Genomic DNA, 55342 nt, shown 5'->3' on the forward strand with positions numbered 1-55342 from the left:
TTGACTGACTACCTATGATGCGAATCATAGGATTTTTTTATTAAAACTCGAATTAACAGGTACGTTTTGTCTTGTTTAGTTTTCAAAGATCATTTACGTCACTCGAAAGCGACTTTATTATCTTAACATTTCTCTTTGGTTATAGTCAAGAACTTTTTTCAAATTCTTTTTTTTAACCTTGTTGCTGTTTTGCGGCAACGAATAATAATATACCATCCTAAATTTTTTAATGCAATAGTTTTTTTAAAAAAACTTCTCTTTATGAAAAATAAACTGATATAAGAAAGCGCCATATACTTATACGGCGCTTTTTTTTAACATTAACGGTTTCTCATTTGCGGGAATAGTAATACGTCTCTAATTGATGGTGAATTAGTTAATAGCATTATCAAACGGTCAATACCAATTCCTAAACCGCCTGTTGGTGGCATTCCATATTCTAATGCCTCTACAAAGTCGTCGTCCATTAAATGCGCTTCATCGTTTCCTTCTTCACGCTCTTTTAACTGTGCCTCAAATCGTTCTCTTTGATCAATTGGGTCATTAAGTTCTGTGAAAGCATTGGCATGCTCACGACGAACAATAAACAACTCAAAACGATCTGTGAAACGCGGATCTTCTGGGTTCTTCTTAGCTAATGGAGAAATTTCAACAGGATGTCCGTAAATAAACGTAGGTTGCACCAATGTTTCTTCTATTTTTTGCTCAAAGAATTCGTTGATAATATGTCCAACTGTCATGTTTTTAGTTACTTCAACACCATGTTCAGAAGCATAATGCTTCGCTTCTTCTACAGACATTTCTCTCCAGAAATCTACACCTGTAGCTTCTTTAACCGCATCGACCATATGCTGTCTTTTCCACTCAGGTTTTAGATCAATCTTGTCTTCTCCATATTGAATTGTTGTTGTGCCAAGAACCTCTTGGGCGATATGCGCAATCAGGTTTTCAGTCAGATTCATAATGTCCTTATAATCAGCGTATGCTTCATATAATTCAATCATCGTGAATTCTGGATTATGGCGTGTAGAAACACCTTCATTACGGAATACTCGTCCAATTTCATACACTTTCTCAAGACCACCGACAATTAAGCGTTTCAAGTGAAGTTCAATTGCAATACGCATATAAAGTGGCATATCAAGTGCATTATGATGTGTGGTAAATGGACGTGCTGATGCACCACCAGGAATGCTGTGCATGGTTGGCGTTTCAACTTCCAAATACCCTTTAGAATCTAAGTATCGTCTCATAGATTGAATAATTTTGCTTCTCATAATGAAAGTTTGCTTGCTTTCTGGATTCACAATAAGATCAAGGTAACGCTGACGATAGCGTTGTTCAACATCTTTAAGACCATGGTATTTATCAGGGAGTGGTCGAAGTGCCTTCGTTAAAATGTCTAAGGAATTTGCTTTAATTGAAAGTTCCCCAACATTCGTTTTAAACACAGTTCCAGTCACACCAATGATATCGCCCAAGTCTGAGCTTTTGAATAATTCGTACGCTTCTTCTCCTACGCTATCTTTGCGGACGTAGATTTGGATTTGGCCTTCTAGATCTTGAATATGAGCAAAGCCTGCTTTTCCTTTCCCACGCTTTGTCATCATACGTCCAGCAATCGTGACTTCTGTCGGTTTTTCTTCTAAATCTTCTTTTGAAAATTCGTCAAAAGCAGAGATGATTTCCGCAGATTGGTGCGAACGGTCAAAGCGTTCACCGAAAGGATCGATCCCTTCCTCACGCATCTTACTCATTTTGTCACGTCTTACTTGAAATTGGTCATTTAATTCTTCGTTATTTAGCCCTTCGTTACTCATCTATATCACTCCAATATTTAAGTTTGCAGAGAAAAGCAGAAAAACCGCCAGTAGATACACTGACAGCGAACTACAAAAAGAAAGGTAGACTTATCCTACTTTTATACTTTGAAGCTCTTTTGCCTCGGCTTCAATCGTAAAGTCATTAAGTACCTGTACGAGTTCCGCTCTTGTTTCACTTTGATTGATTTCATTTCGCACTTTTGCATTACCGCGAACTCCTTTTAAATACCAAGCCGCGTGTTTTCTCATTTCTCTTACTGCAACATTTTCGCCTTTTAACTCGATGAGACGTTCTAAGTGAAGTTTGCAGACTGACATTTTTTCACGTACTTTTGGTTCTTCCTTTAATTCACCAGTCTCTAAGTAATGAACTGTACGATAAATCATCCATGGGTTCCCTAGTGCCGCACGCCCAATCATAACTCCGTCTACACCTGTTTCGTCAAGCATACGCTGTGCATCTTGCGGTGTTTCCACATCACCGTTTCCGATAACAGGAATAGATACAGACTGCTTTACTTCTTTAATAATATCCCAATTAGCCGTTCCTTCGTACATTTGGACACGCGTACGTCCATGAAGGGCTATCGCTTGACCGCCAGCTCTTTCGACTGCACGTGCGTTGTCGATGGCGAAGATATGATCCTCATCCCAGCCCATTCTCATTTTCACGGTGACTGGTTTATCTACTGCGTCAACTACTGCTGAAACCATTTCATATATTTTGTTGGGATCAAGCAACCATTTAGCACCTGCATCACATTTCGTAATTTTTGGTACGGGACACCCCATGTTAATATCAATAATATCTGCTGTTGTGTTTTGATCTACGAATTTCGCCGCTTCTACAAGTGTTTCTTTTTCTCCTCCGAATATCTGAAGGCTTAGTGGCTTTTCACGTTCATCAATGTAGAGCATCCCCATTGTTCTGGCATTGTTATATAGTATGGCTTTATCACTGACCATTTCTGCACATACAAGACCTGCTCCAAACTCCTTGACTATGAGTCTGAAGGCAGAGTTACATACACCAGCCATAGGCGCTAACACTACTCTGTTTTTAATTTCAACATCACCGATCTTAAACATCTTCAATCCTCCTTTCTTCATTTTTTACTGGTGAAAGTTCTTCTACTGATATATTTAAAGCATTGGCAATGAGATGAACCGTTTGTTTAGACGGCATTCTATTTCCTCGCTCGATTTCTCCTAATACAGAGACGGATATGCCTAATCTTTTAGCGAACCTTTCCTGAGTATACCCTTTTAACTTTCGGTATGCACGAATTCTTCTACCCCACATGTCTTTTTCCATATGATTACACCTTCTTGATCTGTTACAGCATTTATTTGTGTGACGCCGATCTCCGGGCAAATTTCGCTCATCGGGACAAGGACGAATAAGCGTTCGTACATTCTAGGATGTGGTATAACAAGTTGCTCTGATTCAATATTTTCACGATTATAAAGTAAAATGTCAAGGTCTGCCGTTCGAGGACCCCACCTCACGTCTCTTGTTCTTCCTAATTCGTTTTCAATATGCTGCGTAAGCTTGAGTAGCTGCATCGGGCGTAATGATGTTGAAATCTTGACTGCCATATTCAGAAAGTCATCTTGGTTTTCATAGCCGACTGGTGCTGTTTCATAGATAGATGAAATGGCTTCGACTTGTACTTCGGGGTGTTGATGCAATCGCTTGACCGCTTCTTTTAAATACGTTTCTTTTTTGCCGATATTTGAACCTAGGGCAATATACGCAGTGTTGCTCATGTGCGGGTTCTCGTCATTTCAATTGCGACAGACCGATAATGACCTGGGATTGGCGGGTCTGGTTTGATCACCTTCACTGTACACTCCTGTACTGTTGGAAATGACACCAGGACTTGGTTTGCGATTCTCTCAGTCAGTGTCTCGACTAAATTCACCGGCTCGCCTTCTACAATGTCTTTGCAGATATGATACAGTTCCGCATAATTGATCGTTTCATTCAAATCATCTGTTTTTCCAGCTTTGCTTAAATCAAGGGAAGCTGTCAAATCGACTCGAAAACGTTGGCCTAGTTTGTTCTCTTCTTGAAATACGCCGTGGTACCCGTAAAATTCCATTCCATCTACATATACTTTATCGATGATAAACGCCTCCTTTATTTAGCATGGCATCCATCATTTTTGCCATTCTCGCCATTTCTTTTACATCATGTACACGAACCATAGCGCTCCCCTTTTGAATACCTAAACAAATCGTAGCACCTGTACCTTCTTTTCGTTCATTTGGTGGAAGGTCTAGGACCGCTCCGATAAATCGTTTCCTCGATGTCGCTAGCAAAACGGGGTAACCTAAGTCGCAAAATGTATCTAATTCATTCATCACGGTCAGGTTGTCCACTTTATTCTTGGCAAACCCGATCCCAGGATCTAGGATGATCATATCATCACGTACACCTGTACGTTTAACAATTTGCACACTTTCTTTCAAGTCAGCGATCATATCTGGAATCAGGTGTGTGTAGTTCCGCTCTGGTCTATTGTGCATGAGAATAATCGGTACTTGATGCTTTGCTGCAACATGCGCCATTTGATCATCTGCTTTAGCACCCCACACATCATTTATGATGGTTGCGCCAGCTTTCAATGCCTCATCTGCAACTGCCGCTTTATACGTATCAATTGAAATCGGAATATCTACTTCTTTTGAGATTTTTTCAATGACTGGGATGACTCTTGAGAGCTCTTCTTGCTCTGACACCAGCTTGGCACCCGGACGGGTAGATTCTCCCCCAATGTCTATGATATGCGCTCCATCTTCTACAAGCTGTTTCGCATGCTGCAAAGCCCTATCAACTTGATTAAACTTGCCTCCATCAGAAAAAGAGTCAGGTGTGACGTTTAAAATACCCATCACTAACGTTTTATCCTCGTAGCTTAGGGTATGTTGCTTTGCTTGAATGATTTTTGATTGTTTGATCACTTGTTGTGCCATTAGTCCACCTACTCTTTATGAAATATGCGCCCTGCATGACGTTCTCTTCTATATTCGTCTTGAAGAATTGAAGCCATTGTTCGATCTTGTTCAGGAAAAACAGTTTGCTCTATCTGTCTAAAAGGGACAATTCCTTGTACTGAGTTTGTCATCCATGCTTCATCAGCAGAAAGGAGATGGAGCAACGAGAATCGTCCTTCCTCTAAATCAATTCCTTTTTTCTGTAGCTTGTTCATACAATATCGACGCGTTATACCATTTAAGATGCCTGTATCAAGAGATGGTGTATAAACCACGTTTCCTTTTCTCCAAAATAAATTTGAAGTAATCCCTTCTGCCACAATGCCTTCACGGGTGAGAAAAACACCTTCTTTTTTGGGGTTATTGCCGATTTCTCTTTTTGCCAACATATTATTCATATAATGATGCGACTTAAGACGCCTGCTTCCTTCTGGTGTATTTCTATTAATTTGAAGGAGGATTCCTTCTTTTTCAGACAGTACCGACTCTGGTTGAAATGGAGATATCATCACAAAGACAACCGGTTGATGGTAAACATCTGCTGAGAATCCATTCCCCAAGCCAGCCGATACATTTAGTCGAATTCTTGCATGTCCGTCTAACATATCGTTTTTCTTCAGTAAGGATTGAATAATGTCGAGTACAAATGGTTTCTCTATTGTGGATTCGATGCAAAGGTCTCCAAGTGATTGATTGAGCCTTTCAAGATGCCAGTCTAACAGAAAAACATGACCTGCTAGACTGGTGAATGTTTCAAATACACCGATGCCATATAGAAAACCATGATCAAAAGGAGAAAGCCTGGCTTCTTTCTCCTCCACATACTGACCGTTCAAATAAATGATCATGCTTTCAATTCATGCCCCTTTGTATGGTAGGTTTCAATGAAATTTTTTAGCATTTCCTTCCCAAAGGATGTCATGATCGACTCAGGGTGGAATTGCACACTTTCAATTGGTAACTCTTTATGACGAATTGCCATGAGTTCGCCTTCCTTCGTTCTTGCTGAAGCCACAAAACAGTCTGGTAATGTATCATCCTTTACAATCAGTGAATGATACCTTGTAGCGACAAGTGGATTTTGCAAGCCAGTAAAGACGCCTTTTCCATCATGTTCAATTTCTGATGTTTTCCCATGCATTAACCGTTCTGCTCGGATGACATCTCCTCCAAATACTTGCGCGATGGATTGATGCCCCAGACAAACACCAAAAATCGGTATTTTCCCTGCAAAGTGTCTAATCGCGTTCATGCTAATTCCTGCTTCGTCTGGACTGCATGGTCCTGGTGAAACCATTAAGTAATCTGGCGCTAGTTCTTCAATGTCCTGAATCGTCACTTGATCATTTCGTTTTACAATCAATTCTTCTCCAAGCTCACCGAGATACTGAACCAGGTTGTACGTAAATGAATCATAATTATCAATCATTAAAATCATGCTCTGCTCACCTCTAACTCAAAATTGTCTCTTCTTCGCTCAACTGTAGGGCTTTTTTGACAGCATAGGCTTTTTTAATGGATTCTTTGTATTCATGATTCGGTACAGAATCAATCACAATACCTGCTCCAGACTGCATAAACGCCTTACCTTCTGTACAATAGGCTGTTCGAATAACGATATTAAAGTGCATGTCCTGATTGAATCCAAACCAACCTATAGATCCAGTATAAAGCCCACGTCTTGTCGGCTCAAGCTCTTCTATAATTTCCATAGTTCGAACTTTCGGTGCGCCTGTAATTGTTCCGCCTGGGAAGACAGCTCTCATGACATCAACGGCGTCGCACTCTTTTCTTAATTCTCCTTGCACATTGGACACAATATGCATCACATGCGAGTATTTTTCTATCACCATGAACTCATTTACTCGAACAGAGCCGTACGTCGATACACGTCCGAGGTCATTGCGTTCGAGATCAACTAGCATCACATGCTCTGCCCGTTCCTTCTCGTTTTCAATGAGTTCTCTCGCTAGAGCCTCATCTTCTGCTTCGTCTTTACCTCTTGACCTTGTTCCTGCAATTGGTCTTGTTTCTAGAAGTGTCCCTTTTTTCTTAATGAGTAGCTCAGGTGATCCACAAACAATTTGAAAATCAGGCGTATGCAAATAAGACATATAAGGAGATGGATTGACCTTTCTCAAGGTTCGGTACAAGGTATACGGATGGGTTTTTCGCATTTCTTCCTGCCTTATGGATAAGTTGACTTGAAACACATCTCCACTTGCAATGTACTGCTTGATCTTTTCCACAGCTTCCCCAAACGCTGCCTCCGTAAAAGCTGCTGTCGGTAGGAATTCTAGTGACCCCATATTCACAGGAGATAATGCTGTCTTTTCTTCCTCGCTTGTCCAACTTTGCTTCAAATTCTCTAGCCTGAAATTCGCTGTTTCTAAAGGCTCATTATCATCTGTATGTGTGATGAGCCACAGCTCCTCATGAAGGTGGTCATAAACTGCCACATCGTCAAAAACAAGAAAATAAAGGTCTGGTGTATTCAAATCATCAATGGACAGCATCTTAAAATGCTCGATGTATCTTGCATAATCATAGCTTAAAAAGCCGATGGCACCACCTTGAAAATCAGGGTACTCAGGGTTTGTTTTTGTTTGAAGGGTCTGAAACCAATCAGCAAAAGCTCTGAATGGATCACCTTCTTTAAACAGCACATCGCCTTGATGGTGAATTGTCGTGATGCCATCCTTTCCTTTTGCAATCGCCATTGGCTTTATACCTGCAATGCTATAATCGCCGCCTCTTGCGCTCTCAAGGAGAACATGATGCGTCTCATTTGCAGATAAATGCTCATATTGCTGAAGGAATTGATCTTTTGTAAAAGGAATTTTGATACCCAGTGGCCTACGTTCTGTCATGTTATCATCCTTTTTTCATTTTCATTAATCTTATTGTAATGCAATCCATTTTATTTAGAAAATAGTATTTGCTTTCCATCTTAATATTTCACAAAAAAACCCCAGCATTCGCTGGGGGAGATGTTTCACTATAGATTAATCAAATTGGTATAGTGGTGTACTTAGGTAACGCTCTCCATTACTCGGGATGACTGCAAGAACTTTTTTCCCTTTGCCAAGCTTTTTCGCTGTTTGAAGTGCTGCATAAATGGCGGCACCAGATGAAATCCCACCAAGAATTCCTTCCTCTTTCGCAGCTTTACGTGCTTGTTCAAATGCATCTTCGTTACGTACTTGGATAATTCCGTCGTATATTTCTGTGTTTAGAATAGATGGAACAAAACCTGCTCCAATCCCTTGAATTTTATGTGGGCCTGGGTTTCCACCTGATAGTACTGGGGAATCTGTTGGCTCCACAGCATATACTTTGAGCGTCGGAATGGCTTCTTTTAACACTTCACCAGCACCGGTAATTGTTCCGCCTGTACCAACGCCTGCAATAAATGCATCAAGTTGTCCGTCGAACTGTTCAAGGATTTCCTTTCCTGTAGTACGACGATGAATTTCCGCATTCGCTTGGTTGTTAAATTGCTGAGGCATGAAATAACCATTCTCCTCTGCAAGCTCTTCTGCTTTTTTAATCGCACCTTTCATTCCTTCAGCGCCTGGTGTCAACACAAGCTCTGCTCCATAAGCACGAAGAAGGTTACGGCGTTCCTGACTCATTGTTTCTGGCATGACAAGAATCGCTTTAATACCTTTTGCTGCGGCTACCATCGCAAGACCGATACCTGTGTTACCACTTGTCGGTTCAATCAGCGTGTCTCCTGCTTTTAATTGACCTTTTTCTTCTGCTTCTTCGATCATCGCTAGGGCGATACGATCTTTTACGCTACTGCCTGGGTTCATATATTCAAGCTTTAGGTAGACATCCGCACTATTTTCATCTACTAGACGGTTCAATTTAACGACTGGTGTATTTCCTATTAGTTCAAAAACTGAGTTCGCAATACGGGCCATCAATAACACCTCTATCTCCGAGTAATTTTATTGTATTAATATTAAATTATCAATTTCAAAAAATTTTGTCAATCCTTTAGTCCTGTTCTCCTTCATAAAACCATGAGACTTTTGCTTCTTTCCAAAGCGTTTTGACAGATGCTTTTTCGCCTAAATCTTCCATAGCGATTTGGCGTTTGATTTGTTCTTTCACATCATCATATGAAAAAGAACGACCTTTTAGTTTCTCTTTTAGTTGGATGATGGCATAACCATTCTTTGTTTCGAGCGGTTCTTTGGTCCATTCATCTTTATCGAGTGTCTTGGCTTTATTTATGTATAAGGCAGGGGTGCTTTCTTGTTGTTCAGTGACAAAACCAAGATCTCCACCATATGGAGATGTGTAGCGATCTGTGGAACGTTCCGCAGCGACCGCTTCAAAGCTTGAGCCGCCCGCTAATTCTTTTAATACTTTTTCCACTTCTTCTTTTGTTTTGACAACAATATGTCGAATACGGTAAGAATCGTCAAATTGGTATAAGTCTTTGTTTTTGTCATAAAAAGCTTTGGCTTCTTTAGTGGAGACAACAGCATCCCTCGTGAGGAGCTGTTCTAATAAAATATTATAGCGAATCTGTTCTTTCCATTCCTTCTCACTTGTATGACCATCTTCGTAAAAATTATTATAGACGGCTTTTAGCATTAACAATTCTCGGTTGACTTCTTCAGAAGACACCTTTAATTTATTTTCGTTTGCAAGCTGATTGACCACTTGCTGATTAATCATTTCCTCCAGTGTTGCTTTGCCATATCGGTCCTCCATTTTTTTAAGCCATTCTTGGCGTGTGATTTTCCCTTTTCCAATGGAGGCAATTTCCTCTCCGCTTTTACTCGTTGAGGTTACTTGCGACATTTGTGTTTTTGTCAGGACATAAGCGATGACAATCGAATTTATCATGAGCAAAATCAGGACAAATGTCCATACAGCTCTTGCTTTCAGTCTCATCTTCTGTCTCCTTTCCACTATTCAAAAAAACCCGCTAATAAGAGCTTAGCGGGTCGTTTCATCACGTAGCTCTTCTAGCTCTTCTTTTGTAAATACATAAGTCTCGTTACAAAAATGGCATTGAGCTTCTGCTTGACCGTCTTTTTCAATCATATCTTCAATTTCAGCTTTACCAAGACTGATGATTCCGTTCGCAAAACGCTCTTTCGAACAATTGCAGGAAAACTCAACTGGCATCGTTTCTAAGACTTGAGGCTTTTCACCAAGGACTTCTTCTAAAATTTCTTCAGGAGACATTCCTTTTTCAATTAGTTTTGAAATGGGTTCGATCGTCGAAAGGCGTTTTTCTAGTTTTTCAATCACTTGATCCTCTGTACCCGGCAGTAATTGAATAATAAAACCTCCGGCTGCCAAAATCGAGTTGTCAGGATTCACGAGTACTCCGACTCCGACTGAAGATGGAACTTGTTCAGAGGAAACTAGATAGTAAGTAAAGTCATCTCCAACTTCACCTGAGACGATTTCTGTTTGGCCTGTAAAGTAATCTTTAAGCCCAATATCTTTAACGACACTTAAAGTACCTGATGTCCCTACTGCACGACGAACATCTAGCTTGCCATGTTCGTTTAAGTCGAAGTGAACTTGGGGATTTGAGACATATCCACGCACTTGGCCTTTAGCGTTACCATCTGCGATGATTGCCCCAATTGGACCTCCACCTTCTATTTTGACAGTGAGCTTATGATCTCCTTTCAGCATGGCTCCCATCATGACAGTTGCTGTCATTGTACGTCCAATAGCAGCTGAAGCTGTTGGCCATGTATAATGTCTTCTTTGTGCTTCATTGATGGTATCCGTTGTTTTTGCAGCATAAGCGCGGACTTTGCCTTCATATGCGAGCGCTTTGACTAAATAATCCATTGTATAACCTCCTATAGTACACCGATCTGGTTGCGTTCATAAATTAATTGTAAGCCTTTTAAGGTAAGGAACGGATTAACAATATCAATGCAGTCTGATTCATTTCCGATCAATGATGACAGACCTCCTGTTGCGATAACCTTCGGTGTTTGTTTCGCTTGTTGTTTCATTCGTTTCACTATTCCCTCGACTTGTCCAACATATCCATATAAAATACCTGATTGCATTGCACTAATTGTGTTTTTGCCTACGATGTGATCAGGGCGAACAATTTCAATTCTTGGTAGCTTCGCTGCCCTTGAATACAGCGCTTCTGTCGAAATGGTAATACCAGGTGCAATTGCCCCGCCCATATATTGTTTGTGTTCATTGATATAACAATAAGTTGAAGCTGTTCCAAAATCGACGATAATGAGTGGTGCGCCATATAAATGAATCGCTGCTACTGCATTTACAATTCGATCTGCTCCTACTTCCTTTGGGTTATCACACATAATGTTTAAACCTGTTTTCATTCCAGGTCCAACGATTTGCGGGGTAATGTGGAAGTATTTTTCGCACATTCTTTCAAGCGCAAACATCATTGGTGGTACAACAGATGAAATGATAATTCCTTCTATCTGATCAAACATTAAACCAACATAGTCAAATAAGGAACGAATCGTCATACCGAATTCATCTTCTGTTTTGTGTCGACTTGTTTCAATTCGCCAATGGTAATTGAGATCGCCATTATGATAAACACCGATTACGGTATTTGTATTTCCTACATCTATAACCAGTAACATCTTTATCACCGCTTTGATTAGTTTCTAAAGAGCTCATTTTTCGACTTTCTATCATACCATACACGAATTGAGTTCTATTTGTAAACAATTCAAAACTGATCCATTCATGAAACGAAATAAAAAAGCTGCCGGTTGTTGCCGGCAGCTTTTAACAGGAGGTTAAATCTCCTCGTCTTCTTTTTTCTTGATGTTTACTTTCACATCGTCTTTTTTCTCTTCATCGTCCTCATAAATGCGCTCAGGCAACTTACCAGTTTCGTAAAGAGATTTAATTTGTTCAGCATCTAATGTTTCTACTTTAAGAAGCGCTTGTGCGATGATCTCTAACTTATCTTTGTTCTCTGTTAGAATCTGCTTCGCACGTTCGTAGCTTTCCTTAATGAAACGCTGAACTTCTTGGTCGATTTCGTAAGCAATGGCTTCACTATAATTCGGCTCATTGTTGAAATCACGTCCAAGGAAAACTTGACCTTGGGCCTGACCAAATTGAAGCGGTCCAAGTTTATCAGACATACCAAACTCGGTTACCATTTTTCGTGCAATGCCCGTTGCACGTTGGAAGTCGTTATGAGCACCTGTGCTCACTTCACCGAAAGTGATTTCCTCTGCCACACGTCCACCGAGCAAGCCGACAATTTTGTCAAGAAGCTCTGGCTTCGTCTGGAAGTAACGGTCTTCTCTCGGAAGCATCACAGCATAGCCGCCCGCCTGTCCACGAGGAACAATTGTTACCTTATGCACCATATCTGCTTCGTCAAGTACAAGCCCAATGACTGTATGACCCGCTTCGTGGTATGCAACGATATTGCGCTCTTTCTTCGAAATGACACGGCTTTTCTTGGCCGGCCCTGCGATGACTCGGTCAGTCGCTTCGTCAATATCACGCATATCGATCTTCTTCTTATTCCGACGAGCAGCAACGAGGGCTGCTTCGTTCAATAAGTTCTCAAGATCTGCACCAGAGAACCCTGGAGTTCTGCTTGCAATTGCTTTTAGGTTTACTGCTTCATCAAGCGGTTTATTTCTCGCATGGACTTTCAAGACTTCTTCACGTCCAATAACATCTGGGCGATCTACCGTAATTTGACGGTCAAAACGTCCTGGACGTAATAACGCTGGGTCTAGAATGTCTGCACGGTTGGTCGCAGCAATAATGATAATGCCTTCGTTTGCACTGAAACCGTCCATTTCAACAAGCAGTTGGTTGAGCGTTTGTTCACGTTCATCATGCCCGCCACCAAGTCCAGCGCCACGCTGACGACCCACCGCATCAATTTCATCGATGAAAATTAAGCAAGGAGCGTTCTTTTTCGCGTTTTCAAATAAATCACGTACACGTGATGCACCGACACCGACAAACATTTCTACGAAGTCTGAACCACTGATGCTGAAGAAAGGAACGCCTGCTTCTCCAGCTGATGCTCTCGCAAGTAATGTTTTACCTGTTCCTGGAGGTCCTACTAGTAAAACCCCTTTAGGTATTCTTGCACCGAGCTCCGCAAATTTACGCGGATCCTTTAGGAACTCGACTACTTCCACAAGCTCTTGTTTCTCTTCATCCGCACCGGCAACATCTTTAAATTTCACGCGCTTCTTCTCTTCTGTGTAAAGCTTGGCTTTACTTTTACCAAAGTTCATAACTCGGCTTCCGCCGCCCTGAGCCTGGTTCAGTAAGAAGAAGAACAGGATAAAGATGATGATAAATGGAATGATGGTTGTAAGAACTGTCAGCCAACCATTTGTTTCTGGAGCTGGTTCTACTTTTACATCTGTATTCTTAAGTGCGCTGTAAATTTGGTCAACACCTTGACCATCCGGAACATGGGTAATGAAGTATTCTTCTTTCTTCGCACCAGTTAACTGACCACGAATTTCATAAACCCCTCTTACAGGTTGTATGGAGATACTCTCCACTTTTCCCGCACTAAGATTTTGCGAAAATTTGCTGTAAGACATGTTCTCAGGTTTTTTATTTGGAGATCCAAAAAAACTAACAAGCCCTATTACAAGTAATAAAATAAGTATATAAAAAATCGTATTACGAAAAACCCGATTCATTCCTTACCTCCTCCCACAGTAAGCACAACTATGTTCAATAGTATCATAGAAAATCATTCCAACACAACCAATAACCTCATGTATACTCATGCTGATTAGCCTTCGTAAACAGACGGTTTTAACACTCCAATATACGGGAGGTTTCGGTAACGTTCAGCGAAATCCAATCCATAGCCGACCACGAACGCATCAGGCACTTCAAAGCCAACATAGTCAGCTTTAATGTCTGCTTTGCGACCACTTGGTTTATCAAGCAATGTGACGATTTTAATTGAATTCGCTTTACGGTATCGGAAAAGCTCTACCAGATAACTTAAAGTTAACCCACTGTCGATGATATCTTCCATAATGAGAATATCTCTTCCTTCAACAGAAGTATCTAAATCTTTAATGATTTTGACTTCTCCTGAAGAAACGGTAGACTTGCCGTAGCTAGATACATCCATAAAGTCGAGCTCTAAATATGTATCAATGTGTTTGATGAGGTCTGCCATAAACGGTAGAGCGCCCTTTAGAACACCAATAGCCAGCGGAAATTTACCATCATAATCGCTAGTTAATGTTGCACCCAGCTCTTTTACTTTTCGCTGAATCTCCTCTTCTGAGATCAAAACCTTTTCAATATCTTGTTTCATGCTTTTGCTTGCCCCCTACAAATTTTCATGCTGTCTATATTGTAATACAATGAGATCGCTGTTTGTCATATCAATTTCTTCAAAAATAGATTTTTTCAGACCTGGTATCCAGATGATTTGATGATCCGAGTCGGTGACGATCGGCCAGCTGTCTCTTTCTGCAAGAGGCACTTTTTTATCAATAAATATATCCTTCACCTTTTTTGATCCATTCATTCCTTTTAGTTTCATTCGATCCCCATTTTTTCGAGAGCGTATGATCAAAGGAAGTCGAATTTGATCTTTTTTTAGAATGAAAAAACAATTCCCGTTCCGTGCATCCTTCGGAACATCGTGTGAGACCACAATTGAAGCGCCATTTTGAAGAATGATTTCTTCTCCCAGTTCAGCCTGTAATGTTTGGACATACGGACTGTCCTTTAAAAGCGATTGTTCAAAGGTAAACTTACAGTTTGAGTATGATTTGACAGCTTGTAAACCTTTTGGCAAATCCAGTGAACCGGACGGATGATCCGTGCGAGATATCCAGTCCAAAATTCCTAGAATATGCTGTTGTGAAAACGCTGATTGAACGTTTTCATAAAGATAGTTTAATATTAGTTGAATGCCTCTTCTTTGTAAAGGCAAAGGCAGGTCAAGCAAAGGTTTTGTATTGATCTCGATCTTTTGTGGAGATTGATTTGTGATTACTTTATTCATTTGTTCCTTTGTTAATGCCTGCAAGTACTGTTCATCCTCAGTCAGCATATCACTGACAAACTGGAAGCTTTGATGCACCTGAGGTGATTCTTCCTTTAAAACAGGAAGGATGTGTCGCCTTATCCGGTTTCTTAAGTAGTCATCTGTCAGATTGCTCTGATCGGTGACATACGCGATATGCTCTTTTTCGCAATGCATGAGCACTTCGTCCTTCGAATATCCGATGAGTGGACGAATGAGCCAGCCTGTTTCAAACGGTCTTTTGGCCTGAATACCAGCTAGTCCAATCCCCACTGTCCCTCGAGACAGTTTCATCAGCATTGTCTCTACCTGATCGTCTCCATGATGCGCAAGCGCCAAATACTGAGCACGATATTGCTTCATCAATCGTCTGAAAAAGGCGTATCTACACTCTCTTGCTGCTGCCTGTTTGTTTAAGTGATGTTCTTTTGCATATTGGATGACCTGTATCCGAGCCGACTCAAAAGTGATCTCATGTTCTTTGCAATAAGCCTCGACAAATGTTAAATCTGCCAGTGATTCTTCCCCTCTGAACATGTGATCGACATGGGCTGCAATCAGTTGAAAAGAACCTTTTCCAAGCTTATTTAGTTCATGCAACAAGAGCATAGAATCCGGCCCACCGGAAACCCCGACAATGACTGTCGTGTTTTCAAATGAAACATCATGTTTTTTCAAAAAAACTTCAATACTATTCACATCTGCCTCCTCAGAAAGAGCAGGTAATTTAAAGATATACATATCCTATCACTTTCAGTAGATCCAAGCAAAGATGAAGCCTGCTTTTTTCATGCATTACAAAAGGAAAAGCACCACATAGGCACAGTAGAGTGCAAGAACGCTACATACAATGAGTAACGTTTCAAGTATCCCTCCTGATTTTTTGCGAACAGATGACCTCCTAGACGAAGCTGTATGAGCCAGTGAGGCTTTGTGCCGTTGCTTTGTTTGCACAGGCTGACTCCTACTTTTGCGCGATTGTACCTTTTGCTGGTTTCTCCTAGTTGCTAGTTGTTGTCCTACCTTTAACATAGCACTCTTCATTTCAGCTGCAGTTTTATACTTCCCATGTAACGCTGCTTTTAGAACTGCTTGATATCTTCTTAATAAGGGGTGTTCCTCAATCACACGATATAGCTGTTCCTGAGAAGTCGTTCCTTTTTTGAACTCTTTCTTGTAGGCACAGTTGATCATGACCATACCCACAGCAAATAAATCGTAGGATGGCTCAGCCTTTCTTGTGCCAAACCCCCAATAGCCGCGATCAAAAAATTCTGTGTACTCCTTAATGGCTCTTCCTGCTTTTGTCGTTCCTCCAACATCAATACATCTGACAGTAGCAGGAGGACCTGAAACGATTAAGTTATCAGGTTTTAAATCCCCAAATATCCAGCCCTCCTTGTGCAAGTGAGACAAATTAGATAAAAGCTGAATAATCAATACAACAATCCATTCATCCCCTTTTTGTTTCATAAAATCTAATAGTAATGGACCTTGCACATATTCCATCACATAAAAGGAAAGCTTTTGCGATGTTCCAGGCAACACAACATCATCCATATCATAAAAAGAAGGCCCCATTGTTTTCACAGGAGCCTTTGAAAAGGATTTTAACACATTGACTTCCGAAGCGATTAGCATGCTGTCATCACTTACCTTGATCGCCACATAGCCGTTCTGTGATTCAGCAAGGTAAACAATGCCATTCGCCCCTTTTCCCAGCTCTTTGGCGACACGATAATTTTTGTTGTGCCATTTCCCTGTGATGATCGTTCCTGATGCAATTCTAGAAGCCGTATTCATCAGATTGCTCTTCCTCTACTTCAAGCATTCCTCGGCGTGTACGTACCGACTTGAAGTGCTGGATTGCTTCTCGAAGAGCAGGCCCTGTCGGCGTAATTCCGCCTGTCGTGAGCTTAGGGAATATGGATGAAAGTGAATCAAACCTCGGTGTCCAATTCAGAACAATTTCTGCATCCGACTTTTTCCCGGGAAATATACACATACCAAATTGATTTTCACCAATTCTAGAATTTAAACTGATGGATAAATCAATTAATGCTTCTTTTACAGTCGGAAGTTTTGGTTTCATACTTGCACTTGTATCAACTAACACGAGTACCTGCAAATGAACTGTTTCACCAAGCTCATCAACAACCTCCATTACTTCGCCTCGCTTATCAGGCGGAAGCTCTTCAATTTCTGCATCTTTGCCAAGAATTTGTTGAAGCTCTTTGTTCACTACACCTTGCAATGTTTGCGTCATCGCTTTTTTTGTAACCATCTGAACCGTTTGCGAAAGTTGCTCCACATACACCACTTGATGAATACCGCCTCCCGCAAGAGCGATCCCTTCCACTTCTTTCATCGCTTCATGATCCTGTCGGTTCTCTTCCATAATGCCAATGACATTTACTGTGATTCCCTGCTCTTTTGCCAATGAAGCCATAGCCAATGGATCTTCCCCATGATTTGAACAGCCGTCTGTAATCAATAAAATTTGGTTCACATGACCTTTTCGCATCTTCATGCCTCCTGGGATTGTAACTGAATGCTTATATCTCCATCATCGCCAGAAGAAATTCATATTATACGATTTTTTAAGAAATCTCCTGTTTTGTGAGATAGAAAGTACCAGTCGGAATAGAAGCCCATTTCGGCGTATTGTGATCTAAGCGTATCACCACTACTGTCATGTCGTCTTCAATTTGACCTGCTCTTGTCCGAATGACTTCTTCCATCAATAGATCAGCAATTTCTTGCGGGTCATCGGTTTTGAAGCTCTTCATTTTCCGTTTGATCCAAAGGTCATGGTTCTCTATATGTTTTGGTCCTTCAAATATGCCGTCACTCATCATAATGAGGAGATCGCCTGCCTTCATTTGCTCACTTACGACCTCAACATCAAACTCATCAATGATGCCAATCGGCAAATTGCTCGCCTGTACTTTCATCACCTGGTCCCCTCGTTTAATAAAGCTTGGTGTGGAGCCAATCTTCAGAAATTTGCAGCTCGCATCCTGTAAATCAATAATAGATAGATCTAACGTGGAGTAAATTTCATCTGTTGTTCTAAGTGATAGAATACTATTAATTGTTTTAATCGCTACTTTTTCATCAATGCCAGATTCTAAAATTTTTTCTAGCAGTTTGATCGTTTCGTTGCTCTCAAAATGTGCCCTCGTTCCATTTCCCATACCGTCACTGATTGCAGCAGCATATTTCCCCGCTCCGAGCTCCATCATACTGTAACTGTCGCCAGAGACAAGACCTCCTCCTTTTGCTGCATGTGCAACTCCCGTTGAAACTCGATATGACTTGGCAGAGCCAAATACAACATGACAATACCCTCCTTGATGTTCTGCACATTGCTCAGCTTTCACCAAAACTTGCTCTTCTAAAATATCAGACAGCATAGGTGCAATGATTTTTTCGCATTCACCATGTCCATTACAATAAGGAATCCTCATTTCAATATCGACATTTCCTTGTTCTAAGCTATAAATTTCAACCTGTTGTATTTCGATCCCAAAATGCTGAAGTGCTTCAATCATCTGCTCCTCTTGAATAAAATGTTGCTCTCTTTCTCTTTTTATTTCCCGGGAAAAATCCTCCATGACTTGTGAAACGCCCATGAGCTGTTCAGCAACGAGCCGTCTGCTGTCTTGGACTTTCCTCTTGAGTGTTTGATTTGCTTTATAATAAGCGATTTCTTCTTCAATTAATTCCTCTACTTGCTTCGATTTTGAGCAATGTTGACTAAATTTCTTTTTGAGCTTTCTATTTTGATTATAGGTTTTTTCATCTGTTTCATGCATAACTTGCTTCATAAGTTCATAGGTTGTATCAAAGTTCTGCACCCAGCATTTATTTTTCTTATAGCACGTTTGACAGGAACGCTCTGTGATCGTACTTAAAAAAAGGTCTACATCTTCTTCCTGTTTCTTTTCTTCAGGAATTGATTCATAAAATGTTGCAAAACTTTCAGACAGCGCATGAAAAACATTGGAGAACTGGTCTACTTTTTTCGCAGTCACATCCCTCACCTTCCTAGCATACTGTTGTTGTTCTTGGACATGCTCGATTGTACCAGGAATATATTTCGCTACCTTTGATGTCACAGATTGAGGGGTGAGCAAGAAAAGCACCACAGCAATGGCGGATTCATACAGCGTCGTTACAAGGCCTGCTGATCCTTCACCATATAATGAAATGAGTAAAGACCCCACAATCAGTCCAATTGCCGCACCAACTTTTTTCCCTTCTTTTAGTAAACCTCCAAGTAAGCCTGAAAAAGCAAGGAGGCTCATCTGATATAAATGACCGATGTTAGCCAATCCTAAAATTAAGCCCGTCACAACCCCTACTGTACAGCCGATACTGGCACCACCAATGAATGCGAATGTTAGTACAACATACCTTGAAAGTATATGCTCTGCCTGCATCCCTTGAAATGTAAGACCAGCCAATCCAGTGAGTACAGAAGCAATTAGGATCATAAAACAAATAATTTCTTCTACTTTTAATGAGTGCTTGATTTTCCTAACTGTAAAAATAGGAAGACTTTGAAGAAAAATTAAAGTCAAAATAAAGGCAAGTCCTGCTTCGACAGCCGCCATGACATAATCATAGCTTTGTACTGCGCCTTGCTGTGCATAGACAAATCCTCCACGTGTGAGCAGCATAGAGATGACAATGACGATGGGTAATGTTTTCACAGGATCTTTGATGATAAAGGAAATGATTTTTGACATCATGAGGAAAATCAACAACGACGCAAAAACAAACAGTGCATTTTGAGGTGAAATGGTCATAGCTCCTGCCAATAAAGCGAGAGACGCATACATCGCTTTGTCTTTTTTAATGAGTAGCATCGACCCAAAAAAAGGAAGTGCAAACGGCATAATTTCAGATAAGATAAAGGCTCGTCCTAATAAAAAGCCGATGACAACATAAATAAACCCTTTATAAAAAAAGAGAGAATGCGTTTGATGAAGAAATAGATTTTTCATTTTTCTAAGCCACGCACTGATTCTTTCAAAACCCGCTCCTGCTAGATCCGTTCTTCTTTCTAGTTTTTCCATCTTTTCATCCCCCACCAGTTATTCGTTGCTTGTCATTATAGCGAAGGCGATCAAGAAAATTTGTCAAAAGAAGTTGTCGTATGCAAAAAACGTTCGACGCTTTATACGGCGATGATGCAATCTGTCATGCAAGTCGAGTTTTTTCTCCATTATTTTACTAAAAGCACAAAAAAACAGCTTTCAATTAATTGAAAGCTGTTTGAAGATGACCCGTACGGGATTCGAACCCGTGTTACCGCCGTGAAAGGGCGGTGTCTTAACCGCTTGACCAACGGGCCTTGCGAAAATCTTATGGATGAAAAAGATAGCGGCGGAGGGGATCGAACCCCCGACCTCACGGGTATGAACCGTACGCTCTAGCCAGCTGAGCTACACCGCCATAATACCAATCGCGCTAAGAAGCACAAGAACTATAATACAAAGGATTCGCTTGTCCGTCAATAGGTAGTTTAAAATTAAATAATTCAATTGTTAAAAAAAGCATCTGCGGTTAGCAGATGCTTGAGTTTCGTTATTTATAGAAAGCAGCAGCAAGTTAACCTCTTCTTGCTCCGCGCCCCCCACGTTTTGATTCCGTGTTACGTTTTAAAGATGTTAAGCGATCTTCGCTATCTTTTAGAAATTTGTTCATTTTCTGTTCAAACGATTCCTTAGGACGGAAATCATTTCTGCTCGGTCTTGATTGTTGTTGTTGAGGACGATCTTTCGCTTTTTTAATGGATAGGCCAATCTTGCCATCTTTTTCAACGTTAATCACTTTCACTTCAACTTGATCGCCGACTTTTAAATGCTCATTGATATCTTTCACATAGTTATCGGCTACCTCACTGATATGAACGAGACCAGTTGAACCGCCTGGCAACTCCACAAAAGCTCCAAAATTTGTAATTCCTGTAACTTTCCCTTGCAACTTGCTGCCAACTTCGATCGACATAAAAAAAGTGCTCCTCCTTAGACTTAAAAAAAAATCTCATTTGTTCAATTATACATAAACTGAATTTTAAGTGTCAACAAGGCTAATCGCTCTTATTGCCCATATCAAAGATTTTTTCGCCTTTTTTAGACATATAATAGTCCCGTCTAGCCAGTTCGAGCACGTATTCTTTGCTCTTCAACTTTTTAATTTCATCGGAAAGATCTTCCTGCTTTGTTTTTAATTGCTTTAATTCTTTTTCTAACGCAACCTTCTTCTCTTCTTTTTGCTTTAATGCAGAAGATTGTGACCAAAGGGCACTGATAATCACGACCGCAAACAGTAGAACAACTGCGCCGAACACTGTGAGCCTTCTAAGGAGTCCACGCCGTTTGCGTTTTAAGCGCTGTGCCTGTTGCTCCATTTGCTTTTGATAGTCATTTTGAATCTGTGCGATATTTCGTTTTCGATTGTTCAATTTTGAACGCCCCCTCTCTCACTTTGTCCAAAATTGCTTCCACTTCGTTTTGATGGTACGGGATAATTTCTTGATCCTTTGAAAAATTCCTGCTCCTTTCGAAAAAAACAAAACAACTGCTTTTCGCCATTTTTCTGGAATTCGATTCACAATGGTTATTTTGATGAAAAATATGAGTGGATAGCAAACCATATATAAAATTTTCAACAATAGCTGAAAAATGAAACGAAAAAGACGTAATATCGATTGGAGTAAGGCGAGTACGGCGCTCAGTATCAATGTAATCAACCAACGAATCGGCTGTAATACAACAGACATCATGAGTCTTTTGATCACATATATGGTTTTTTGAATACATATCATCGTTATCATTAACAGCTTCATATAAATTCGCTTCATCAGTGCCTGATACATGGAAAAACCTAAAGCGACCGCAAGAAATATATATAGCCTAAATTCACCTTTATTGGTTATCAGCAGGACATAAAAGAATAAGAGACCCTGTACCATCCAAAAGAGTACGTCGTGAACAGCGAGGAGCCATTTAGCCGTTTTCTCTCGTTTCACAAACAGCTTGTACGTATCTAAGGATGCGCCCAGCCAGATGCCCATCGCTGCCATTGAAAGCATCGTATAAAACTGGACTGTTAGTGTCATTTAAACAGCTTGCTAAAAAATCCTTTAGCTTTCTCCCCATGCTGTTCATCCACATAGATTAGGTCAAAGACACGCCCTTTGATTGAAACAATCCCTTTATCTACATCAAGGTTTTTCATTTGCAGATTTTCACCGCGTATAGCTAAAATGCCCATCACTGTTTCAAGAAGAAATTCTTCGTTATCAAAGCTTTCAACCTGTTTAACACCAGTAATATCCAAATGTTTTCTGTTTCGCATCGTGATATTGTGCTCTGCTTCAGATGACAGCTTGCTTCCTTGAGGTTGATTGTAATATTGATTCATCTATTCCATCCCCCATATCTCAATACTTTGCATTGTTACTGCATTGTATGTGACAGGAGGACCATTTAGAACAAGCCCTATTCGCCTGTTTTTTCTTCTTTCACGATTGTGTACATACCCGCCGCTTCTTCTTTTTTCGTTGTATCCTTCAATTCATTTACTTTGACTGTGACAAGCTTCTGGCCAAAGCGAATTTGAAGCTCGTCCCCTTCTTTTACATCAGAACTTGCTTTTGCTTGAAGACCATTAATTGATATTCTCCCTTGATCTGCCACTTCTTTTGCCAACGTACGTCTTTTAATCAACCGAGATACTTTTAGATATTTATCTAATCTCATGCCTGTTCACCTCTTTCTATTCGTTTCGCTTCATTCCATAAATCGTCCATTTCTTCTAACGTCATCTCTTCAAAAGAACGGTTCATGGCTTTTGCCGTTTTTTCAATATGTTGAAAGCGACGCTTAAATTTTGCATTTGCCGAAGATAATGCAGTTTCAGGTTCTAATTGATAAAACCTTCCGATGTTGACGAGTACAAACAACAAGTCGCCAAATTCGTCTTTCAATCCTTTAGGCACTTCTGCCCCATGATTCATTGACAACTCTTCGAGAAACTCTTGTTTTTCTTCCTCGTATTTCTCCCAAATATCTTGTACATCTGTCCAATCAAAACCAACAGTCGCTGCTTTTTTTTGTATTTTATACGCTTTGGTTAAGGCGGGAAGATTTCCTGGAATTGATTGTAGCAAAGACCCTATACGCTCAGGCTTCTCTTGCTTCTTGATGTCTTCCCAGTTGGCAAGAACTTCTGATGTGTTGTTCACTGTTGTATCACCGAATACATGTGGGTGTCGCCTAATCATTTTTTCCGTCACATGCTTGATGACATCATCGATGGAAAAATAACCATCATCCTCACCAATTTGTGCATGAAGTAGAACTTGAAGGAGTACATCTCCTAGCTCTTCAACGATATGATCCGGGTCCTCTTCATCAATTGCCTCAAGCAGTTCGTAGCTTTCTTCAATCAGATACGGTTTTAGAGATTGATGGGTCTGTTTTTGATCCCATGGACATCCACCCGGTTCTCTTAATGTACGAATTACCTCTCTAAAGGTGTCAAATTGTCCATATAAAAGCTCTCCATCTTTAATCGGCGGAACATAAACACTTGTTAAGTTATTGATGGACATATGTCGATCGAGTTCAAATAAAGGGACAGGTGTGATTTGCTCTTGTTTACTGCCCGCAGCTGTCACAATAACTACCTCATAATCATCTGGGAGCTTCTCCATCAAGGTTAATTTGACATTGGAGGCTGTGATTTGATCATATACCTGACAGATTAATATATGCTGCGTTAGCTTCAAATCATCAGGGTGTAGGTCGCCTGCATCAACGAATTGGAGCCCATCAATCGGGTCAATTTGCAGGGAATTAAAGGTCGCATCTAGGAAGCTTTGGCCGCCTACGATGTCTATTTTGATGCCTCTTTCTTCTTGCTTTTGCACAAGCAATTGCACTGTTTTTTCAGCAACGAAGGGATGACCTGGTACCGCATAGATAATGTCATGTTTCTTCGCTTCTGCAAATAGGGTTTCTGTGATCTCTTCATATACCGATTCAAACTGATCATGCTTTTCATAAATCTCATCGAAAAAGATCAGTGAGGACACTTCCTGCATGAGTTCAGCTGTCAAAGGATGGTCCTGCGTCCTCATAAAGACTTGCTTTGCCTGCTTTAGTTGTTTATACACGCCAAGCGTGAGCTGGTCCATGTCGCCTGCCCCAAGACCGACGACTGTAATATTACCTGCCATTTCTTTTCCCTCTCATCTGTTTAAAATATAGAAGTTTTTCACCTAATGGAATGAGTCTCCATTCCTCTTCCGTAAATACATCTAATTTAAGAATACTATATAAAAAGGCCCCGCCACCAATAAAAACTGAAGTGATGCTCTCTAAAACGGAAAAAGGTCGTATTTCATCAAATGGAACGAGCAGAGAAAATAACGCTTGATATCCCAAAAGGATGATTGCCATAAAGGCAGCAGACACAATAATTCTTACAGAGAAAAGATCACGCATGGAGATCCACCCTTTTTTTCTTAAATAGAGTGAGTTTAAACACGCTGCTGTGAAAAAGCCGCAAACAGTTGAAAGTGCCGCCCCGTGAATGCCGAATGATGGCACAAAAAGAAAGGTAAACCCCCATTTCAAGAGCACACCGATTACGACAGCGACTGCTGGATACACAGGATGCCCTAGACCTTGTAGCAATGCTGTTTGAGTAATTGCAAGTGAGGTAAAGGCGATGGAAACACAAAAAATTTGCAATGCACCTGTGCCTAAATCATTCCTAAATAGCATGGTGTTGACTGGGTCCAATATACAAATGAGCCCCACTGCTGCACCTATGCCTAATACAGATGTTGTCTTGATGGAGGTTCTCACCTTTTGCCGAACGACAGTGTAATCTCCTTTTTTGATTTCTGCTGATAAGTAGGGAACAAGCGAGGTACCCATGCTAATGGCAAAAACAGTACCAAGCTGAAGAAACGGCTGTCCCCTGTCATATACACCTTTGGCAGCTTTGGCAGCCGCTTCACTAAGCCCTTGCTCTCGCAACAAAGAATATAAATGAAACGCATCAATCATTTGCATCCATATAATCAAGAGCCCACTGAAACAAATCGTGACTGTATATAAAAGTAAGCTTTTTAAAACGGCTGTCCCGCGAAGCGTAGAAAAGTGGTTTTGTGTCATATTTGTTGCTTGTTTTCGATGAGACATCCAAATCATGATCAGTAAAATCAGTGATGCTCCACTTCCTGCAATGGATGAAAAAACAGCTCCAGCGCCCGTCTCATAAAGAGAGTAGCCTTGACGCACCAAATAAAAGGACAATGCGAGCAATACCCCAACTCTCACTAATTGCTCCACCATTTGCGACACTGCCGTCGGAAGCATAATCCCATCTCCTTGAAAAAGGCCCCTTAGCAAAACGATAAATGGGAGAAGCAAAAAGACAAAAGCACTCATTTGAAGGAGTAAAATCAATTGGTCGTCTGCCATCAGATGTGCGATCCAGCCGGCACCTATGTATAGACAAATAAATAATAGTACACTCAATAGGGTGATATACAAAAAAGACAGCTTCAAAATGGTGCGCCGATTTTCTGAACCATGCTCACTGAGCAGTTTTGAAATAATCACTGGAAATCCAGTTGTTGCAAGCATGACCGCTATTCCAAGAAAGGGGTAAACTTGCTGATATATATAAAAACCTGTATCACCTACGATGTTCTGAAAAGGAACACGATAGACGGCACTTAAGATTTTAGATAATAGACCTGCGACGGTTAAGATGACCGCACCTTGGAAAAATCGTTGTGGTTTACTCATTACATTTTTCATGAATAACTCCTTCATTTCGTTCAGAAGATCACGTATCTTCTTTAAACGCAACCATTATACCATACGAAGTAATGTGCTCATTTCTTTCTATGAGTAAGACGTTGAACCATTTTTTTCGTTTCAGATGATATAAAAAAATGTCGATGAAATCAAAAATTCGATTTCATCGACATTTACATCGTAAAGGGGTTAAGGCTAAATGATAGAAAGTATTAGACCTAATGTTCCATTTGACGGGCTAAGAAGCTAGCGGCTGTTTCTGCTGATTTATGCTCCACTTCTCCCATTGAACGCTCCTTAGAAAATAAGACGACTGCGCCAATTGGATCTCCGTTTGCAACAATAGGTGCAATGGTATATGAGGATACATCATCGTCGATACCATCGACTAATTGAATTTCTTTTTTACTTTCCTCTAACACAGAATTACGTTGCTCCATTGTTCGTTCAATTAATTCACTCACAGATTTATTTAAGTACTCTTTTTTCGAACTTCCGGATACAGCAATATACGTGTCACGATCACAAATCAACACTGAATGACCTAAGCTATCGAATAACGCATCTGCATATTCTTTAGCAAAATCTCCAAGTTCACTGATTGGTGAATATTTCTTTAAAATGACTTCCCCGTCGCGATCGACAAAGATTTCAAGCGGGTCACCTTCCCGGATACGCAAAGTTCTGCGGATCTCCTTTGGAATAACAACTCTTCCTAAATCATCGATACGGCGTACAATTCCAGTTGCTTTCATTAACTGCTGCCTCTCTTTCATTTGATGATGTGGTGGGTGAAAGGTACAAAAGCGACCACTTTATGTAACATTCACCACTCGACTATGCGTTTAGTATCCGTCACATCAATCGTAATATACGCGAGAGGTCAACAAAATTTTATGAAGAGGCGATTGTTTCCTTTTTTACCCCATGTAAACCTCGGAGCATGCCTAGAACCACCTCTAGCCACTCCTCTGTTTTCTTACCTTTTGTCTGTATGGAAATAAGCAACTTGCTGCCTTCCATTCCTAGCCCGATATCACGGCCATATTTGTTGCCTAGATCAAATAATTTCTGTCCGTCGATTTCACTGCTTGCCTTCTCCTCAAGCATCAGCTTCACAAGACCTTTTTCCATTTTGATGTGTTCCACACGTTCTTGTACGGCGTAAACTTTCATCGTGGCAATCGTAAATAAATCGGCGACTTCTTGAGGGTATTCGCCAAAACGGTCAATCATTTCATCCTGCAACTCTTTTCTTTCTTCTATCGAACCGATTGCCCTAAATTGTTTGTACATCTCGATTTTTTGTTTCCCATCAGAAATATACGAATCAGGGATGTAGGCATCGATTTGCAGGTCAATTTCAGGTTCAAATTTATCCTGAACAGCGACATCTCCTCTTCTTTCTTCAATCGCTTCTTTCAACATTTGTGAGTAAAGGTCGAATCCGACTGAATCAATGAAACCGTGCTGCTGTGCACCCAATAAATTCCCTGCTCCGCGAATCGTTAAATCACGCATCGCAATTTTAAATCCTGAACCGAGCTCCGTAAATTCTTTAATGGCTTGTAGTCTCTTTTCAGCCACCTCAGAAAGCACTTTGTCCTTTCTGTATGTGAAGTACGCATAAGCAACTCGATTTGACCGTCCGACACGTCCCCTTAACTGATACAGTTGAGATAGTCCCATTTTATCTGCATCGTGAACAATAAGTGTATTGACGTTCGGTATATCTACACCTGTCTCAATGATGGTTGTGCTCACCAACACATCTGATTCACCTTCAAGGAAGTTGAGCATGACCGATTCCAATTCATTTTCACTCATCTTCCCATGCGCGTAGCTGACCTTTGCATCTGGAACAAGCATGGAGATTTCATCGGCTTTACGTTCAATGTCTTCTACTCGGTTATAAAGGAAGTAGACCTGTCCCCCACGTGCTAACTCACGCTCGATTGATTCTCTCACTAATGCGCCATTGTACTCGACAACATAAGTTTGTACAGGGAATCGGTTTTCTGGTGGTGTTTCAATGACTGACAAATCCCTTACACCAAGCATAGACATATGAAGTGTACGTGGAATCGGAGTCGCTGTTAAGGTCAGAACATCAATGTTTGCCTTCATTTGTTTGATTTTCTCTTTATGTGTCACACCAAAGCGCTGTTCCTCATCAATGATTAATAGCCCTATGTCCTTGTAGACAATATCTTTTGATAAAAGACGATGTGTGCCAATGACCATATCAATAGTGCCATTTTTCAAGCCTTTTAACGTTTCAGTCGTTTCTTTTCTTGTACGGAATCGGCTCAGCTGGGCAATGGTCACAGGGTAGTCTTGGAAGCGATCCATAATTGTATCGAAATGCTGCTGTGCCAAAATGGTCGTTGGGACAAGCAACGCAACCTGCTTTCCATCGGCAATGGCTTTAAAAGCTGCACGGATTGCAACTTCCGTTTTTCCGTATCCAACATCTCCGCATAGCAATCGATCCATCGGACGTTCCCGCTCCATATCCTTCTTGATTTCTTGAATGGAACGTAGCTGATCCTCTGTCTCTTGATATGGGAACGCTGATTCAAACTGTTGTTGCATTTCGTGATCAGGTGAGAATGCATAGCCCTTGCTTGCTTCCCTTTCCGCATAAAGCTTGATTAAATCATCCGCTATATCTTGAACAGAAGATTCGACTTTTTTCTTTACTCGTTTCCAATCACTTCCGCCAAGTTTGTATAGCTTCGGTTCTTTTCCTTCTGAGCCAACATATTTTTGAACCTGATCAATTTGTTCAACAGGTACATATAACTTGTCACTGCCTTGATAATGAATATTTAAATAGTCCTTATGAATACCGCCAATTTCAAGCGTTTCAATCCCAAGGTATTTCCCAATTCCGTGATTGATATGAACAACATGATCACCGACCTGAAGTTCTGAATAACTCTTGATCCGCTCTGCATTTGTCAGCTTTTGTTTACGTGCCTGTTTTTTGACTCGTTTTTTGAAAAGCTCGCCTTCCGTAATGACAGCAATCTTCGATAAAGGCAGCTCAAAACCAGACTGAAGCTCGCCTTGTAAAATATACACTTGGCCATTCACTAGCTCTGTTGTGCTATGAGCAAGAGCCGCTTCAATCTCATAATCATGCAAAACACTCGACAACTTTTCAGTCCGCTCCTTGTCCGCCCCTAAAAAGATCGTCGCATAGTTTTGTTTTTTATATCGTTCAATTTCACTGGCAAGAACATTCATTTGGCCGTGGAAATTTTGCATTTGTTTACTAGATACATTCACAATGTTCTGTGGGTTTGTATGTTGAACATGTCTTAAAAATAAGGAATAGTATAAAATCGACCGCGGTTGTTTGTTCATCAACTCTTGGAATGGATGAGATAGCTTTAAATCATGAAGAATTTTTCCCTCTTCAAGTAGGCTAATCGTCCAATCTGCTTCTTCCTGCTCTAGCTGTTCTTCCATTTCCTTAATTCTGCTGATCTCATCTAAAATAATAATGGCATCTTGCGCTGTATAATCTAGCAAACTAGCAGGTTTTTCATAGAAATAGGACTGGTACTTCGTCATTTCTTGCGTCACAATACCCTCTAGGAGCTTCTCACGGTCAGCGGTTATATGCTGATGAAGCAATTCCTTCTGTTGATCAGAGTTGAATTTCTTCAGGCTTTTAGCAAGCCCCTGATCGATGTGCTCTATGGCTCTTACTTTTTCAGGCCCTCTCACGATAAGCTCTTTGGCAGGCCCGATGTTCACTTCTTGGAGTGTCTCTAGTGATCGTTGTGAATCTGAATGAAATGTACGAATTGAATCAATTTCTGTATCAAATAACTCTATTCGAATCGGGTGTTCTTCCGTTAACGAATAGATATCAATGATTCCACCACGTATACTAAAGTCACCAGGAGCGGCAACCATAGAAGTTCGATCGTACCCAATTTGTACAAGCTGTTTTGAAAACGCATCCAAATCAATTTCTTCGCCTGTTTTCAGATGTATTTGACTCTCCTTCCATCGTTCAACTGGCGGTAGCATTCTTCGAACTGCGGCCGCTGGGGCAACAACAATTGGATTCTCTCCGTTAGATAAGCGGTTGAGCACCTCCAGCCGCTGTGCTCTCAGCTCTGGACTTGCAACAGCAATTTCGGACGCAATCAATTCATTGACTGGATACAGTAGGACTGCTCGATCTGACACTACACTAACCAGGTCATCCGTCACTTTTTGAGCCTGATACAAATTATGTGTCACAATAAACACGGGACGCTGTAATTCTTCTGAAATGGCTGCTGTATATAAAGATCTGACGGAGCCAGATAGTCCTGCCAGTAGCTGTTCTTTTAACCCCTCTTGCAATCCATTCACAATGGACTGATAATCATCACTTTGCTTAATAAATGATTGAATATTTTTCATGTGGCTCCTCCTCCCTGTTTGTTTAAAACAGAAAAACGCTTTGGTCTATGTCTACACCAAAGCTTTTTTATTGAATAAATGTATGATACTGATGGTAATCAGGATTTCTTTCAAGCGCCTCTTGGCAATCCTCACAAATGGTTTGTACATGTAAATCACCATTTTCCCTATAAGAAATCATATCGTTTCTTTCCTCATTTGTTAAGTGATGAAATCCAAGCGCTTCACTTTGAACCGCTGATTCATCTAAACTGCCCACCTTGACACCGCAATGTCGGCAGTAATAGTGCAAAGCCATACGCCATCCTCCTGTTGCAGAGATTTTTATGAACAGTATGTGCTTTGCTTGTCATTCTTATACCTTCTTGTTAAATTCATTCATCACTTCTAAAAATGGCTTTGTTAAAGCAGCTTCGCTGGCGAGAACAGAGGCCCGAATCGCTTCCTCAATATGAGGCTGCTCTTCTTCTGAGAAGCGGCCCAGAACGTAATCAACGACCTTCATTCCGTTTTGCGGTCGACCAATCCCAATACGAATACGGTCAAATTCAGGCGATCCTAAATGTTGTATTAATGACTTAATCCCATTATGTCCGCCTGCACTTCCTTTTGTACGCAGTCTAATACGGCCAGTCGGTAAATCAAGGTCATCATAAATGACTGCTACATTTTCAAGAGGAATATCATAATATTCCAGAAGTGGACGCACGCATTCTCCCGATAAGTTCATATATGTAAGAGGTTTAACAAGTAGAACCTTTTGCCCCGAAACAAAGCCAATTCCGTATTGCCCATTAAATTTTGATTGATTTAATGGGATGTCCCATTTTTTAGAAAGCTCATCAATGGTCATAAATCCCACATTGTGTCTTGTTTGAGCATATTCTCTTCCAGGGTTACCTAATCCAACTAGTGCAATCACGATAGCACCCTCCTTTGTTACACGTGCACACGTCTAAAAGATGAGCCAATTTAGATTGCCTCATTCAAAAAACGTATGAATTCTTTTCATTCTAGCACAAAAGACGCAACCGCGGGAAGGTTACGTCTTTCTTTTACCATTTATTCTCTATTTTCATCTTTTTCTTTAATGACTTCTGGCTCTCCTTGTTCTCCTGCACTTTCAGGCTCAGGAACCTCAGACTGCTGTGGAGGTAGAATCGACGCGACGACTTCTTCTGAATCATTGTTGATTTGATACGATGACTGAACAGCCAAATCCCCAACGGTCAGTACATCATTGACTTCCAAACCGGTAATATCTGCTTCAATGTTTTGCGGGATGTCTGTTGGCTTAGCCGTCACAGAAAGCTCAAACAACGGCTGTTGGAGAACACCTCCGTCTTTCACACCTTTAGATTTACCAATTAATTGGATTGGCACGTCTGCATCAATCTCTTTTTGAAGATCGACCACTTGAAAATCAGCATGTACAAGTTCATTTTTCAAAGGGTCTGTTTGTAATTCCGTCACCATAACGGATTTTGTTTCGCCATTAACGTCCAAAGTAATAATTGTATTTTTCCCTTCATCACGCAATGTTTTCAATAGATCAACACTGTCTAACGAAACAGCTAGGGATTCAGTGTTTTTTCCGTATATGACACCAGGAACATGTCCTGAATGACGAATTTTTTGCAGTGTGGAACGTTTAAATTCTGTTCTTTCAGTTGCTTTTAAAGTTGCCATTATTCAGCACCATCCTATTTCGTTTTTGTCACTACTCTCATACATACCCATAAGCGATACGATTTAAACATGCTAAACCTTATTTTATGACGTGAAAGGACACACAAAAAGCCCCAAGCGTATGCCTGGGGCCCTTACATTGCTGAAATTAGCTGAACAAATAACTTACAGAATCTTCCTCGTGTACACGGATGATGGCTTCTGCAAGCAAAGGCCCTATTGAAAGCGGAATAAACTTTTCAACTTTTTTCTCATCTGTTAAACGAATACTGTTTGTCACAACTAGTTCTTTAATTTTTGAGTTTGTAATACGCTCTACTGCTGGTCCAGACAAGACTGGATGTGTACAGCAAGCATAAACTTCAGACGCTCCATTTTCCATAAGTGCATTTGCAGCAAGTGTAATGGTTCCAGCTGTATCAATGATGTCATCAATTAAAATTGCTGTCTTGCCTTCAATGTTACCGATAATGTTCATTACTTCTGCCACATTCGGTTTTGGACGACGTTTGTCGATAATTGCGATCGGTGCTTTCAGACGATCCGCCATTTTCCGCGCACGTGTCACACCACCATGATCTGGAGAAACGACAACAATATCGTTTAGGTTCTTCTCTTCAAAGTAGTTCGATAAGATTGGCACTGCCATTAAGTTATCAATTGGAATATCAAAAAAGCCTTGGATTTGCGGTGCATGCAAGTCAAGTGCAATCACGCGAGTAGCACCTGCTGTTTCAAGCAAGTTCGCAAAAAGCTTCGCAGTAATTGGCTCACGAGGTTTTGCTTTACGATCTTGACGTGCATAGCCATAGTAAGGAATGACAATGTTAACCGTTTTAGCAGAAGCACGTTTTAAAGCATCCACCATAATTAAAAGTTCCATAATGTGCTCGTTGACAGGAGCACTCGTCGATTGAATGACATAGCAGTCACAACCACGAATACTTTCTTCAATGTTAATTTGGACTTCTCCGTCACTAAAACGCTTAACAGAGCTTTTTCCTAGATCAACTCCGATACGGTCTGCAATTTCTTCAGCAAGTTCAGGGTTTGAATTCAAAGTGAAAATCTTTAAATTCGCATCAGCATAACGATTAGACATGGGTAAACCTCCGGGTATTTGGGTTATTTTTTATGAATATTTTTCACATAATCTTCTTTGTTGACTTGTCTTGCTCTTGCAATAGATAGCGCTTCTGACGGCACATCCTTTGTAACAGTTGAGCCGGCAGCTACATATGCCCCTTTTCCAACAGTGACTGGTGCAACTAAGTTAGAATTACAGCCGATAAATGCCCCATCTTCAATCTTTGTCAAAAACTTATTCTTCCCATCATAGTTCACCGTAATGGAACCACAGCCGAGATTGACATCAGTTCCAACTTCGGCATCGCCAACATAGCTAAGATGAGATGCTTTGCTGCGATCGCCAAACACGGTTTTCTTGATTTCTACAAAGTTACCGATTTTGACTTCATTGCCGATTTTAGAAAGTGGACGTATATGAGCAAATGGACCAATCGCCACATCTGTTCCCACTTCACTATCGCTTACAACAGATTGCTTGATCGTTGTTCGATCTCCAATCACGCTATCGACAATCTCAGAATTCGGTCCAATGGTGGCATCTGCACCGATTCTTACATTCCCTTTGATGACCGTTCCAGGATAAATGGTTGTATCTTCACCGATGATGGCATCTGGTGAGATATACGTGTTCTCAGGATCAATCAAGGTGACACCATTTTTCATATGCTGATGATTCAAGCGACGCTTCATGAATTGCTCTGCTTGTGAAAGAGCGACACGGTCGTTGACTCCAAGTGTTTCTTCGAAATGCTCTGTTTGATAGGCTGCAACAGTTTGCCCTTCATTTTTCAAAATTTCAATGACATCAGGCAGGTAGTATTCACCTTGTGCATTTTCGTTCGAAACCTGTTCGATCACACGAAATAAATCTTCATTATCAAAGCAATAAGTACCTGTATTAATTTCATTGACTTGAAGCTCTGCTTCATTCGCATCCTTATGTTCAACAATTTTGATCACAGCACCCGTTTTATCACGAATGATGCGGCCGTAGCCTGCTGGGTTGTCCGCATGTGCTGTTAAAATAGTTACTTTTGCTTGCTGTTTGTGATGCTCGTTCAGCATGGCTTCCATTGTTTCCGCTGTCAATAAAGGTGTATCTCCACAAATGACAATGGTTGTTCCCTTTTCATGAGAGAGAAACGATTTTGCCTGTTTCACAGCATGTGCTGTACCTAGCTGTTCTTCTTGGAGTGCATACTCACTTTTTTCTCCAAGCTGTTTTTTCACATCTTCTGCTCCATGACCGACAATGGTCACAAGCTTAGATAAAGACAGCTTCAAAGCTTCATCTGCTACATGTTCGACCATTGGTTTCCCGCAAACTGGATGAAGTACTTTGTAAAGCTTTGACTTCATTCTCGTTCCTTTTCCTGCTGCTAGTATCACTGCGAACCGCTTATCCATTTAATGGCCTCCAATATCCCTATTATCCATAGAAAAATATATCCTAAATAAGCATTGATTTCAAGGATACAAAAGGAAGTACAATAATTTTCTAGTGTTCAGAGCCAAATAGAAACACGCGAAAAGACGCAAAAAAGACAGCAATTAAGAGAAAACATTCCATTTCCTCTTAAAGCTGTCTTTTGGATTTTCAAATGATTATGATTAAGAAGCTCCAGCTTCTTCATATTCAATTGCTTCTTCAACTTCACCTAAACGATGATATTCATTTAACACAGCATCTTGGATTTTACCCCGAGTGCCAGAATTGATTGGATGAGCAATATCACGAAACTCTCCATCGGGCGTGCGTTTACTTGGCATTGCAACAAATAACCCATTATTTCCATCAATCACACGAATATCATGAACAACGAATTCGTGGTCCAGCGTGATGGATGCAATCGCCCTCATGCGACCATCGGTATTCACGCGGCGTAATCTTACGTCAGTAACTTCCACAGTAGTTCACCACCTTTTCCCAATATAAAAGCATTAACTAGGTATTCAACGATTTTGGATATTCTCCTGCTCAATTTTTAAACTTTTTTTGAAAAATCGGGATATTTATACATTTTTTGTAAAGTTACTGACGGCGCTTTCATTTCCACTCGAAAAAAAGGCATCATATCGATGCCTTCTTGCTGCATATCATAATACCATACGGCTTTTAAAATGATCGGCTTGTTTATTTGACGAGCGCAATGACTTCAATTTCAACGAGTGCATCTTTTGGTAGCCTTGCAACTTCAACACATGAGCGAGCTGGCTGATGTGTGTGAAAATACTCGCCATATACTTCGTTGACTTCAGCGAATTGTTCCATGTCTTTAATAAACACAGTCGCTTTCACGACAGTTTCAAAAGAAGCGCCCGCTGCTTCAAGGACTGCTTGAAGATTGCGGAATACTTGATGTGTCTGTTCTTTTATGTCTCCATTTACAAAATCGCCTGCTGGCGTCAATGGAATTTGACCTGAGCTGTAGAACATATTATTGACAATCATTCCTTGAGAGTAAGGGCCAATGGCTGATGGTGCGTTTTTTGTTTGAACAACTTTTGTCATATCAATCTCTCCCTCATCAATTACGCTTTTTATCAAGACAACAACTTACTGCTGTGTATGAAATAATTCATGAAAATTGCCGTTATTGATTTCAATGATTTTCTGTTTCATGTCAATAGTAGACAGCTTTAATAATGACACGTATTCATCTACAAGACGTTCATTTACACCTTCATCTTCTAAAAGAACACCGATGCCTGCAACATTGGCATTAAATTCTTCAAGCAGATTCATCATGCCATTGATGGTGCCACCAGCTTTCATAAAGTCATCAATAATTAACACATTGGATCCTTTATCTAAACTGCGCTTTGCAAGAGACATTGTCTGGATACGATTAGAGGAACCAGATGCATAATTGATACTGACAGTCGATCCCTCTGTTACTTTATTGTCTTTTCTAACGATCACAACAGAAACATTTAAATAAGCTGCCACTGCATAGGCAATCGGAATCCCTTTGGTTGCAACAGTCATGACCACATCAATTTTTCGATCGGCAAAAATCGTTGCAAAAAGCTTACCGATTTTAGTCAAGATAGAAGGATTTCCTAAAACATCGGTTAAATATAAATAGCCACCGGGAAGCACACGTTCAGGTGTCGATAATGCCTGTCCGATTTCATTCACTACATGGTCTGCTTCTTGCAAATGAATCTTTGGAATATATTTCACTCCGCCAGCAGCGCCAGGTACAGTAAGTAAAGTACCTATTCCCTGCTGTTCGAAGGTTTGCTTAATGATGGTTAAGTCTTCACTGATGGAGGACTTCGCAGATTGATAACGCTCTGCAAAAAAAGTCAACGGTACTAATACGTGCGGGTGGGCTAACAAGTAATTTGTTAAGTCCACCAATCTGCCGCTTCGACGAAACTTCATGAACTTACCCCCAGAACCCGAATAATTTATGAATAATATAACTTAACATACGGATTTAATCAAGGGCATTTTGTTCGCCAATCATGCGGACAGCGTAAACCTGATCACAAAATCCTCTAAGTCCGTTATATATTCTCTGTACCTTTGATTCATATTGAATCAAACCAAATACAGTTGGTCCGCTTCCACTCATCAATACAGCATCTGCACCGAAGCGTTTCATCTGTTTTTTGATCATTCCAACTTCTGGATACATTTTTAATGTAACCGATTCTAGAACGTTTCCAAGTGAGGCGCACATTTCTTTATAGTTTTTCTCTTCGATCGCTTCAATCATACGATTGACATTTGGATGCTCTACCTTGCTTGCATTATATTGTCTATATACTTCTGCTGTAGATACACCTATCACTGGCTTTGCTAAAATGACCCAGCAATGTGGAGGCGGAGCTATTGCCTTTAGCTTCTCACCACGCCCTGTTGCCAGTGCGGTACCTCCGTGAACACAAAAGGAAACATCTGAGCCAATTTCCGCTCCAAGCTCAGCTAACTCATCTATTGTGAGATTTAATTTCCACAATCGATTCAATCCACGTAAAGCCGCTGCAGCATCGCTACTCCCGCCAGCAAGCCCTGCCGCCACAGGAATGACCTTTGTAATGACAATAGATACACCTTTTTTTATGCCGAACCTTGTTTTTAATAGCTTTGCCGCCTGATATGCCAAATTCCGCTGATCATCAGGAACAAATCGATTATGAGATGATACGCGAATCTCATTAGTATCCAGCTCTGTCAATTCAAGTCGGTCTGCAAGGTCTATCGTTGTCATGACCATCTCTACCTCATGATATCCATCCGGCCGCTTGCCATGGACATCAAGAGATAGGTTAATCTTTGCTGGTGCTTTTTCTAAAATACGCAAACATTTCACCTACTTCTCCATCTAAACATAAGTATCAATATTGTAACACATTTGATTGGCCGGATGAATATGGGCTTTCCATAACAGCACACTTGCATTGTGCCCTTTTTTTTATGAAAAAAGCCAGAGACATCTCTTATGTCTCTGACCACTTTATTTATTGTTGATTCCCTTCTTGAGCCATATGCTGTTGAGCTAATTCAATCGCTCGTTTCACCATGTTTCCTGCGTCGCGAGCACGAATATCTCCCCAGCCTCCATTTTTCACGGTATCATAAAATCCAAGATCTTTCGCCAGTTCGTATTTGAACTCTTCTGACATAATGCCTCGGCGTCTACCCAAACGAAACAGCCCCTTTAGTAGAGAATTCTGTTGATGCCACTAAACGAGTGGCTTCTTTATTTTGTGTTGATCTCTGCTTTTTACCCCTTTCAAAAAATGGCCCAACTCCCATTTAAAAAAGGGCAAAACAAAAAGCAGTAAACATAAAGTTTACTGCCCATTAATAGGCGACTGAGCTTGCGGCATCATCAAAGGTTAATTCTACCGTCTCAGTCAGTATATCAGCATAACTGTAAGAAACTCTTTCAAACGAATTCTCATCTTGATCTAATTGAATCACAAAAACAGCAGGGTACGTTTCAGCTAAAATGCCCGAACGCTCAATTGTTTTTCGGCGGCCACCATTAGCCTTTAACGTCAACCGTTTACCTAAATTACCATCAAGCGATCTTTTTATGTCGGACAACGTCTTCGCCATTGCATCCACCTCACTAAGAAAAGTATACAACAATAGCCCATTTTTGTCAAATAAAAATTAAATTATATCAACGAATATGAGCTATTGTCAACAAAATAATTTTGACAAACTTCTACCTTTTCCCCTTCCTATTTTTCACAGTTTCCAGAAAATTATGTATGCGTTTTCATGTTCTTTTTTTTTATAAAAAAAACCCGCACTGAGAATAGTCGGGTTATGTCGATTCATGGTCTGTTTTATACGGCATTCCCACTCTCAAAACACCTTTCGTTTCGATGCCACCAAGTCCTTTTTCTCTTGTTAATGTGTTGCGAAGGACATCCCATACATTGATCCGATCAACAAACGGCGTGAAGCTAATCTTCGCCACGATATACACTGGATCAAGCGCATGAATATTCACGCGAGAGGGCGAGCTAGCAAAATTAGCCCCTGCACGTATAAGCGATTCAAAATGTGATTGACACGCCCCTGCAAAGATGACCAGTTGATCTAAATGTGGAATCTTCCGCCTCGCCTTTTGAACGGTTTCTACAAAGTGGCGTGAATGTCGATATGCACCAATATCATGGACACTGCCCTTTTGCTTAGAATACGCATCGTGCCCAGTGATCACTAAAATATCAGGACGATATTGATCAATCAAGGATTCGATCATATTCGGCATTTTTTTCTCCTGACAGTGGACACCATAGACTGGTACACCTATTCTTTCATAAACCGCAAGACATTTCTTTAAGTATGAAGCATCTCCGTCTAAATGAAGAACCTTGCCGGGCATATGGAAATATTGTTCTTGATGCTGATACTGTCCTGAAGCATAGTATTCCTGCTTTTCTCGCAGCAGCTTATAGTCCTGCCTTAATAAATCAAGGGATTCATTGATTTTCCGTTCTTCATCTTTTTCCCTTGTCATTTGCTCTTCCTTTTGAATGGGAACGAGATCTGACATTTTAGCATCTGCAATGAGCCGCACCTCATTCCCGTGTAAAATGGCGGTAGCTTCATGCTGGTCTGTTTCATCAATTCGGATGATTCGAAACAAAATATCCATTTGATAGGATGCTCTGGCTACCATATCCCCTATTTGAAATTGCATACGTTTCACTCCACAAACAGGCTCATACCCTGTTGATATCGTCTTACACCAATAACTGCCGATCTTTCATGTATGTTTATTCAATCAGCACTGGTTTGTTCTTTCTAGCCTATGCTGGCACAGCTCATGTGGTGAAAAACAAAAAAAAGCCCCTAAAAAAGGACTTTATGTAACTCATTCGATAAACGGGCAAACTCTTCAATGGAAAGAGATTCACCGCGACGTTTCCCATCAATATTCGCTTCCTGCAATGCTTGCTCAATGACTAATTTATTTTTCTTTCCGTCATTTAAATTGTTGGTGAGATTGTTCATTAAGGTTTTACGTCTTTGACCAAAGCTTGCGCGAATTAACTGGAAAAAGAACGCTTCGTGATCAACCGATACAGCTGGTGACTTCCTTACTGTTAATTTAATGACTGCAGAATCTACATTTGGCTGAGGGACAAAAACCGTCTTTGGTACAACCATCACCGTTTTAGCTTCCGTATAAAATTGGACTGCGATTGACAAAGAGTTATATTCCTTAGAAGAAGGACTCGCTGCCATACGATCTGCCACTTCTTTTTGTAGCATGACAACGATCCCCTTCAATGGAAGGTTCTCTTCAAGCAGCTTCATAATAATTGGAGTTGTTACATAATAAGGAAGATTCGCGACAACCATTACTTCCTTACAGTCAGCAAATTGTTCTTCAATGACTCGCTTCACATCTGCCTTCAGAACATCTTGATGAATGATGGAGACATTGTCATATGGAGAGAGCGTATCTTTTAAAATCGGCAATAAACGCTGATCAATCTCAAATGCCGTCACTTTCTTTGCTCGCTTTGCTAACTGTTCCGTCAACGCACCGATTCCAGGACCAATCTCAATCACACCCGTCTCATTTGTAATTTCGGCATGATCAACAATCCTGTCTAAAATGTTGGTATCAATTAAGAAGTTCTGACCCAAGCTCTTTTTAAAAGAGAAACCATACTTTTTTAAAATCTCTTTTGTTCTTAAGGGTGTCGCTATATCTTTATTCATCGGCTTCCTCCTGCATTACGGTCTCCAGTGCCGCAATAAAATCACGTTTTGTTATTTGAAACATTTGAAGACGCTTTTGTAACTGCTTCGCATTTGTATATCCAATATTTAAAAGGATACCAAGACGTTCGCGGCGACGTTTAGCCGCATCTCCGCCAATCAGACCAGCATCTAATAGATCATCTAATGCTATCTCACTGATCGACTCTTCCATCTCTTCATGTACATGGGCCAAGCAGGCTCTGATGCTTTCTGGTGAAGCATGCTCGACACCAATTCCTTTATTGTGCTTAGCCTTCGCTAAATTCTTTGGCAAAAAAGCATGCTTGCATCCTGGAACCGCCTCAGCAATCGTCTTTCGTATTTTCTCACCAGGAAAATCAGGGTCAGTTAAAATAATAACACCCCTCGTTGCTTGCGCAAGTCGAACTTGACGAATCACAGCTTCTCCGATCGCAGAGCCGTTTGTTTCTATTGTATCAGCATCAACCGCCAGCTTCACTCTGGCTGTATCATCTCGGCCTTCGACCACAATGATTTCTTTGATTTTCATTTATTCCTCCACTTGCAAAAAACAGAATATTTTTGGTAAAAAACGAAACCTTTTATACCCTTTTTGCGTCTTATTAATAAGAAAGCAATACCTCTATTATAACCAAAAAAACAGAGGGTCCGCAAAACCCTCTGCTTATATAAATCATGTGATGTGTTTAATTTAACACCCTGATTTTTACCCTTTTATTTCCCCACTGATAAGCTGTCGACTTATTAGGGACAAACACATCTATTTTATTTCCTTTGATAGCGGATCCGGTGTCAGATGCAACGGCATACCCATAGCCTTCTACATAGACTTTGGAGCCTAGCGGAATGACATTTGGATCCACTGCTATGACCTTCGCACCTGGATTTGCTTTTAAATTATAACCTGTTGACGTTCTACCAGTACATCCACTACAGCTCGCTGTATAGGCTGTTGATGTAACGTAAAATTCTTTTGCGGAAGATTCATTGCTGCGTGAGACAGTCTGATTAGGCTGAGCTTCTTTTTTAGACACTTGGGTCCCTATCGCAATCAGCTGATCCTTACTGTTTTTAGCTGTGACCTCTTTGACAAGTTCTTTCGAAACGACTTTGCCATTTTCTTTTATGATGGCATAGTGCTTCTTCATTTTGCCTTCTTCACCTTTTTCAAGAACCTTCTCTTTTCCTTTTTCCAAAGAATGATCTTTTTTTCGTTTGGTATCAAAAGCAATTTTCTCTTCCACTACATCGGTGACTTTTTCCACTCGCGTGATCTTAATGTCTGCGTTTTTCTTCGTAATGGAAGTATGTAGCGCAGGTTTGATCTTATCGTGCTTCTCGAGCTTTAGCTCTTGTTTCTTTAAAAAGTCAGCGACCGTAGTCGAAGTGGTCCACAATTTCTTGGTCTTTCCTCCATCATTCAGACTCACGTGGAATGCCTGATGAACAACAAGCTGCATATTTTCTTTAATCTTGTTGTCCTTCCCTGGAATGACTTGATCATGCTTTCCAACATCTATTTGCTCATTCTTCAATAATGCTCCAACCGTTTGATCTGTTGTCCATATCTTCTGCTCTTTCCCATCTAGGGTAAGTTGAACCGGTATAGCTGCATCATACACAATTTTCATATTGCTTGTAATCTTCTGATCTGGACTTGGAGAAATATGATCCTCCGCCCTGGTCCTTATTCCAAGGTCTGAGAGCAACTGTCCAACTGTGTCTTCATGTGTACGAATGGTTTTCTTTTTGCCATTAATCGAAATGGTAATCGACTGCTTGGTGAGCTCATGCGCACCGTAAGCTGTCCCAGTTCCCGCTAATAATAAGCAAACCACTAAGAATAGTACTTTGCTTTTTCCTAGCTTAACAGAAAACAGATTTTTCATTTTTTGTACGATGAAAAACGCCTCCTTCTCCTCGGAGAGATTATATAGAGTATCTCAAAACCTGTCAACCCTTCCTCCAACTGTACAAAAATGATTGATTGTCCCCCTATTATGGGAGATTTCAAAAAGGAAGGGAAGAAAGACTTATCGACAACTTATCCTATGAGGAGAAGTAAACGTGTAGAACTTTTTCGTTTATTTCATAAAAAGGACAAGCTTAAACAAACTTTGACATCATATACTGTCAGTTTATACGGAAAACTTTTTTGGCATTTTCAGTTGTCAATTCTGCCAGCTCTTCAAAGCTGATTTCACGCAGCTCTGCTATTTGCTCTGCAATATACTTGACATAGCTTGGTTCATTTCGTTTTCCTCTAAACGGAGTCGGTGAGAGATAAGGACAATCTGTTTCGATCAGCAAACGATCTCTTGGGATTTCCTTCACCACTTCTTTCGGTTTTTTTGCATTTTTAAACGTAACAGGGCCACCAAATGATATATAAAAATTCATTTTCATGCATTCTTTTGCTACTTCTAAACTCCCCGTAAAGCAATGCATAATTCCACCTACTTCTGCCGCGCCCTCCTCTTTTAAAATGGTCACAACGTCTTCTGTCGCTTCACGGTTGTGAATGATAATTGGTAAATTAACTTCCTTGGCAAGGGCAATTTGTCGTCTGAAAACGTCTTTTTGCACTTCTTTTGGGGACTTATCCCAATAATAGTCCAGACCCATCTCACCGATTGCGACAACTTTTTCATGGGCAGATAGCTCCTTAATCCAAGCCAAATCCTCATCTGTCATATCAATTGCATCCACAGGATGCCAGCCAATTGCTGCATAAAGAAAATCATACTCTTCGATTAATTCCATCGCTCGATTAATCGTTGGTCGATCAAATCCAACCACCACAATTTTCTCTACTTGCTCTTCCTGCGCTCTTTGAATCACCTGTTCTAAGTCTTCCTTGTATTGCTCTGCGTTTAAATGGGCATGCGTATCAAATAACATCTATATTCTCCTTTCGACAAGTTTTTTGATGAAAAAAAGGTGTTCGACGAAATGTTACACGTGGAACACCTTTGACAATTATAGAATTTTCGTTCCGTTCGCTAGTGATTGATCTACCTCAAGAACTGTTAATTTCCCGTTTGTTTCACCAGTCAGAATCATCCCTTGTGAAATTTCTCCACGTAGTTTTACTGGCGACAAGTTAGCAACACAAACTAATTTTTTCCCCACAAGCTCTTCAGGCTGATAATGTTTAGCGATACCTGAAACAATTTGTCTTTGATCGAATCCAAAATCAAGCTGTAGCTTTAAGAGTCGATCAGCTTTTTTCACAGGTGCAGCTTCTAGTACTTGTGCGACACGAAGATCTACTTTTGAGAAATCATCAAAAGCGATTTCTGCTCCTAGCTCTGGTATGTCTACTTCCTTGACTTCTGTTTCTTCTACTTTAGGAGCGCTTCCTTGCATTTTTTCTTTAATGTAAGCAACCTCTTCCTCTGCATCTAATCGTGGGAATAAAGGATCACCTTTTTGAACAGTTGTCTTTTTTATGTTTCCGAAAGATAGAATGCTGTCCCAGTTTTGGAGTGCATCGTCTTCAACACCAAGCTGTGCAAAGATTTCATCTGGTGTTTTAGTTAGGAATGGCGTTAACAGTACAGCCGAAATACGTAGTGATTCCGCTAAATGATACATAACAGAATGAAGCTCTTTTCGTTTCTCTTCATCCTTCGCCAAAATCCAAGGGGCTGTTTGATCAATGTACTTATTCGTTCTGCTAATTAATGTCCATACATTTGATAGCGCCACAGAAAACTCCAGATTCTCCATCGCTTCTTCATAAGCTTTAACAACCTGCTCTGCAACAGCTTTTAATTCCTCATCGAATTCATTTACTGGCCCTTTGTAGCTGCTTAATGTGCCATCAAAGTATTTTTGAATCATTGCCACCGTTCGGTTGAGCAGGTTTCCTAAGTCATTTGCCAGGTCATAATTTACTCGTTCCACGAATCCTTCTGGTGTAAACACACCATCTGCGCCAAAAGGCACTTCACGAAGTAAGTAATAACGAAGTTCATCAAGGCCATAACGGTCAATCAATGTCACTGGGTCTACTACGTTCCCCTTTGATTTAGACATTTTCCCATCCTTCATTAATAACCAACCATGTGCAAATATTTGTTTAGGTAATGGTAGATCAAGTGCCATTAACATAATTGGCCAATAAATCGTGTGGAAACGAACAATCTCTTTTCCAACAAGATGAACATTCGCAGGCCAATATTTTTGATACTTTTCGTCCTGATCCGTTCCATAACCAAGCGCCGTCAAATAGTTAAACAACGCGTCAATCCAGACATAAATGACGTGCTTTGGATTATTTGGCACTTTAATACCCCAGTCAAAGGTAGTTCTTGATACCGCCAAATCCTCAAGACCCGGTTTAATAAAATTATTAATCATTTCATTCTTTCTTGATTCTGGTTGAATGAATGATGGGTTTTTCTCATAATAATCAAGCAAACGATCTGCATATTTACTCATACGGAAGAAATAAGATTCTTCTTTAATTAATTCAACTGGATGGCCACTATCAGGGCTTTTTCCGCCAATGACCTCTCCCTTTTCATTGCGCTCTACATCCACAAGCTGTGTTTCTGTATAGAACGTTTCATCAGGAATGCTGTACCAGCCTTCATATTCATCTAAATAGATGTCCCCTTGATCCAATAGCTTTTGGAATACCTTTTCGATGATGTTTGTATGACGCTTTTCTGTTGTGCGAATGAAGTCATCATTGGAAATATCAAGTTTCTTCCAAAGTGCTTTAATATCCGCAACAACTGGATCTAAATACTCAATAGGCGTAATGTTTTGCTCTTCTGCTTTTTGCTGAATTTTTTGCCCATGCTCATCTGTTCCAGTTAAGTACATGACATCATAACCTTGAAGTCGTTTATATCGAGCCATGGCATCACCCGCCACCGTCGTATAAGCATGTCCGATATGTAATTTTCCACTTGGATAGTAAATCGGTGTTGTCAGGTAAAATGTTTTTTTATTTTCTGGCATTTAGGGAACCTCCTACATATGAATGTCAAAAGCTCCCGCCCAATGGACGAGAGCGGCTATTAGTTCTGCATAAACATATACAATATTTCATTATTTGTTACACTTGTGCTTTCTCTATGATACCATCTTAGCCTTCAAGTTCAAGCATATATACATAGAACCTTTCGAAATCAAATAAAAAGAATGTTTTAGAAAAACGACAAAATCATCGACATTTTGTCGAATTATGTCGTACGAAAGCTTTTTCTAAATTATATTTTGTCTAAGTTAGGGCAAAAGTCTTGAAAATCTGATTTTGTATTTTATAATTTATTAAAGAGTTATTTTACATAAACCCTTTCATATCAATGATTTCAAGGTCTTTTGACTTTAAGAGTCAATTTTTACAAACAATAGTAAACAAAATGATTGACGATTTATGGAAACCTTGTTATGCTAAGAATGTAAGGAATTTGTCGAATAATGACGAAGATAATATTATATTAAGAATAAGATTGTTTTGGGAGGAGAATGAAGATGAAATCTACAGGTATTGTACGTAAAGTTGACGAATTAGGACGCGTGGTGATTCCAATCGAACTTCGCCGTACACTAGGAATTGCTGAAAAAGACGCTTTGGAAATTTATGTTGATGATGAAAAAATTATCCTAAAAAAATATAAACCAAACATGACTTGTCAAGTAACTGGTGAAGTATCAGACGATAACCTTAAACTTGCTAATGGTAAATTAGTTCTTAGCCGTGAAGGTGCAGAACAAATCATTAACGAGATCCAAAATCAAATTCAAGCACAAAAATAAGTTTCATATAGAAAAAGGGTTCTTGCTTAAATGCAAGAACCCTTTTTTATTTTTCAATATGATACGCATCATACACTACGCGCTTTGGCACACCACGCTCAACTGCTGCACGTTTGATGGCTTCTTTTGATGTCAAACCTTCATCTATATAATGGATCACATGCTCTTTCTCAGACAAAGACTGCCACCAAACCTCTTCAGCATGATCTTCATCAGCATGTTGATTTCCTTGTACCACAAGGCAAAATTCCCCACGGATTTGATGATTGTCTGCCCAGGTTATGACTTGTTCAAGATCTCCCCGTATAAACTCTTCAAATTTCTTCGTTAATTCTCGTGTAATAGCAATGTCTCGATTGCCCCATATCTCTTTCAACACCGACAACGTTTCTTTTAAACGATGAGGTGCTTCATAAAAAATAATGGTTTCTTCACGATGTTTTAGTGATTCAAGCTGTTTTTTCTTTTCTTTCTTTTGTCGATCAAGGAATCCGTAGAAGAAAAACGGTTGAGGTGCAATACCTGAAGCGATTAGAGCTGTTAACGCGGCATTCGCCCCAGGGAGAGGAACAACATATCCGCCAATTTTCGTAAAATCTCTAACGATCTCCGCTCCTGGATCAGATATGGTTGGTAAACCCGCATCACTTACAAGAGCGATATGTTTCCCTTCTTTTAACCATTCGATCAATTTATGCCCACTGCTCTCTTTATTATGTTCATGGTAGCTTGTCAGGGGCGTTTCAATCTCATACACATGACAGAGTTTTTTCGTCTGCCTTGTATCCTCAGCAGCGATATAGTCGACTTCCTTCAAAGTTTGTACAGCACGAAACGTCATATCTCCCAAATTCCCAATGGGTGTTGGCACTAGATAGAGCACGCCCATCTCAGATTGCCCATCAAAGCTTTTTTGCATCGTCAGCATACACTGCCTCCTTCAATTTCTGCTTTTCTTCTATATAAATGTCTTTTTTTCTTCTCGTCAGTGTCTTGAAAAAGTATTCCTGCTGCATCGCTTCCCTTTTCGTTGAAAAGCATTCGAAATAAAAGAGTTCAACAGGAAGTCTTGCCCTCGTGTATTTGGCTCCCTTTCCACTATTATGTGTGAGAAGCCTCTTTTCTAAATCATTCGTATACCCAGCATAAAGACTACCATCCGCACACTTTAGTACATAAAAATAATGCCTATTTTCCTCCATATAAGATCGTCCTTATATCATCTGTGTACTCACCATTCTCATGGTAAACAAATAAGGGCGGAAGAATTTTTAAATCCGGCTTTCCATCTTTGATCCCTTCGATCAAAATGGTATTTGCTTCTTTTCCCTGCTTTGGGTAGACGAATTGAATACGTTTTGGTTCAATTCGATATTTTTTCATCAGCTCCACCATTTCAAGAAGTCTGCCGGGGCGATGAACCATCGCTAATTTCCCCCCTTGCTTTAGCAGGGTAGATGACACCCGAATCACATCTTCTAACGTACAATGAATTTCATGTCTTGCGATGGCTAAATACTCATTTTCATTGATTTCATCTTGTGAAGGTGTTTTAAAATAAGGAGGATTGCAAGTAATCACATCCACCTTGTGGTTACCATACTGTTTAGGCATGTCATTTAAATCACCATGTATGAGCTTAATTTGTTCACCAAGCTTGTTATATTCAACACTTCTAGCAGCCATATCAAACAGGCGTTCTTGAATTTCAACTCCGGTCACTGATGCTTTAGATCGGGTCGTCAACAAAAGGGGAATAATCCCATTTCCTGTACAAAGATCAATGATTTCTCCTTTTTGAATCGGGACATATGCAAATTTAGCCAGCAGAACCGCATCTAATGAAAAGGCAAATACCGTTTTACTTTGAATAATTTTCATATCTTCCGCAAGCAAATAATCTAAACGTTCATCTTCTCTTAATGAAACCATCATGTATCCTTTCTTAACCTGTGAAAAAGGCTCCCGATTTAGCGGAAGCCCTTTCTCATTTTTTATTTAAAAATGAAAGACAGAACAAACAGTCTCCTTCTTTCCGAATGCTTCCATAATGAACATTGCAAATATGGAAACCCTCCTGATAGAGTCGAGCCAAGTTATCATGACCTTCGCCAATATCAGAATGATTTTGCTTCTGGGCAGTATCATCATGCCCTTCCTCAGACAACTTGCTTCGGTTGGACTGATCCAGACGTTCACGCAAGTGTTGATTCTCCATCTGAAGCTGATGGTTTTCTTCAATCACTTCGCCGATATGATTTTTCAAATCACCCAGTTGGCGATAGAGAGAGCCGATTTGTTCTTCTAAATTAATGACCGTATCAAATAGTTCCTTTTTATCCAAGGTGGCACACCTCGTTACTCAGTTGTTTGTGCAGATACAACGCCTTCTTGTATTAACTCTTCCCATGTATATTCTACCACTTTTTCTTGTCCGGTTAATTCAACTTGTAAAATTCGTTCTAAAATGTTGAGTCCTACTACCTTTGCAGAACCGCTAGACGTTTGAATCGTTTCACCTATGTCCGGGAGTAGCTCCTTGGCTGATTCGTATTCGTCATTCTCATACTTCAAGCAGCACATTAGACGACCGCAAAGCCCTGAAATCTTTGTTGGATTTAAAGACAAGTTCTGATCCTTTGCCATTTTAATCGACACAGGTTCAAAATCACCTAAAAACGTTGAGCAACAAAGCATTCTGCCACATGGCCCAATCCCACCCAACATTTTTGCCTCATCTCTTACACCGATTTGACGAAGTTCTATTCTTGTTTTAAAAATAGACGCAAGGTCTTTAACAAGTTCACGGAAGTCGACTCTGCCATCAGCAGTAAAGTAGAAAATCACTTTGTTCCGATCAAAAGTAAATTCAACATCAACAAGCTTCATTTCTAATCCATGTTGACTCACTTTTTGCAAACAAGTATCAAAGGCTGTCGCTGCAGCTTCTTTGTTTTCTTCAACAATGAGTCGATCGCGTTCATCTGCCACGCGGATCACCTTACGAAGTGGCAGAACGACATCATGTTCATCGACCTGCTTATCTGCGATGACGACTTGCCCATATTCGACACCTCTCACTGTTTCAACAATGACACAGCTATCATTTTCTATATGAAATCCATTTGGATCAAAATAATAAATTTTGCCCGCTTTTTTAAAGCGAACACCAATTACGTTGTACAAGCTTATCCCTCCTGCAACATTAACACCAATTGCTCCATTAGCCCTTGGGCATTCACGTTGGATTGAAGTCTCTTTTTCGCTTCTAATACAGCAAGGATCTGATTTGTCACCATCTGCTGTGTGGAATGCAGCGCATGCTGCTTCATTGTCTGGAATAAGTCTTGATAAATGACTTTATCTTCGTTCCCTATTTGAATCGACAATACATCACGATATATAAATAAAAGCATATCCAGACCTGTTTCTTGAAGGTCTTTCTCTTTGAAAAAAGGCATCCATTGATCTTGTATATAAAAAAACGCATGTTCTTTTCGCTGGTGCAAGACTTCATACAATTTTATCACTTTCGCTCTAGACTCTGCAAACTGATCATTTCGACTTAATTCGAGTGCTTCTGTCAAATTATTGGTTAAATTCGACAAGAGCCTTGCAATATGGATTGGCACATCTTCTTGCATGAGCTGTTGCTCTATTGATTTTGGCTGTAAGGGCTGGAAGCTTAACATCTGACATCTCGAAATAATGGTATCAAGCATTTGATGAGATTGTTCTGTAACCAAGATTGCAATCGTATCACGATTTGGTTCTTCAAGGAACTTCAGTAAACTATTCGCAGCATTGACTGTCATTTTGTCCGCATGCGAAATAATATACATTTTCCGATGTGATTCCACACCTGCTTTTGTAAATTCCTCTTGCAATGCCTGTACCTGAGCTTTCTTAATCGATTGCCCGTCAGGCTGAACTAGATGTAGATCGGGATGGTTCCCAGAATTGATTCTCTTACAGTTTTGACAGGTTTCACACGGCTCTACGCCAGCCCCCAAACAAAAATAGCTTTTTGCTAAAAGTAGAGCTGCATCCAGTTTACCTGTTCCTTTTTTCCCTTCAAATAAATACGCATGAGCAAGTCTCTTTTTTTCTATACTATTTAAAATTAGCCGCATGACACGCGGCTGCAAATCATTCATTTCTTCCCAGCTAATTGCCATGTTATCACTCTCTATGTGTAAAGGTTAATCAATAAACCTTTTATTTCCCCTATTCGTTCTAACAAATCAATTGAGGATTTCTCTTGATTCATCATGTCCTCTGTTAACTGGACAAGCTTTTCATCTAACGCTTTCACAAGGGCAAGTGTTCTCGTATTTCCATAAAGATCAAAGCTGCGTGATGTTTCAAGATGTAAGCCGTTATCTACGGTTTCTTTGACAAAACGCTTCACGAGTCCTTTAAATTTCGCTAAATCCTTTAGGTTTTTAGACTTCGACAACTTCTTCCCGAATACTTCAACATCACTAAGCATCGCTGTTAGCTGCTCCAACCTCATTTTACCACTTTGCATCTCCATAGATGCCCTAAAAGATGCAGACGTCTGATTTCCTTTCGCCGCCTGAAGCTCTCGTTTCTCTAACAGTAACCTCGTATCCTGATTAATTTTCACAGCAACCCATCCTTAAAATTGATGAAAGTGTTCAACTGGCAAAACAAATACAGTAGCCCCACCAACCTCAACTTCAACAGGGTATGGAACATACGAATCTGCATTACCACCCATTGGCGATACAGGTGCAATCATCTGATCACGTTTACTGCCGTTCTCTTTAATCAATTGTAAGGCTTTATCCACTCGGATATCATCACATCCAATAATGAATGTCGTGTTTCCTGACTTTAAAAACCCACCAGTTGATGCTAGTTTAGTCACGCCAAATTGGTGTTCTGTTAATATTTTCAACAATCTACTGCTATCTTGATCCTGTACAACGGCAACAATTAATTTCATTTGATTGGCCTCCTTTATTTTAGGCACAGATGACATGCCGATGTCTTCTTCTTTATTATAACAACGATTGGTAATCAGGTCATATTTGATTTTTCTTCAATGCGTCTTTGACTAGCTGAAGCACGTCCTTATACACTTCCTCTAAAGGCCTTGCAGCATCTACAACTCGAAATCTCTCTGGTGAACGGGCAATCAGCAACTCATAGCCTTCTCTAACCAATTCATGAAATTTCAACGTTTCCATATCCAGACGATTTTTTTCTCTCTCTTGGTTCGCATGAATTCGTTTCAAACCATCCTCCGGTGAAATCGAGAAATATATCGTCATGTGAGGCATTACTCCGTCAATAGCAAAGTCATTAATGGATTTTACCTCATCGATCCCGAGCCGCCTTGCATAGCCCTGATAGGCGAGAGAGCTATCAACAAAGCGATCACACAATACTGTGTCCCCACGCTCAAGTGCTGGCTCCACCTTCTCTGCTAAATGCTGTCGTCTTGCTGCAGCATAAAGCAATGCCTCTGTTTTCGCATCCATTTTGGCGTTTTTTTCGTTCAAAATGACTTCTCTAATTTGCTCTGCAATATCAATGCCGCCGGGCTCCCTTGTTGCCGTAATTGCAAAGCCCTGTCGCTCCATCTCATCGTAGACTTTCTTGATAATAGTCGTTTTCCCAGCACCCTCTGGTCCTTCAAACGTAATAAATATCCCGCTCATAATGTCTCCTCTTCTATATAAACATATAATTGCTGTTGAAAAATGACTGAATTCCCTTGGACATGAACCTTTTGATGAAGCAGGCGATTCAGCTTTTCAATCTGTTCTACTTCAATCCGTTCTCCTTTTAATATAAGAGGTATTCCAGGTGGATAAGGAATGACTGATTCTGCACTGATCCGATTGACGGCTTCATCAAATGTGACAACTTCCATTCCTTGAAGCAGCAGATCTGTTTCAATAAGACGTACTTTATCTCTGCCTGATTCATGTTGTGCTAAAAGTGAATGGCTACTTTCTAGCGCTTGCTTAACGATTTCTACTGGGAAAGGCTTCATTTCTCCTAGGCTAAAAATCAGTAATACTTGATGTTCATCTGCAAGCTCTGGATGGACCTCAACAGATTCAAGTACCCTTTTTAACTCATAACCAGAAAGTCCTTTCGTTGATCGAATACAACATTTCAACGGATCGGTTTTCACATGTTCTGGCTCGACCAGTTCAATGTGAGGAATCTGCAACAGCTGTTCCTTCTGTCTTTTCACTCTAGAAATGACCTGTTCGACCTGTCCTTCGGTTTTTATCTTTTCGACAAAAGCACGAGCTACATCTAATGAAGCCATAATCGGATAAGAAGGCGAGCTACTTTGCAGCATGGTTAACATTGTTTTGATCTTTTGCCCATCGACCCGTTCATGCTGGATATGGAGAAACGACCCCATCGTCATCGCAGGTAATGTTTTATGTGCTGATTGTACCACCACATCAGCGCCATATGAAAGAGCAGATGGAGGGAAACCTTCACCTAAAATGAAATGAGCACCATGTGCCTCATCTACTAGAACCAATAATCCTGCGTCATGACATATTTGGATGATACGTGTCAAATCAACCGAATGCCCATAGTAGTTTGGATATGTGAAGACAATTACTTTACTGTTAGGATGCTTGGCAATTGCAGTCGTAACCGTCTTTTCTGAAACATGTGTAGAGACTTGTAAATGCTGATCCAGTTCCGTTTCTAAGAAGACAGGTGTTGCACCTGCTAACTCAATGGCATGAAAAATCGACTTATGACAATTCCGTTGCACGAGGATTTCATCCCCCTTATTGCAGGTTGCCATCACCATTGCTAAATTCCCTACAGTTGTCCCATTAACAAGAAAGAAACTCATACGTGCCCCATATAGTTGGGCTAATAAGGCTTCTGCCTCCTGAATGATACCTGTAGGATGATGCAAATCATCTAATCCTTCAAGCTCCGTTACATCTAGTTGAAGAAGCGGTGCAAAATACGGCCGAGCTTCATCAAAAAAGACATCTCCATTGTGATGTCCTGGAACGTGAAAAGAGTAAGGCCTCTTTTCTGCATGTTGAGTTAGTGCTGTATATAAAGGTGTTTTCAATGATATCGATCCTTTTTGGTCAATCCGTTATCTTACATCTATTATAACGTTCAAAGAAGCGAACATAAAGCTGGATTCTCATTCCTGTATTGGTTTAATACCTACCAAATGCTGTTCTACCTCTTGCATTTCATTTTTCACTTGGGCACGCTCTTGTTTTCCATCTTCTTTTAGTTGAAAAGTTTCTTGTAAAGCCTCAGCTAATTGATATTGTACTTGTTTAAGAGCTTCGACATGGTTGGATGGTACATTCGCTCGAAGCAACTCTTGATCTTTGGAGGCCTGTTCAAATGCTTGATTCACCCTTTTTTGTAGTGCGGCTGTCTCTCTCTGCTGAATATGTGTCAAAGCAATCGACATCTGATTGATCCATAACGGAATGGATGAAGTAACAGTAGAGTGTATATGATTTGCCAACGAATGATTGGTATGCTGTATCATACGGATCTGTGCACCACACTGAAGTGTGATCTGACGGCTTAACATTAAATCATAAATTCGCTCTTTAAGCCTCTCAGCATAGTCAAAATAATCAACCTCTTGATTCATGAACTGTTCTTCCAATGTTTGTTCCTTTGGATGTTTGAACTGAGGAAGGACATCTCGTTCGATTTGAGTTAACTTTTCTTCAGCTGCTGCTACCTGAAAGGTCAATTCTTGATAAAATTCCTGGTTTTGTTTATATAAACGATCCAATAGTTTGTGATCACTTATTAATAAATTACGTGCATAGCGCAGCTTAGCAGATAACCTCTCAATTTGTGATTGAGATAGTTTAAAACGAGAAACAATTTCTTGTACAGAACGCCTCTCTCGCCTAAACCACTTGGGAAAAAAACCTCCCTTTTTTAGAATCAGGTCCTCTGGCTCAACTTGACCAAGCTGATTCAAAAAAGTCTCCAGCACTTCACCTATTTGATCAATCTCCTGCTTCTCTACGTATCCCATCATCTGTTTGGAATGATCCAATAATTGTTGCTGCAAGCGTGTACCATATAAAAGCAACTTTTGCCTCGTTTCCGGCACCTTAACTACCCTCTGTAACGCCTCTCGTCTTTCTTCTTCAGATAAAGTATCAATCACACGAAACCGAAGATCAGATGTTGATGAAAGTATCGACTGTTTTTGATCTCCTGGCTTCATCAAAATTGACCCCTTTCTCACTTTTTAATCATTTTCCCAGCAACCTCTAGTTCAATATGAAGCTCTTCAATGTCCCTTCCCAAAACCTGATGCAAATCATCGACTAATTGTCGTTGTAGCTCTGTCAATGTGACTCTTGTTTGACTAAGCGTCATGTCCAGCTCATGACTGCGATTCGGTTGATTAAACAACAGCGCATACTTCTCTGTCAATTGAACAACAGTATCCAAGCTTTCAAAATAAAAACGCTGAGCATCATAAAAGCGTTTTGGTTCTTTTACTGTGATTGTATAAATTCTTCGGGCAAGCCGTAAAATTTCAAAGTTATGCTTAATGGTTTGTACATTCTTTACAGCAAATAAAGCTTTCTTTAAACGAAGCATTTTATGTCGTGCCTCTTTTAAATGTTGTTTTATATATGAATAGTCACTTCTTGAAAGGCCTTGCTTCTTAAGAAACAATTGGAGGGACAACCACCTGCCACCAGTAAAAATAAGTATCCAGCTACCTAGCGCATAAAGAAGCGACCACCCTATCGTATGACCCAACCCAACTACACTAAACAAAAGAATGATTGAGAGTACACTAGAGATAAAGGACCATATAACTGCTGAAAATATAGATCTCATTCAAATCGACTCCTATTTTTTATAAGGCTCTCTTTTTATCTTATTATTTATTACGGATGATGTCCAAAGTAAGTTTCCAAAAAAGTGACCTATTAAGAAAGAATCATAAAAAAAGACCATGTGATGGTCTATGAGTACAAAGGGGGTGTATGAAGATTTTTGAGCTTTTTGACATATTCCGCATAGCTAGGATCAGAGGTCGATGTTGATATTAACTTTCGTTCACATGTATGGCACAAAAACTGATGATACAAATAAATCCCTTTTGTTTTCTTCTCTTCGCAGATCAGACAAACACCCTCTCGCTGATTCATTTTACTCATTGTGACACCTCCATCTTATATCTTCAGTATGCCCCAGCTCAATCGATTGTATACAAAATTAAGAATGTTCCAGATAGTAGTTTAGTATATGTGTCCATCATTACGCTAGTGTCTGTTCCCTTTCAAGAAAAAACAAAAAAGATCAGTTCCGACTGGAACTGATCTAAACAAGCATGGCGGCGTCCTACTCTCACAGGGGGAGACCCCCAACTACCATCGGCGCTGAA

General features: G+C 40.3%; 58 protein-coding genes, 2 tRNA genes and 1 pseudogene. 1 reads left to right on the top strand and 60 read right to left on the bottom strand.

Annotation, left to right across the window (positions count from 1 at the left end; all coding sequences use genetic code 11):
- Positions 1-320 precede the first annotated feature (320 nt).
- From lysS to metG, 47 genes and pseudogenes are all read right to left on the bottom strand, one after another.
- Complete coding sequence (gene lysS, locus ACQKEZ_RS18470) at positions 321-1820, bottom strand: lysine--tRNA ligase (RefSeq protein ID WP_427303330.1); 1500 nt, start codon at positions 1818-1820, stop codon at positions 321-323.
- 90 nt (positions 1821-1910) lie between these two features.
- Positions 1911-2912 (bottom strand): tRNA dihydrouridine synthase DusB, encoded by a 1002-nt coding sequence (gene dusB / locus ACQKEZ_RS18475; protein WP_427303332.1) that lies wholly within the window; start codon positions 2910-2912, stop codon positions 1911-1913.
- Positions 2905-3138 carry a helix-turn-helix domain-containing protein gene (locus ACQKEZ_RS18480; RefSeq protein ID WP_427303334.1) on the bottom strand — a complete coding sequence of 78 codons (234 nt, stop codon included), beginning with the start codon at positions 3136-3138 and terminating at the stop codon, positions 2905-2907. The genes dusB and ACQKEZ_RS18480 overlap by 8 nt, the downstream gene beginning before the upstream one ends.
- The gene (gene folK, locus ACQKEZ_RS18485; protein WP_427303336.1) at positions 3090-3593 is read right to left on the bottom strand and encodes a 2-amino-4-hydroxy-6-hydroxymethyldihydropteridine diphosphokinase; all 504 of its coding nucleotides are present in this window, start codon (positions 3591-3593) and stop codon (positions 3090-3092) included. Before folK ends, ACQKEZ_RS18480 begins: the two co-directional genes overlap by 49 nt.
- The gene (gene folB / locus ACQKEZ_RS18490; protein ID WP_427303434.1) at positions 3590-3952 is read right to left on the bottom strand and encodes a dihydroneopterin aldolase; all 363 of its coding nucleotides are present in this window, start codon (positions 3950-3952) and stop codon (positions 3590-3592) included. Before folB ends, folK begins: the two co-directional genes overlap by 4 nt.
- On the bottom strand, positions 3945-4802 hold the full coding sequence (folP, locus tag ACQKEZ_RS18495; RefSeq protein WP_427303338.1) for a dihydropteroate synthase: 858 nt from the start codon (positions 4800-4802) through the stop codon (positions 3945-3947). Before folP ends, folB begins: the two co-directional genes overlap by 8 nt.
- An 8-nt stretch (positions 4803-4810) precedes the next feature.
- Positions 4811-5671 (bottom strand): aminodeoxychorismate lyase, encoded by an 861-nt coding sequence (gene pabC, locus ACQKEZ_RS18500; RefSeq protein ID WP_427303340.1) that lies wholly within the window; start codon positions 5669-5671, stop codon positions 4811-4813.
- Positions 5668-6261, bottom strand: a complete 594-nt coding sequence (gene pabA, locus ACQKEZ_RS18505) for an aminodeoxychorismate/anthranilate synthase component II (RefSeq protein WP_427303342.1) — start codon at positions 6259-6261, stop codon at positions 5668-5670. Before pabA ends, pabC begins: the two co-directional genes overlap by 4 nt.
- Positions 6262-6274: 13 nt before the next feature.
- Positions 6275-7693 carry an anthranilate synthase component I family protein gene (locus tag ACQKEZ_RS18510; RefSeq protein WP_427303344.1) on the bottom strand — a complete coding sequence of 473 codons (1419 nt, stop codon included), beginning with the start codon at positions 7691-7693 and terminating at the stop codon, positions 6275-6277.
- 135 nt (positions 7694-7828) lie between these two features.
- Positions 7829-8752, bottom strand: coding sequence for a cysteine synthase A (gene cysK, locus ACQKEZ_RS18515; RefSeq protein ID WP_427303346.1), 924 nt, complete (start codon positions 8750-8752; stop codon positions 7829-7831).
- A gap of 76 nt (positions 8753-8828) precedes the next feature.
- Positions 8829-9731, bottom strand: a complete 903-nt coding sequence (locus ACQKEZ_RS18520; protein ID WP_427303436.1) for a peptidyl-prolyl cis-trans isomerase — start codon at positions 9729-9731, stop codon at positions 8829-8831.
- Positions 9732-9782: 51 nt separating this feature from the next.
- The gene (hslO, locus tag ACQKEZ_RS18525) at positions 9783-10658 is read right to left on the bottom strand and encodes an Hsp33 family molecular chaperone HslO (protein ID WP_427303348.1); all 876 of its coding nucleotides are present in this window, start codon (positions 10656-10658) and stop codon (positions 9783-9785) included.
- Between the two features lie 11 nt (positions 10659-10669).
- Positions 10670-11446 carry a type III pantothenate kinase gene (locus ACQKEZ_RS18530; protein WP_427303350.1) on the bottom strand — a complete coding sequence of 259 codons (777 nt, stop codon included), beginning with the start codon at positions 11444-11446 and terminating at the stop codon, positions 10670-10672.
- A 159-nt stretch (positions 11447-11605) separates the two neighbouring features.
- Positions 11606-13504, bottom strand: coding sequence for an ATP-dependent zinc metalloprotease FtsH (gene ftsH, locus ACQKEZ_RS18535; RefSeq protein ID WP_427303352.1), 1899 nt, complete (start codon positions 13502-13504; stop codon positions 11606-11608).
- Positions 13505-13599: 95 nt separating this feature from the next.
- A complete protein-coding gene (gene hpt / locus ACQKEZ_RS18540) occupies positions 13600-14139 on the bottom strand; it encodes a hypoxanthine phosphoribosyltransferase (protein ID WP_427303354.1) in 540 nt (179 codons plus the stop codon).
- Positions 14136-15558: pseudogene (gene tilS, locus ACQKEZ_RS18545) on the bottom strand (tRNA lysidine(34) synthetase TilS). Before tilS ends, hpt begins: the two are co-directional and overlap by 4 nt.
- Positions 15559-15654: 96 nt before the next feature.
- The gene (locus ACQKEZ_RS18550; RefSeq protein ID WP_427303356.1) at positions 15655-16662 is read right to left on the bottom strand and encodes a serine/threonine protein kinase; all 1008 of its coding nucleotides are present in this window, start codon (positions 16660-16662) and stop codon (positions 15655-15657) included.
- Positions 16646-17383, bottom strand: a complete 738-nt coding sequence (locus ACQKEZ_RS18555; protein ID WP_427303358.1) for a VWA domain-containing protein — start codon at positions 17381-17383, stop codon at positions 16646-16648. Before ACQKEZ_RS18555 ends, ACQKEZ_RS18550 begins: the two co-directional genes overlap by 17 nt.
- 76 nt (positions 17384-17459) lie before the next feature.
- A complete protein-coding gene (gene spoIIE, locus ACQKEZ_RS18560) occupies positions 17460-19943 on the bottom strand; it encodes a stage II sporulation protein E (RefSeq protein WP_427303360.1) in 2484 nt (827 codons plus the stop codon).
- Positions 19944-20149: 206 nt separating this feature from the next.
- Positions 20150-20221, bottom strand: a tRNA-Glu gene (locus tag ACQKEZ_RS18565).
- A gap of 27 nt (positions 20222-20248) precedes the next feature.
- Positions 20249-20322, bottom strand: a tRNA-Met gene (locus tag ACQKEZ_RS18570).
- Positions 20323-20478: 156 nt separating this feature from the next.
- Positions 20479-20877, bottom strand: a complete 399-nt coding sequence (locus ACQKEZ_RS18575; RefSeq protein ID WP_427303362.1) for a S1 domain-containing RNA-binding protein — start codon at positions 20875-20877, stop codon at positions 20479-20481.
- An 82-nt stretch (positions 20878-20959) separates the two neighbouring features.
- Positions 20960-21334, bottom strand: coding sequence for an FtsB family cell division protein (locus ACQKEZ_RS18580; protein WP_427303364.1), 375 nt, complete (start codon positions 21332-21334; stop codon positions 20960-20962).
- A gap of 18 nt (positions 21335-21352) precedes the next feature.
- Positions 21353-21991: a spore cortex biosynthesis protein YabQ gene (yabQ, locus tag ACQKEZ_RS18585; RefSeq protein ID WP_427303366.1), complete on the bottom strand. Its 639-nt coding sequence runs from the start codon at positions 21989-21991 to the stop codon at positions 21353-21355.
- Positions 21988-22296, bottom strand: a complete 309-nt coding sequence (yabP, locus tag ACQKEZ_RS18590) for a sporulation protein YabP (protein WP_427303368.1) — start codon at positions 22294-22296, stop codon at positions 21988-21990. Before yabP ends, yabQ begins: the two co-directional genes overlap by 4 nt.
- A gap of 77 nt (positions 22297-22373) precedes the next feature.
- Positions 22374-22634 carry an RNA-binding S4 domain-containing protein gene (locus ACQKEZ_RS18595; protein WP_427303370.1) on the bottom strand — a complete coding sequence of 87 codons (261 nt, stop codon included), beginning with the start codon at positions 22632-22634 and terminating at the stop codon, positions 22374-22376.
- Positions 22631-24115, bottom strand: coding sequence for a nucleoside triphosphate pyrophosphohydrolase (gene mazG / locus ACQKEZ_RS18600; protein ID WP_427303372.1), 1485 nt, complete (start codon positions 24113-24115; stop codon positions 22631-22633). The genes ACQKEZ_RS18595 and mazG overlap by 4 nt, the downstream gene beginning before the upstream one ends.
- Entirely contained in the window at positions 24105-25712 is a 1608-nt protein-coding gene (locus ACQKEZ_RS18605) for a putative polysaccharide biosynthesis protein (RefSeq protein ID WP_427303374.1), read from the bottom strand. Before ACQKEZ_RS18605 ends, mazG begins: the two co-directional genes overlap by 11 nt.
- Before the next feature lie 218 nt (positions 25713-25930).
- Positions 25931-26467 (bottom strand): stage V sporulation protein T, encoded by a 537-nt coding sequence (gene spoVT / locus ACQKEZ_RS18610; RefSeq protein WP_427303376.1) that lies wholly within the window; start codon positions 26465-26467, stop codon positions 25931-25933.
- A gap of 139 nt (positions 26468-26606) precedes the next feature.
- Complete coding sequence (mfd, locus tag ACQKEZ_RS18615) at positions 26607-30140, bottom strand: transcription-repair coupling factor (RefSeq protein WP_427303378.1); 3534 nt, start codon at positions 30138-30140, stop codon at positions 26607-26609.
- Between the two features lie 67 nt (positions 30141-30207).
- Positions 30208-30438 (bottom strand): anti-sigma-F factor Fin family protein, encoded by a 231-nt coding sequence (locus ACQKEZ_RS18620; protein WP_003217967.1) that lies wholly within the window; start codon positions 30436-30438, stop codon positions 30208-30210.
- A gap of 57 nt (positions 30439-30495) precedes the next feature.
- Positions 30496-31062 carry an aminoacyl-tRNA hydrolase gene (gene pth / locus ACQKEZ_RS18625; protein ID WP_427303380.1) on the bottom strand — a complete coding sequence of 189 codons (567 nt, stop codon included), beginning with the start codon at positions 31060-31062 and terminating at the stop codon, positions 30496-30498.
- A gap of 140 nt (positions 31063-31202) precedes the next feature.
- Complete coding sequence (locus ACQKEZ_RS18630; protein ID WP_427303382.1) at positions 31203-31829, bottom strand: 50S ribosomal protein L25/general stress protein Ctc; 627 nt, start codon at positions 31827-31829, stop codon at positions 31203-31205.
- A gap of 148 nt (positions 31830-31977) precedes the next feature.
- Entirely contained in the window at positions 31978-32931 is a 954-nt protein-coding gene (locus ACQKEZ_RS18635; protein WP_427303384.1) for a ribose-phosphate diphosphokinase, read from the bottom strand.
- A 23-nt stretch (positions 32932-32954) separates the two neighbouring features.
- Complete coding sequence (gene glmU, locus ACQKEZ_RS18640) at positions 32955-34325, bottom strand: bifunctional UDP-N-acetylglucosamine diphosphorylase/glucosamine-1-phosphate N-acetyltransferase GlmU (protein ID WP_427303386.1); 1371 nt, start codon at positions 34323-34325, stop codon at positions 32955-32957.
- Between the two features lie 204 nt (positions 34326-34529).
- Positions 34530-34826, bottom strand: a complete 297-nt coding sequence (gene spoVG, locus ACQKEZ_RS18645; RefSeq protein WP_427303388.1) for a septation regulator SpoVG — start codon at positions 34824-34826, stop codon at positions 34530-34532.
- A 226-nt stretch (positions 34827-35052) separates the two neighbouring features.
- Positions 35053-35430 (bottom strand): 2-iminobutanoate/2-iminopropanoate deaminase, encoded by a 378-nt coding sequence (gene ridA, locus ACQKEZ_RS18650; protein ID WP_427303390.1) that lies wholly within the window; start codon positions 35428-35430, stop codon positions 35053-35055.
- A gap of 45 nt (positions 35431-35475) precedes the next feature.
- Entirely contained in the window at positions 35476-36309 is an 834-nt protein-coding gene (purR, locus tag ACQKEZ_RS18655; protein ID WP_427303392.1) for a pur operon repressor, read from the bottom strand.
- A 55-nt stretch (positions 36310-36364) separates the two neighbouring features.
- Positions 36365-37234, bottom strand: a complete 870-nt coding sequence (gene ispE, locus ACQKEZ_RS18660) for a 4-(cytidine 5'-diphospho)-2-C-methyl-D-erythritol kinase (RefSeq protein ID WP_427303438.1) — start codon at positions 37232-37234, stop codon at positions 36365-36367.
- A 157-nt stretch (positions 37235-37391) separates the two neighbouring features.
- Complete coding sequence (locus ACQKEZ_RS18665) at positions 37392-37577, bottom strand: small, acid-soluble spore protein, alpha/beta type (RefSeq protein WP_427303394.1); 186 nt, start codon at positions 37575-37577, stop codon at positions 37392-37394.
- Between the two features lie 160 nt (positions 37578-37737).
- Positions 37738-37995, bottom strand: coding sequence for a biofilm formation stimulator Veg (veg, locus tag ACQKEZ_RS18670; protein WP_427303396.1), 258 nt, complete (start codon positions 37993-37995; stop codon positions 37738-37740).
- A 214-nt stretch (positions 37996-38209) separates the two neighbouring features.
- Positions 38210-39094, bottom strand: a complete 885-nt coding sequence (gene yabG / locus ACQKEZ_RS18675; protein WP_427303398.1) for a sporulation peptidase YabG — start codon at positions 39092-39094, stop codon at positions 38210-38212.
- Positions 39095-39246: 152 nt separating this feature from the next.
- Entirely contained in the window at positions 39247-40125 is an 879-nt protein-coding gene (gene rsmA, locus ACQKEZ_RS18680; protein WP_427303400.1) for a 16S rRNA (adenine(1518)-N(6)/adenine(1519)-N(6))-dimethyltransferase RsmA, read from the bottom strand.
- Complete coding sequence (rnmV, locus tag ACQKEZ_RS18685; protein ID WP_427303402.1) at positions 40118-40678, bottom strand: ribonuclease M5; 561 nt, start codon at positions 40676-40678, stop codon at positions 40118-40120. The genes rsmA and rnmV overlap by 8 nt, the downstream gene beginning before the upstream one ends.
- Positions 40679-40835: 157 nt before the next feature.
- The gene (locus tag ACQKEZ_RS18690; RefSeq protein ID WP_427303404.1) at positions 40836-42038 is read right to left on the bottom strand and encodes a ubiquitin-like domain-containing protein; all 1203 of its coding nucleotides are present in this window, start codon (positions 42036-42038) and stop codon (positions 40836-40838) included.
- Between the two features lie 244 nt (positions 42039-42282).
- On the bottom strand, positions 42283-43050 hold the full coding sequence (locus tag ACQKEZ_RS18695) for a TatD family hydrolase (protein WP_427303406.1): 768 nt from the start codon (positions 43048-43050) through the stop codon (positions 42283-42285).
- A 78-nt stretch (positions 43051-43128) separates the two neighbouring features.
- Positions 43129-45123, bottom strand: a complete 1995-nt coding sequence (metG, locus tag ACQKEZ_RS18700) for a methionine--tRNA ligase (RefSeq protein WP_427303408.1) — start codon at positions 45121-45123, stop codon at positions 43129-43131.
- Positions 45124-45633: 510 nt separating this feature from the next.
- Between metG and ACQKEZ_RS18705 the strand changes: the two genes are divergently transcribed.
- On the top strand, positions 45634-45924 hold the full coding sequence (locus ACQKEZ_RS18705) for an AbrB/MazE/SpoVT family DNA-binding domain-containing protein (protein ID WP_427303410.1): 291 nt from the start codon (positions 45634-45636) through the stop codon (positions 45922-45924).
- 46 nt (positions 45925-45970) lie between these two features.
- Here the strand turns inward: ACQKEZ_RS18705 and rsmI are convergent, their stop codons facing one another.
- From rsmI to ACQKEZ_RS18770, 13 genes are all read right to left on the bottom strand, one after another.
- Positions 45971-46852, bottom strand: a complete 882-nt coding sequence (rsmI, locus tag ACQKEZ_RS18710; protein WP_427303412.1) for a 16S rRNA (cytidine(1402)-2'-O)-methyltransferase — start codon at positions 46850-46852, stop codon at positions 45971-45973.
- Positions 46827-47126 (bottom strand): GIY-YIG nuclease family protein, encoded by a 300-nt coding sequence (locus ACQKEZ_RS18715; RefSeq protein ID WP_427303413.1) that lies wholly within the window; start codon positions 47124-47126, stop codon positions 46827-46829. Before ACQKEZ_RS18715 ends, rsmI begins: the two co-directional genes overlap by 26 nt.
- Entirely contained in the window at positions 47113-47856 is a 744-nt protein-coding gene (locus ACQKEZ_RS18720; protein ID WP_427303440.1) for a tRNA1(Val) (adenine(37)-N6)-methyltransferase, read from the bottom strand. Before ACQKEZ_RS18720 ends, ACQKEZ_RS18715 begins: the two co-directional genes overlap by 14 nt.
- Before the next feature lie 55 nt (positions 47857-47911).
- Positions 47912-48268, bottom strand: coding sequence for a DNA replication initiation control protein YabA (gene yabA, locus ACQKEZ_RS18725; RefSeq protein WP_427303415.1), 357 nt, complete (start codon positions 48266-48268; stop codon positions 47912-47914).
- Between the two features lie 14 nt (positions 48269-48282).
- Positions 48283-49110, bottom strand: coding sequence for a PSP1 domain-containing protein (locus ACQKEZ_RS18730; protein WP_427303417.1), 828 nt, complete (start codon positions 49108-49110; stop codon positions 48283-48285).
- Between the two features lie 2 nt (positions 49111-49112).
- The gene (gene holB / locus ACQKEZ_RS18735; RefSeq protein ID WP_427303419.1) at positions 49113-50102 is read right to left on the bottom strand and encodes a DNA polymerase III subunit delta'; all 990 of its coding nucleotides are present in this window, start codon (positions 50100-50102) and stop codon (positions 49113-49115) included.
- 11 nt (positions 50103-50113) lie between these two features.
- Positions 50114-50554, bottom strand: a complete 441-nt coding sequence (locus ACQKEZ_RS18740) for a YaaR family protein (RefSeq protein WP_427303420.1) — start codon at positions 50552-50554, stop codon at positions 50114-50116.
- A gap of 12 nt (positions 50555-50566) precedes the next feature.
- The gene (locus ACQKEZ_RS18745) at positions 50567-50896 is read right to left on the bottom strand and encodes a cyclic-di-AMP receptor (RefSeq protein WP_427303422.1); all 330 of its coding nucleotides are present in this window, start codon (positions 50894-50896) and stop codon (positions 50567-50569) included.
- A 79-nt stretch (positions 50897-50975) separates the two neighbouring features.
- Positions 50976-51614 (bottom strand): dTMP kinase, encoded by a 639-nt coding sequence (gene tmk, locus ACQKEZ_RS18750; RefSeq protein ID WP_427303424.1) that lies wholly within the window; start codon positions 51612-51614, stop codon positions 50976-50978.
- Positions 51611-53020 (bottom strand): aminotransferase class I/II-fold pyridoxal phosphate-dependent enzyme, encoded by a 1410-nt coding sequence (locus ACQKEZ_RS18755; protein WP_427303426.1) that lies wholly within the window; start codon positions 53018-53020, stop codon positions 51611-51613. The genes tmk and ACQKEZ_RS18755 overlap by 4 nt, the downstream gene beginning before the upstream one ends.
- A 78-nt stretch (positions 53021-53098) precedes the next feature.
- Positions 53099-54163 (bottom strand): toxic anion resistance protein, encoded by a 1065-nt coding sequence (locus ACQKEZ_RS18760; protein ID WP_427303428.1) that lies wholly within the window; start codon positions 54161-54163, stop codon positions 53099-53101.
- A gap of 17 nt (positions 54164-54180) precedes the next feature.
- Positions 54181-54792 carry a 5-bromo-4-chloroindolyl phosphate hydrolysis family protein gene (locus tag ACQKEZ_RS18765; RefSeq protein ID WP_427303430.1) on the bottom strand — a complete coding sequence of 204 codons (612 nt, stop codon included), beginning with the start codon at positions 54790-54792 and terminating at the stop codon, positions 54181-54183.
- 128 nt (positions 54793-54920) lie between these two features.
- The gene (locus ACQKEZ_RS18770) at positions 54921-55115 is read right to left on the bottom strand and encodes a sigma factor G inhibitor Gin (protein WP_427303432.1); all 195 of its coding nucleotides are present in this window, start codon (positions 55113-55115) and stop codon (positions 54921-54923) included.
- Positions 55116-55342 lie beyond the last annotated feature (227 nt).

The organism is Bacillus sp. NPDC077027 (genome assembly GCF_050269555.1).
Classification (GTDB): domain Bacteria; phylum Bacillota; class Bacilli; order Bacillales; family Bacillaceae; genus Bacillus.

Bases quoted from the DNA above. Each gene is read 5' to 3' on its own strand.
- pabC (WP_427303340.1), bottom strand. From the start codon at position 5,671: ATGATCATTTATTTGAACGGTCAGTATGTGGAGGAGAAAGAAGCCAGG.
- ACQKEZ_RS18480 (WP_427303334.1), bottom strand. From the start codon at position 3,138: ATGGAAAAAGACATGTGGGGTAGAAGAATTCGTGCATACCGAAAGTTA.
- veg (WP_427303396.1), bottom strand. From the start codon at position 37,995: ATGGCGAAGACGTTGTCCGACATAAAAAGATCGCTTGATGGTAATTTA.
- ACQKEZ_RS18620 (WP_003217967.1), bottom strand. From the start codon at position 30,438: ATGGCTTTGCACTATTACTGCCGACATTGCGGTGTCAAGGTGGGCAGT.
- yabP (WP_427303368.1), bottom strand. From the start codon at position 22,296: ATGAATCAATATTACAATCAACCTCAAGGAAGCAAGCTGTCATCTGAA.
- glmU (WP_427303386.1), bottom strand. From the start codon at position 34,325: ATGGATAAGCGGTTCGCAGTGATACTAGCAGCAGGAAAAGGAACGAGA.
- ACQKEZ_RS18575 (WP_427303362.1), bottom strand. From the start codon at position 20,877: ATGTCGATCGAAGTTGGCAGCAAGTTGCAAGGGAAAGTTACAGGAATT.
- pabA (WP_427303342.1), bottom strand. From the start codon at position 6,261: ATGATTTTAATGATTGATAATTATGATTCATTTACGTACAACCTGGTT.
- ACQKEZ_RS18770 (WP_427303432.1), bottom strand. From the start codon at position 55,115: ATGAGTAAAATGAATCAGCGAGAGGGTGTTTGTCTGATCTGCGAAGAG.
- ACQKEZ_RS18690 (WP_427303404.1), bottom strand. From the start codon at position 42,038: ATGAAAAATCTGTTTTCTGTTAAGCTAGGAAAAAGCAAAGTACTATTC.
- ACQKEZ_RS18720 (WP_427303440.1), bottom strand. From the start codon at position 47,856: ATGGTTTCATTAAGAGAAGATGAACGTTTAGATTATTTGCTTGCGGAA.
- ACQKEZ_RS18695 (WP_427303406.1), bottom strand. From the start codon at position 43,050: ATGTTATTTGATACGCATGCCCATTTAAACGCAGAGCAATACAAGGAA.
- spoVT (WP_427303376.1), bottom strand. From the start codon at position 26,467: ATGAAAGCAACTGGAATTGTACGCCGTATCGATGATTTAGGAAGAGTT.
- ACQKEZ_RS18510 (WP_427303344.1), bottom strand. From the start codon at position 7,693: ATGACAGAACGTAGGCCACTGGGTATCAAAATTCCTTTTACAAAAGAT.
- metG (WP_427303408.1), bottom strand. From the start codon at position 45,123: ATGCCAGAAAATAAAAAAACATTTTACCTGACAACACCGATTTACTAT.
- purR (WP_427303392.1), bottom strand. From the start codon at position 36,309: ATGAAGTTTCGTCGAAGCGGCAGATTGGTGGACTTAACAAATTACTTG.
- dusB (WP_427303332.1), bottom strand. From the start codon at position 2,912: ATGTTTAAGATCGGTGATGTTGAAATTAAAAACAGAGTAGTGTTAGCG.
- mazG (WP_427303372.1), bottom strand. From the start codon at position 24,115: ATGGCAGGTAATATTACAGTCGTCGGTCTTGGGGCAGGCGACATGGAC.
- yabG (WP_427303398.1), bottom strand. From the start codon at position 39,094: ATGCAATTTCAAATAGGGGATATGGTAGCCAGAGCATCCTATCAAATG.
- hslO (WP_427303348.1), bottom strand. From the start codon at position 10,658: ATGGATTATTTAGTCAAAGCGCTCGCATATGAAGGCAAAGTCCGCGCT.
- holB (WP_427303419.1), bottom strand. From the start codon at position 50,102: ATGGCAATTAGCTGGGAAGAAATGAATGATTTGCAGCCGCGTGTCATG.
- ACQKEZ_RS18760 (WP_427303428.1), bottom strand. From the start codon at position 54,163: ATGAAGCCAGGAGATCAAAAACAGTCGATACTTTCATCAACATCTGAT.
- hpt (WP_427303354.1), bottom strand. From the start codon at position 14,139: ATGAAACAAGATATTGAAAAGGTTTTGATCTCAGAAGAGGAGATTCAG.
- rsmI (WP_427303412.1), bottom strand. From the start codon at position 46,852: ATGCTGACGATGCAAAAAAGCTTTGATGGGCAATCTGAGATGGGCGTG.
- cysK (WP_427303346.1), bottom strand. From the start codon at position 8,752: ATGGCCCGTATTGCGAACTCAGTTTTTGAACTAATAGGAAATACACCA.
- ACQKEZ_RS18635 (WP_427303384.1), bottom strand. From the start codon at position 32,931: ATGTCTAATCGTTATGCTGATGCGAATTTAAAGATTTTCACTTTGAAT.
- folK (WP_427303336.1), bottom strand. From the start codon at position 3,593: ATGAGCAACACTGCGTATATTGCCCTAGGTTCAAATATCGGCAAAAAA.
- ACQKEZ_RS18715 (WP_427303413.1), bottom strand. From the start codon at position 47,126: ATGGAGGAAAATAGGCATTATTTTTATGTACTAAAGTGTGCGGATGGT.
- rsmA (WP_427303400.1), bottom strand. From the start codon at position 40,125: ATGAATAAAGATATAGCGACACCCTTAAGAACAAAAGAGATTTTAAAA.
- spoIIE (WP_427303360.1), bottom strand. From the start codon at position 19,943: ATGGAAAAACTAGAAAGAAGAACGGATCTAGCAGGAGCGGGTTTTGAA.
- ACQKEZ_RS18765 (WP_427303430.1), bottom strand. From the start codon at position 54,792: ATGAGATCTATATTTTCAGCAGTTATATGGTCCTTTATCTCTAGTGTA.
- ridA (WP_427303390.1), bottom strand. From the start codon at position 35,430: ATGACAAAAGTTGTTCAAACAAAAAACGCACCATCAGCCATTGGCCCT.
- lysS (WP_427303330.1), bottom strand. From the start codon at position 1,820: ATGAGTAACGAAGGGCTAAATAACGAAGAATTAAATGACCAATTTCAA.
- folP (WP_427303338.1), bottom strand. From the start codon at position 4,802: ATGGCACAACAAGTGATCAAACAATCAAAAATCATTCAAGCAAAGCAA.
- ACQKEZ_RS18705 (WP_427303410.1), top strand. From the start codon at position 45,634: ATGAAGATGAAATCTACAGGTATTGTACGTAAAGTTGACGAATTAGGA.
- mfd (WP_427303378.1), bottom strand. From the start codon at position 30,140: ATGAAAAATATTCAATCATTTATTAAGCAAAGTGATGATTATCAGTCC.
- yabQ (WP_427303366.1), bottom strand. From the start codon at position 21,991: ATGACACTAACAGTCCAGTTTTATACGATGCTTTCAATGGCAGCGATG.
- ACQKEZ_RS18550 (WP_427303356.1), bottom strand. From the start codon at position 16,662: ATGAATACGGCTTCTAGAATTGCATCAGGAACGATCATCACAGGGAAA.
- ACQKEZ_RS18605 (WP_427303374.1), bottom strand. From the start codon at position 25,712: ATGAAAAATGTAATGAGTAAACCACAACGATTTTTCCAAGGTGCGGTC.
- ACQKEZ_RS18595 (WP_427303370.1), bottom strand. From the start codon at position 22,634: ATGAGATTAGATAAATATCTAAAAGTATCTCGGTTGATTAAAAGACGT.
- tmk (WP_427303424.1), bottom strand. From the start codon at position 51,614: ATGAGCGGGATATTTATTACGTTTGAAGGACCAGAGGGTGCTGGGAAA.
- ACQKEZ_RS18630 (WP_427303382.1), bottom strand. From the start codon at position 31,829: ATGGCAACTTTAAAAGCAACTGAAAGAACAGAATTTAAACGTTCCACA.
- ACQKEZ_RS18530 (WP_427303350.1), bottom strand. From the start codon at position 11,446: ATGTTACTGGTTATAGATGTAGGAAATACAAATACCGTAATCGGTGTT.
- ftsH (WP_427303352.1), bottom strand. From the start codon at position 13,504: ATGAATCGGGTTTTTCGTAATACGATTTTTTATATACTTATTTTATTA.
- ACQKEZ_RS18745 (WP_427303422.1), bottom strand. From the start codon at position 50,896: ATGAAATTAATTGTTGCCGTTGTACAGGATCAAGATAGCAGTAGATTG.
- rnmV (WP_427303402.1), bottom strand. From the start codon at position 40,678: ATGAAAATCAAAGAAATCATTGTGGTCGAAGGCCGAGATGATACAGCC.
- ACQKEZ_RS18555 (WP_427303358.1), bottom strand. From the start codon at position 17,383: ATGCGAAAAGGTCATGTGAACCAAATTTTATTGATTACAGACGGCTGT.